This is a genomic window from Litorivivens sp. (genome assembly GCF_057445395.1).
This window is the reverse complement of sequence record NZ_JBVBUV010000012.1, coordinates 1-57,671: the sequence shown is the minus strand read 5'-3', so window position 1 is coordinate 57,671 and position 57,671 is coordinate 1. Positions and strand designations below refer to the sequence as shown.

At 55.5% G+C, this 57,671-nt stretch carries 52 protein-coding genes (1 of these 52 running past the window's edge); 28 read left to right on the top strand and 24 right to left on the bottom strand.

Annotated features, from left to right (window positions below; all coding sequences use genetic code 11):
- The 4 genes from AC222A_RS05910 to AC222A_RS05895 all read left to right on the top strand — a co-directional run.
- Positions 1–368, top strand: partial view of an SDR family NAD(P)-dependent oxidoreductase gene (locus AC222A_RS05910; protein ID WP_372747643.1) — the 3' portion only. Its footprint begins 433 nt before the window's first position; the window shows 368 of its 801 coding nt (coding positions 434–801); its start codon lies off the left edge, out of view; its stop codon occupies positions 366–368.
- 27 nt (positions 369–395) lie between these two features.
- Positions 396–1,163: an SDR family NAD(P)-dependent oxidoreductase gene (locus AC222A_RS05905; protein WP_486774738.1), complete on the top strand. Its 768-nt coding sequence runs from the start codon at positions 396–398 to the stop codon at positions 1,161–1,163.
- A gap of 3 nt (positions 1,164–1,166) precedes the next feature.
- Positions 1,167–1,667: a nuclear transport factor 2 family protein gene (locus AC222A_RS05900; protein WP_372797231.1), complete on the top strand. Its 501-nt coding sequence runs from the start codon at positions 1,167–1,169 to the stop codon at positions 1,665–1,667.
- Positions 1,668–1,732: 65 nt separating this feature from the next.
- Positions 1,733–2,674 (top strand): AEC family transporter, encoded by a 942-nt coding sequence (locus AC222A_RS05895; RefSeq protein ID WP_372758670.1) that lies wholly within the window; start codon positions 1,733–1,735, stop codon positions 2,672–2,674.
- Positions 2,675–2,768: 94 nt separating this feature from the next.
- Here AC222A_RS05895 and AC222A_RS05890 read toward each other — a convergent pair whose 3' ends face one another.
- The 3 genes from AC222A_RS05890 to AC222A_RS05880 all read right to left on the bottom strand — a co-directional run bounded on the left by AC222A_RS05890 (position 2,769) and on the right by AC222A_RS05880 (position 5,299).
- Positions 2,769–3,530 carry an SDR family NAD(P)-dependent oxidoreductase gene (locus AC222A_RS05890; protein ID WP_372747639.1) on the bottom strand — a complete coding sequence of 254 codons (762 nt, stop codon included), beginning with the start codon at positions 3,528–3,530 and terminating at the stop codon, positions 2,769–2,771.
- A 17-nt stretch (positions 3,531–3,547) separates the two neighbouring features.
- On the bottom strand, positions 3,548–4,411 hold the full coding sequence (locus AC222A_RS05885; protein ID WP_372747638.1) for an AraC family transcriptional regulator: 864 nt from the start codon (positions 4,409–4,411) through the stop codon (positions 3,548–3,550).
- A 120-nt stretch (positions 4,412–4,531) separates the two neighbouring features.
- Positions 4,532–5,299, bottom strand: coding sequence for an SDR family NAD(P)-dependent oxidoreductase (locus AC222A_RS05880; RefSeq protein ID WP_372747637.1), 768 nt, complete (start codon positions 5,297–5,299; stop codon positions 4,532–4,534).
- A 92-nt stretch (positions 5,300–5,391) separates the two neighbouring features.
- Between AC222A_RS05880 and AC222A_RS05875 the strand changes: the two genes are divergently transcribed.
- Positions 5,392–6,279 carry an IclR family transcriptional regulator gene (locus tag AC222A_RS05875; RefSeq protein WP_372747636.1) on the top strand — a complete coding sequence of 296 codons (888 nt, stop codon included), beginning with the start codon at positions 5,392–5,394 and terminating at the stop codon, positions 6,277–6,279.
- A gap of 31 nt (positions 6,280–6,310) precedes the next feature.
- Here AC222A_RS05875 and AC222A_RS05870 read toward each other — a convergent pair whose 3' ends face one another.
- Positions 6,311–6,892 (bottom strand): TetR/AcrR family transcriptional regulator, encoded by a 582-nt coding sequence (locus AC222A_RS05870; RefSeq protein ID WP_372747635.1) that lies wholly within the window; start codon positions 6,890–6,892, stop codon positions 6,311–6,313.
- Between the two features lie 128 nt (positions 6,893–7,020).
- On the opposite strand from AC222A_RS05870, the gene AC222A_RS05865 reads away from it, so the two are divergent.
- The 4 genes from AC222A_RS05865 to AC222A_RS05850 are packed head-to-tail and all read left to right on the top strand — an operon-like array spanning position 7,021 to position 11,781.
- Positions 7,021–8,211 (top strand): aromatic ring-hydroxylating oxygenase subunit alpha, encoded by a 1,191-nt coding sequence (locus tag AC222A_RS05865; protein WP_372781313.1) that lies wholly within the window; start codon positions 7,021–7,023, stop codon positions 8,209–8,211.
- Entirely contained in the window at positions 8,208–8,549 is a 342-nt protein-coding gene (locus AC222A_RS05860; protein WP_486774737.1) for a hypothetical protein, read from the top strand. The genes AC222A_RS05865 and AC222A_RS05860 overlap by 4 nt, the downstream gene beginning before the upstream one ends.
- 28 nt (positions 8,550–8,577) lie before the next feature.
- Positions 8,578–10,965 carry a TonB-dependent receptor gene (locus tag AC222A_RS05855; RefSeq protein WP_486774736.1) on the top strand — a complete coding sequence of 796 codons (2,388 nt, stop codon included), beginning with the start codon at positions 8,578–8,580 and terminating at the stop codon, positions 10,963–10,965.
- Between the two features lie 42 nt (positions 10,966–11,007).
- Positions 11,008–11,781 (top strand): sugar phosphate isomerase/epimerase family protein, encoded by a 774-nt coding sequence (locus tag AC222A_RS05850; RefSeq protein WP_486774735.1) that lies wholly within the window; start codon positions 11,008–11,010, stop codon positions 11,779–11,781.
- Between the two features lie 40 nt (positions 11,782–11,821).
- Here the strand turns inward: AC222A_RS05850 and AC222A_RS05845 are convergent, their stop codons facing one another.
- Together AC222A_RS05845 and AC222A_RS05840 are read right to left on the bottom strand one after the other, a co-directional pair.
- Positions 11,822–14,335: a TonB-dependent receptor gene (locus AC222A_RS05845; RefSeq protein WP_372810362.1), complete on the bottom strand. Its 2,514-nt coding sequence runs from the start codon at positions 14,333–14,335 to the stop codon at positions 11,822–11,824.
- Between the two features lie 228 nt (positions 14,336–14,563).
- Positions 14,564–15,718: a sulfotransferase family protein gene (locus AC222A_RS05840; RefSeq protein ID WP_372749692.1), complete on the bottom strand. Its 1,155-nt coding sequence runs from the start codon at positions 15,716–15,718 to the stop codon at positions 14,564–14,566.
- Positions 15,719–16,011: 293 nt separating this feature from the next.
- On the opposite strand from AC222A_RS05840, the gene AC222A_RS05835 reads away from it, so the two are divergent.
- From AC222A_RS05835 to AC222A_RS05825, 3 genes are all read left to right on the top strand, one after another.
- On the top strand, positions 16,012–16,821 hold the full coding sequence (locus AC222A_RS05835) for an SDR family NAD(P)-dependent oxidoreductase (protein WP_372749693.1): 810 nt from the start codon (positions 16,012–16,014) through the stop codon (positions 16,819–16,821).
- A gap of 12 nt (positions 16,822–16,833) precedes the next feature.
- On the top strand, positions 16,834–17,844 hold the full coding sequence (locus tag AC222A_RS05830; RefSeq protein ID WP_372764400.1) for a zinc-dependent alcohol dehydrogenase: 1,011 nt from the start codon (positions 16,834–16,836) through the stop codon (positions 17,842–17,844).
- A 66-nt stretch (positions 17,845–17,910) separates the two neighbouring features.
- The gene (locus tag AC222A_RS05825; protein ID WP_486774734.1) at positions 17,911–19,152 is read left to right on the top strand and encodes an MBL fold metallo-hydrolase; all 1,242 of its coding nucleotides are present in this window, start codon (positions 17,911–17,913) and stop codon (positions 19,150–19,152) included.
- Between the two features lie 41 nt (positions 19,153–19,193).
- Here the strand turns inward: AC222A_RS05825 and AC222A_RS05820 are convergent, their stop codons facing one another.
- From AC222A_RS05820 to AC222A_RS05810, 3 genes are all read right to left on the bottom strand, one after another.
- Positions 19,194–19,613 carry a hypothetical protein gene (locus AC222A_RS05820; RefSeq protein ID WP_486774733.1) on the bottom strand — a complete coding sequence of 140 codons (420 nt, stop codon included), beginning with the start codon at positions 19,611–19,613 and terminating at the stop codon, positions 19,194–19,196.
- 678 nt (positions 19,614–20,291) lie between these two features.
- Complete coding sequence (locus AC222A_RS05815; protein ID WP_372799135.1) at positions 20,292–22,403, bottom strand: hypothetical protein; 2,112 nt, start codon at positions 22,401–22,403, stop codon at positions 20,292–20,294.
- A gap of 19 nt (positions 22,404–22,422) precedes the next feature.
- The gene (locus AC222A_RS05810; protein WP_486774732.1) at positions 22,423–24,765 is read right to left on the bottom strand and encodes a TonB-dependent receptor; all 2,343 of its coding nucleotides are present in this window, start codon (positions 24,763–24,765) and stop codon (positions 22,423–22,425) included.
- Positions 24,766–24,898: 133 nt separating this feature from the next.
- Here AC222A_RS05810 and araC point away from each other — a divergent pair, with 133 nt between their 5' ends.
- The gene (gene araC, locus AC222A_RS05805) at positions 24,899–26,023 is read left to right on the top strand and encodes an arabinose operon transcriptional regulator AraC (RefSeq protein ID WP_372749089.1); all 1,125 of its coding nucleotides are present in this window, start codon (positions 24,899–24,901) and stop codon (positions 26,021–26,023) included.
- Here the strand turns inward: araC and AC222A_RS05800 are convergent.
- On the bottom strand, positions 26,004–27,980 hold the full coding sequence (locus AC222A_RS05800) for a beta-glucosidase (RefSeq protein WP_486774731.1): 1,977 nt from the start codon (positions 27,978–27,980) through the stop codon (positions 26,004–26,006). The genes araC and AC222A_RS05800 overlap by 20 nt on opposite strands.
- Before the next feature lie 104 nt (positions 27,981–28,084).
- Positions 28,085–28,807, bottom strand: coding sequence for an acyltransferase (locus AC222A_RS05795; protein ID WP_372749091.1), 723 nt, complete (start codon positions 28,805–28,807; stop codon positions 28,085–28,087).
- Between the two features lie 44 nt (positions 28,808–28,851).
- Between AC222A_RS05795 and trmB the strand changes: the two genes are divergently transcribed.
- Positions 28,852–29,541 carry a tRNA (guanine(46)-N(7))-methyltransferase TrmB gene (trmB, locus tag AC222A_RS05790; protein ID WP_372749092.1) on the top strand — a complete coding sequence of 230 codons (690 nt, stop codon included), beginning with the start codon at positions 28,852–28,854 and terminating at the stop codon, positions 29,539–29,541.
- Positions 29,542–29,569: 28 nt separating this feature from the next.
- Positions 29,570–30,385 (top strand): serine O-acetyltransferase, encoded by an 816-nt coding sequence (gene cysE, locus AC222A_RS05785; RefSeq protein ID WP_372749093.1) that lies wholly within the window; start codon positions 29,570–29,572, stop codon positions 30,383–30,385.
- A gap of 34 nt (positions 30,386–30,419) precedes the next feature.
- Here cysE and AC222A_RS05780 read toward each other — a convergent pair whose 3' ends face one another.
- Positions 30,420–31,208, bottom strand: coding sequence for a M48 family metallopeptidase (locus tag AC222A_RS05780; protein WP_372781503.1), 789 nt, complete (start codon positions 31,206–31,208; stop codon positions 30,420–30,422).
- A 76-nt stretch (positions 31,209–31,284) separates the two neighbouring features.
- Here AC222A_RS05780 and AC222A_RS05775 point away from each other — a divergent pair, with 76 nt between their 5' ends.
- A complete protein-coding gene (locus AC222A_RS05775; RefSeq protein ID WP_372758798.1) occupies positions 31,285–31,881 on the top strand; it encodes a DNA-3-methyladenine glycosylase I in 597 nt (198 codons plus the stop codon).
- Between the two features lie 25 nt (positions 31,882–31,906).
- Positions 31,907–32,458, top strand: coding sequence for a DUF4136 domain-containing protein (locus AC222A_RS05770; protein ID WP_372758797.1), 552 nt, complete (start codon positions 31,907–31,909; stop codon positions 32,456–32,458).
- Between the two features lie 26 nt (positions 32,459–32,484).
- Here AC222A_RS05770 and hemE read toward each other — a convergent pair whose 3' ends face one another.
- From hemE to AC222A_RS05720, 10 genes are all read right to left on the bottom strand, one after another.
- Positions 32,485–33,552, bottom strand: coding sequence for a uroporphyrinogen decarboxylase (hemE, locus tag AC222A_RS05765; RefSeq protein ID WP_372747618.1), 1,068 nt, complete (start codon positions 33,550–33,552; stop codon positions 32,485–32,487).
- Positions 33,553–33,628: 76 nt separating this feature from the next.
- On the bottom strand, positions 33,629–35,047 hold the full coding sequence (locus tag AC222A_RS05760) for an FAD-dependent oxidoreductase (protein ID WP_372747619.1): 1,419 nt from the start codon (positions 35,045–35,047) through the stop codon (positions 33,629–33,631).
- Positions 35,048–35,076: 29 nt separating this feature from the next.
- On the bottom strand, positions 35,077–39,522 hold the full coding sequence (gene gltB / locus AC222A_RS05755) for a glutamate synthase large subunit (RefSeq protein ID WP_486774730.1): 4,446 nt from the start codon (positions 39,520–39,522) through the stop codon (positions 35,077–35,079).
- Between the two features lie 176 nt (positions 39,523–39,698).
- Entirely contained in the window at positions 39,699–40,769 is a 1,071-nt protein-coding gene (aroB, locus tag AC222A_RS05750) for a 3-dehydroquinate synthase (protein ID WP_372781499.1), read from the bottom strand.
- 50 nt (positions 40,770–40,819) lie between these two features.
- Entirely contained in the window at positions 40,820–41,329 is a 510-nt protein-coding gene (gene aroK / locus AC222A_RS05745; RefSeq protein ID WP_372747622.1) for a shikimate kinase AroK, read from the bottom strand.
- Positions 41,330–41,333: 4 nt separating this feature from the next.
- The gene (locus AC222A_RS05740) at positions 41,334–43,481 is read right to left on the bottom strand and encodes a type IV pilus secretin PilQ (RefSeq protein WP_486774729.1); all 2,148 of its coding nucleotides are present in this window, start codon (positions 43,479–43,481) and stop codon (positions 41,334–41,336) included.
- Between the two features lie 15 nt (positions 43,482–43,496).
- Complete coding sequence (locus AC222A_RS05735) at positions 43,497–44,024, bottom strand: pilus assembly protein PilP (protein ID WP_372747624.1); 528 nt, start codon at positions 44,022–44,024, stop codon at positions 43,497–43,499.
- A complete protein-coding gene (locus AC222A_RS05730) occupies positions 44,024–44,638 on the bottom strand; it encodes a type IV pilus inner membrane component PilO (RefSeq protein WP_372747626.1) in 615 nt (204 codons plus the stop codon). Before AC222A_RS05730 ends, AC222A_RS05735 begins: the two co-directional genes overlap by 1 nt.
- Before the next feature lie 2 nt (positions 44,639–44,640).
- Complete coding sequence (locus AC222A_RS05725; protein WP_372747627.1) at positions 44,641–45,210, bottom strand: PilN domain-containing protein; 570 nt, start codon at positions 45,208–45,210, stop codon at positions 44,641–44,643.
- The gene (locus AC222A_RS05720; RefSeq protein WP_372747628.1) at positions 45,210–46,277 is read right to left on the bottom strand and encodes a pilus assembly protein PilM; all 1,068 of its coding nucleotides are present in this window, start codon (positions 46,275–46,277) and stop codon (positions 45,210–45,212) included. Before AC222A_RS05720 ends, AC222A_RS05725 begins: the two co-directional genes overlap by 1 nt.
- Positions 46,278–46,449: 172 nt before the next feature.
- Here AC222A_RS05720 and AC222A_RS05715 point away from each other — a divergent pair, with 172 nt between their 5' ends.
- Positions 46,450–48,936: a penicillin-binding protein 1A gene (locus AC222A_RS05715; RefSeq protein ID WP_372781495.1), complete on the top strand. Its 2,487-nt coding sequence runs from the start codon at positions 46,450–46,452 to the stop codon at positions 48,934–48,936.
- A gap of 43 nt (positions 48,937–48,979) precedes the next feature.
- Here AC222A_RS05715 and radA read toward each other — a convergent pair whose 3' ends face one another.
- Complete coding sequence (gene radA / locus AC222A_RS05710; RefSeq protein ID WP_372796539.1) at positions 48,980–50,344, bottom strand: DNA repair protein RadA; 1,365 nt, start codon at positions 50,342–50,344, stop codon at positions 48,980–48,982.
- 82 nt (positions 50,345–50,426) lie between these two features.
- On the opposite strand from radA, the gene AC222A_RS05705 reads away from it, so the two are divergent.
- The 10 genes from AC222A_RS05705 to tatC all read left to right on the top strand — a co-directional run bounded on the left by AC222A_RS05705 (position 50,427) and on the right by tatC (position 57,447).
- Entirely contained in the window at positions 50,427–51,593 is a 1,167-nt protein-coding gene (locus AC222A_RS05705) for a DnaT-like ssDNA-binding domain-containing protein (RefSeq protein ID WP_486774728.1), read from the top strand.
- A 58-nt stretch (positions 51,594–51,651) separates the two neighbouring features.
- Positions 51,652–52,164, top strand: a complete 513-nt coding sequence (locus tag AC222A_RS05700; RefSeq protein ID WP_372764473.1) for a replication protein P — start codon at positions 51,652–51,654, stop codon at positions 52,162–52,164.
- 68 nt (positions 52,165–52,232) lie between these two features.
- Positions 52,233–52,982 carry a bifunctional demethylmenaquinone methyltransferase/2-methoxy-6-polyprenyl-1,4-benzoquinol methylase UbiE gene (gene ubiE, locus AC222A_RS05695; protein WP_372747276.1) on the top strand — a complete coding sequence of 250 codons (750 nt, stop codon included), beginning with the start codon at positions 52,233–52,235 and terminating at the stop codon, positions 52,980–52,982.
- Positions 52,979–53,602, top strand: a complete 624-nt coding sequence (locus tag AC222A_RS05690) for a ubiquinone biosynthesis accessory factor UbiJ (protein ID WP_372747277.1) — start codon at positions 52,979–52,981, stop codon at positions 53,600–53,602. The genes ubiE and AC222A_RS05690 overlap by 4 nt, the downstream gene beginning before the upstream one ends.
- Positions 53,602–55,215: a ubiquinone biosynthesis regulatory protein kinase UbiB gene (ubiB, locus tag AC222A_RS05685; protein ID WP_372747300.1), complete on the top strand. Its 1,614-nt coding sequence runs from the start codon at positions 53,602–53,604 to the stop codon at positions 55,213–55,215. The genes AC222A_RS05690 and ubiB overlap by 1 nt, the downstream gene beginning before the upstream one ends.
- 52 nt (positions 55,216–55,267) lie before the next feature.
- Complete coding sequence (hisI, locus tag AC222A_RS05680) at positions 55,268–55,675, top strand: phosphoribosyl-AMP cyclohydrolase (RefSeq protein WP_486774727.1); 408 nt, start codon at positions 55,268–55,270, stop codon at positions 55,673–55,675.
- Positions 55,672–56,004, top strand: coding sequence for a phosphoribosyl-ATP diphosphatase (locus AC222A_RS05675; protein ID WP_372747279.1), 333 nt, complete (start codon positions 55,672–55,674; stop codon positions 56,002–56,004). The genes hisI and AC222A_RS05675 overlap by 4 nt, the downstream gene beginning before the upstream one ends.
- A gap of 31 nt (positions 56,005–56,035) precedes the next feature.
- Positions 56,036–56,284, top strand: a complete 249-nt coding sequence (tatA, locus tag AC222A_RS05670) for a twin-arginine translocase TatA/TatE family subunit (RefSeq protein ID WP_372747280.1) — start codon at positions 56,036–56,038, stop codon at positions 56,282–56,284.
- Between the two features lie 12 nt (positions 56,285–56,296).
- Positions 56,297–56,701: a Sec-independent protein translocase protein TatB gene (tatB, locus tag AC222A_RS05665; RefSeq protein ID WP_372758322.1), complete on the top strand. Its 405-nt coding sequence runs from the start codon at positions 56,297–56,299 to the stop codon at positions 56,699–56,701.
- On the top strand, positions 56,698–57,447 hold the full coding sequence (gene tatC, locus AC222A_RS05660) for a twin-arginine translocase subunit TatC (protein ID WP_372758323.1): 750 nt from the start codon (positions 56,698–56,700) through the stop codon (positions 57,445–57,447). Before tatB ends, tatC begins: the two co-directional genes overlap by 4 nt.
- Here tatC and AC222A_RS05655 read toward each other — a convergent pair.
- On the bottom strand, positions 57,441–57,671 hold a 231-nt coding region (locus AC222A_RS05655), incomplete at its 5' end, for a DnaB-like helicase C-terminal domain-containing protein (RefSeq protein WP_486774726.1). The two genes, tatC and AC222A_RS05655, sit on opposite strands and share 7 nt — an antisense overlap.

Sequence of the window (57,671 nt, the reverse complement as noted above, 5' to 3'; positions counted from 1 at the left end):
AGACCGGGCGTATTGTCACTGTCGTATCAGACGCCGGGCGTATCGGCGAAGCCCGCCTGACGGCTTACGCAGCCGCCAAAGCGGCTGCCGCCGGTTTTATGCGTTCCATCGCCAAAGAAACTGGACGCTATAACATAACCGCCAACTGCATTTCTTTGTCGACACTGGAACCTGCGCTGGATGAGCCAACACTCAGCGAATTTCTGCGCAGCGATCAGGCCAAAGCCCACGTAGGCCGCTACGTTATTCGTCGCTTTGGAAAACCCGACGATGTCGCCAATATGGCGCTGTTTCTTTGCTCAGAGGCCGGCTCATGGATTACCGGCCAAACCTATCCGGTTAACGGCGGCTATTCCTTCTCTCTGTAAAGTGCAATTACTGCACCGGAGCATTCCATGATTGGCGAGAAACCGACAGACATGACATCCAAGGTAGCGATTGTTACTGGCGCTGCGTCGGGCCTGGGTAGGGCAACAGCGATAAAATTGGCGCAAGCTGGTGCGTCTGTCACTTTGGTAGACATTGATGTCGATGGTTTGCAAAGCACTGCAAAAGTCATCGCTGAACTCGACTGCAAGACACTCGTAAAACCTGTCGATTTGGCGGACCCGACCGCGCCGGCCAATATCATCAAGGACAGTGTCGACACCTTTGGTCGGCTCGATGCACTGTGTAATATCGCCGCTGTTTTCATACCCAGCCACACCACAGAAATGCCAGCGCAGCAGTGGGAGAAAACGCTAACGGTAAATCTCACCGCCCCCTTTCTGCTGATTCAGGCAGCAATTCCGCACTTGCTGACAAGCCGAGGCGCGGTGGTCAACGTGACATCCTGTGCTGCCCATGTGGGCCAGGCCTACCTCGCGGCGTACAGCGCTTCCAAAGCCGCACTTACCCAACTCACCAAATCCTTGGCCATGGAGTACATGCATCAGCCCATCCGATTCAACGCTGTAGCGCCCGGCGGCATGATGACCCCTTTAGCGATGGGTTTGCGTGATCTGAAAAGCCCGGACAGCACCCTGTTATCCCGCCTTGCACCATTGCGCGGGCTGGTCGAGATCGACGATGTTGCAACGATGGTGACTTACCTTCTTTCCGACGCCGCCCGAGGCTATCACGGCGCTGTTATCAATATAGACAACGGTATAACCGCAGGATAAACCATGAGCACTCTCGACCAACTGATCGCAAAAGACGAAATCCGTGAGCTAGCCCTGCTCTATTCGCGCGGCGTGGATCGCAAAGACGGCAAGCTTTTGCGTACGCTCTACACAGCCGATGCTACCGACACACACGGTGATACTTTTGATGGCCCCGCCAACGAATACGTAGATTTCCTGGAGAGCTGCTTTCCCTACATGCGTTATAGCGGGCACCACATCTGTAACCACCTTATTTCGGTAAATGGCAAAGAGGCCGAAGGAGAAATCTACGCGCTGGCTTGGCACCTCATACCGGACGGCAGCGACGGCTGGCTGGAAGACTTTATGTGCGTACGTTATATTGACCAATACCGTAAAGAAGAAGATCGCTGGCGATTTGCCAAACGTGTAGTCACCTACGATTTACGCAGCCGCAAGCCCGCCGATCCCTTAAACGGTGATCCACTGAGCCTCGAACCCAGTTATACTATGCTCACCAGCCAGCTGTTTGCGCGCCTTTAGCATTCCATTCACACCACAAGGCGCACGCTTGCAACAGCCGGATCTTCTGCTTTACGTGAGTTACCATGCTGTCGCTGCTATACCTGTCGTTTGCCTCGATCTTCCCGGTATTCGGATGGATTTTTGTCGGCGCTTTACTGATACGGATTTTTCCAACCCTGCAGGCAGCTTTTCGTCGTGGCGAAAAGTTTGTGTTTTTCCTCGGCATACCCGGCATTTTGTTTATCACAGCGTCACGCATTGAACCCGCTGCCGCATTTAGCTCAAACCATACTCTCGCTGGCATCATTGCCACCGTGTGCTGTGTTGCAGGCAGCTGGCAGATCGCAAAATGGCGGGGCCATACTCTGGAGCAGCGCGGCATAGTTGCGCAGGCTGGTTTTCGCGCCAATCTTGCCATCATCGGCCTGGCACTGTGTGCAAGCACATTTGGTGAGGAGGGGTTGGCACTCGCGGCGCTGCCTGTTGCCGTGTGGACGCTCATATTTAATGTGCTTGCGGTATTCGTGCTTAATGCCGCCTATGGCGGACAGTTTGCGGCACTGCCGCTTGCTATCGCCTTGCTTAAAAACCCGCTGATTATCGGCATTTGTCTGGGCTTTGGCGCCGCGCTGCTGGCCCTACCAATTCCACAGGCCATCTATCAGGGCGGCAGCTACTTCACAGCCGCGGTCATTCCGCTATCACTGATTCTGCTCGGCGGCGCAATAGATCTCAAACCGTCGCGAGAATCCCGCAAGGCAACACGCCTGGCCTGCTTATTACGACTACTGATTGCACCACTGTTGTCGATATTGATTGCACTGCTGATGGGCGTTCGGAATATGGAGTTGGGCATCTACTTTTTGCTGCTCAGCGGCCCCGTCGCTGCCGCCTCGCATATTATGGTCACGGCCAAAGGTGGGGATGGGAAGCTGTCAGCCAATATCGTGGTGCTGTCCACTGTACTGGCACCGCTGACCATGACCCTTGGTTTTTTCCTGTTAAAAGTTCTGGCGCTGGTGTAAAAACTCCGCAGGGGAGTCTGACCAGCATTTGCAGGTTCCTTGCGTGGGCAACCTCTCAACTCACCGTGCATAGCATGGCGGTGACACAGCCGCCCTACTCTCGCCAGCCTCGCAAGCGGTTCCCGGCATCACAGTGCACAACTTCGCAGTTGATAAATCGGCCTTCCTCAGATGCCAGAAACAGGGCCAGGCTAGCTATATCGTCGGCCGTGCCATGCAACGTCGACAGTTGCATTCCCTGCACCCGCTCATAGGTAGCCTTATCGAGGCTGTCCTTGCTGGCCTGTGTTTCCATAATGCCGGGAGCAATCGCATTTACCCTGATATTATCCTCGGCAAAGAGATGCGCCATGCCATAGGTTACCTGGTTCAATGCTGATTTGGTGACGCCATAGACCGAGGCCGGAGCATAGGCCGCCATCGACGATTGATTCAGTACTACGCCTTTTGCATTAGCCAGCGCGGGGCGTAACGCCTTGGCCAGAAACAAAGGTGCCAAGGTATTAATCGATAGAAATCGCAGCCAGCTCGCCTGATCCACGGCGTCTAGCATTTTGTTGATTTCGCCATAAGCCAGGCCAGCGTTGTTATACAGCACGTCGATTTTAGAAAACTGCTCCAGCAGCGCATCGCCCAGTTCAGCAATGGCGCCTTCGTCAGCCAGATCAATCGCTATGCTGGTACATTGCGAACCCAGCGCACGGATCTGTGCAGCGGTATGTTTTAAACCTTCGACATTAATGTCCAACAAAATTAGCTCAGCACCTTCAGACGCAAATCTCAGTGCACAGGTTTGTCCCAGGCCGCTCGCTGCTCCGGTGATCGCGACCACTCGGTTTTCAAATCGCTTTTTCACAAGATTACCTTTTCAATTTACCTGCCAAGGCCGATTCGCTGCCGATATTGCCCGGGGGTTTCAGACGTCGCGCGACGAAAGGCGTAGCAAAAACTCGAAGGCGACGAAAATCCTAGCGTATAGGCGGTGGCCTTCACACTTTGCTCCGAGGCAAGCATTTGCTTAGCGAGCTCGACGCGACTTTGCGCAACATATTCACCCACAGAACATTCTCGGCTGATACGAAAGCCGCGCGTTAACTGCCGAACCGACAGCCCCACCAGATCAGCCAATTCTGCCAGCGTGGGCATTGCGGGTAATTCTTTTAATCGCTCATCAATCAAACGTAATCGCCAAGGCGCGAGACCACCCGGCTTGCTTAGATCCTCAACGCCTTTCTGATAACGGTACAGTTCAATGCCAAGTTGTGCGGCAATAAGCTCCACCAGCATTTCACTGGCAAAACCCGGATTCTTCGTTTCTTCAGCCAGCCGCATCATCAAACCCTGCACCGTGGTATTGCGAATATCGAGTCCCGCCGCCAGATGCCGATCATCCCATGTCAGATCGGTTTCAAACCATTGCTGCATCGCCTTGGGATCAATCTGACACAGTAGGGATGACTGGTCGCCACAAGCATCGCTTCGCGCGCGCATCGCTTCGCCCGGCGGCACAAGAAATACCGCGCCGAGCCGCTCGAAACGATCACCACCCCAACGTTCGGGATAGCTTGCACGCGCATTGCGCGGGCGCGGCGTTAAACACAAATCGAGGCGGTAGCGATGATCTTCATGAAACACGCTGTCCGGGGGCTCGTCAAAATGAAACTGCACCAATTGTACCGCCGCGATGGGGGCGCTAAGTTCAGCCTCGATGCGCATGCTGTTGGTTGAAACCGCCATGTTATCCTCCTTGCCCGGTCATTCCGGGTCAGTCAGCGGCAGTTACAGGTGGCAGAAATCCCACTATCAGTCGGACTTCACTTAATGCGATACGGTCTTCAATCATCATTAATCTCGTTCTCAGGTAACAGAAAACCCACCGTCTACGGCGAGCGTCTGATTGGTGACCTTGCTTGCCAGTGCCGACGCGAAGTACACCACCGCGCCGGCAATATCGTCAGCCGAGCACATACCCAAGGGCACCGCGCGCCGTGCCGGCCCTTCCGGCACCGGCCCCTTGGCAGCAATCGCACCCGGCGTAGGAACACCTCCGGGCAATACTGTGTTGACCGTAATGCCGTATTCGGCCAGCTCAAAGGCCGTTGCCCTGCTCAAGCCAGCCAGTGCACCTTTTGATGCCGTGTAGGCCACCAGGCCTCGCACAATACTGCCGGTCAACGCCGCTGACGCCACATTCACGATACGGCCGCCGCGGCCCTGAGCCACCATGGCCTTGGCCATATTTTGGGTAAGCAGAAATGGTCCACGCGCGTTAACCGCATGCATGCGGTCCCATTCTTGAACTGTCCCCTCCAGAAAGCTTTCCCGGTCTTGCACGCCGGCATTGTTTACCAGGAGCCACGGTACGCCATGGTCGGCAATTACCTTGTCGCAGCCGGCGGCAATGGAACGCTCATCACTGAGATCTAAATAGATCGCGCTGACCTTATGGCCCTCGGCTGTCAACCTGTCCGCCTCTGCATTGGCTGCTTCACGATTGCGGTCGGCGATAATCACGTGCGCACCGACACACGCCAAAGCTTCCGTAATGCCGGCGCCGATACCGCTGGCGCCGCCCGTTACCAGAGCAAGCTTGCCAGCGAGACCCAAAACGTCTGTTTTTTCCATATATGGACTTTTGTGTTTGATAACTGGAAACATCATTGCGATAATCAACAGCGTTGTCAAATACTGTCACGTACCCTAGGGAGCAAACACGCTTGGCCAGTAGCTCAAATACACGCGCCATCGACGTAATCAACTTTCTCGCCGCCCACCCAACGGAAGCCTTCACTCTGACAGAGTTGGCAGAACAGCTGGCGCTCAGTCACGGCTCGGCCCACCGCGTGTTAAACGCCCTGACCGAGGCCCGCTACCTGTCGCGCCATCCCAAGCACAAAACCTACTCCTTGGGGTTGGCACTAGTGGCCATAGGGCAGGCAGCACTGGAAAGGCATCGAGCGGTTGATATCGCGCGTCGGGAAATGCTCAAACTCGCCGATCAATTGCACGTACGCTGCATCGCCACCACCATTGTTGAAGACGAGATGCTGTTTGTCGCCAAAGAAGGGATGCCGCAAACGTTGGAGGAATTAAGTCGTGTCGGCGAGCGCCGTCCGTTTATCCCCCCCTTTGCGTTGTGCCATGTGGCCTGGGCCACACAAGACAAAATAGAAGCCTATTTTGACAAGGCCAGCGGCGGCGTCAGCCATCAAATGCGCGACTGCCTGCTCAAAGCAATGGCCGCAATTCGCGAACGCGGATATGCCATTGCCGCCATGGGGCCGGGTATGGAGGTATTGCGTCAAGCCATACACAAACACGCCAGCAACTATCGCGATACCGAATACTGGCAACGTATGCACAGCTATATCAGCGAACTCGATAGCGATGAGATTCAACTACTCGACTTGAGTGACCTGGGAAACCGTGAGATCAGTTTCCTCGCTGCCCCCGTATTTGCATCTAATGGCGAAGTAGCGCTGGAGATTTCACTCAGCGGCATTCCTGCGAACACGTCCGCCACTGAATTAAAACGCTACGTCGACAGACTGCGAGCCATGACTGCCCTGATCACCAGTGAAACCCACGGCCGGATGCCTCGATGATCAAATCATGCCATTTAGCTTTGTTGGCAATTTATATGCGCAGCAGTGAAACCGCTTTCAGTAATCGCTGGCGCTCGACGCGAAAACGCTCAACTACGGAGTCGATATTTTCATCACGCTCGACGCGGTGCCGAAATACATGGGGACCTATAATCGCACTGGTCAGCATAATCACACTGTAAACTTCGGCATCACCGTCTCCTTCACCACTCTGGCGGAAATGCTCGCTGATCCCGTTTACCAGCTTGTCCCAGTTGGGATAACAGTCCCGAATATCCCCCTCGCTCACCAGATCATCGATCCACAACTTGATAAGCTGCGGGTTTTCGAGCACAAACCGGGTAATAAAATCGATGCGCTCCTGCTGGCTGCGGCCGGTATTAAAGGCCTCCGCAAGCTTTTCCGATGACCAGCACTTGACCTCACGTATCAGCTCATCGCGCCCCTTGAAGTGGTAATACACCGTAGTGCGATTAATACCCGCCGCCCGCGCCAGCTCGGCCATCGACAGGGCTTCTATGCCCTTTTCCGAAATCAGTTTTACCGCAGTTTCCAGCAGATCACTGTGGGTTTCTTCAAACCCCCGATTTCGTTGAGGTAATTCCTTCGACATCGTTACTCCATAGCCATTTATCTGACCCCGCCAGCTTATCAGCCTCGAACACATTTACAACACATGTGTTGCAATTACGACACCCATGTCGTAATTTTGGATTTCGTCACCATCTAGCGAGAACACCCATGTCCAGCCAGACCAATAAAAAAGCGACCATGCCACCTGAGGAAGAACTCGCCCTCGGTACCGATCCCATTCCGGCCAAGCCCTACTACTGCCCTGACTTCTTCGCGCTCGAGCGCGAAGCCATTTTCAAGCGAACCTGGCTTCAGATTGGGCATATGTCCGAGTTACCGGAAGCTGGCAGTTTCATAGTGCGCGAAGTCGACATTGCCAATGCCTCAATACTCATAACGCGCGGCAAGGACGATCAAGTACGTGCCTTTCATAACGTCTGCACACACCGTGGAACGCAGCTGGTCTCTCAAAAGGACGGAACGGCCGCAACCTTTACCTGCCCCTATCACGCCTGGACCTTCACCGATAAAGGCGACCTGCGCGCCGCCCCGGATTTTGAGCGTTTCTACACAGACAAGTCGCAATGCTCATTGCCAAAGGTATCGATTGCAGTATGCGCCCAGCTTATTTTTATCAATCTCGACCCTACTCCCACCCAATCTCTGCAGGAATATCTGGGCCCGCTCGCGGCCGAACTGGAGACCCTCACGGTCGCACACGCCACTCACTTCTCCGAATATGTCTACGAAATAGATGCCAACTGGAAACTGTCTTACGACAATTTCCAAGAGAATTACCATCTGCGGTTTATCCACCCCCGCTCGGGCGAAGCAGCCTCCGGCCCCGACAACCCCTTCGGCTACCCGGTGAAATACGGATTTGAGGATCCCCATCGCACCCAGACCATCTGGCACAATCCAGGCTTTCAGCCCAAGCCAACACAAGGATTTGCGATGGGTAAAGCGGTGGAGTTTGCACTGGCTTCCGGCGTCGTGAACATCGAAAACGCCAAGCAGTACTATGCGCTTTTCCCCAATTTCTTCGCTCTCGGCTCACCGACCCAGCCGTTCACACACTGCATCATGCCCATTGCGCCGAACAAATCACGTGGAGTTATCAGAATCTACTGGGCGGGCGAAGACCAGAGTGCAACCCAGCGCTTTTCCCGCGAATACAACACCGCCACGGCGATGGACATCCACGCCGAGGATCGCAGCGTTATCGAAGCCGGACAACGGGGGCTCGACAGCGGCGCGCTGAAGCACATCCATTTCCAGTCTCAGGAAGTGCTGTGCAGGCACCTCTACACCCAGGTCGAACGCTACGTGACTGCCTACCAGCAGGAGCAATCAGCATGAGCACACAATATCTGCCCAAGCCCTTTGCGATTTTGGAACCCTTTTCACAGTACTGGGCTGCAAACACAGCCGCCGAGCGTGCCGGCTGCCGCCTCAACGCAAATCCGCAGGAAAGAGAGGCCTTCTACAACGCGGTAAATCCCCTGCTACACGAGGCCCTTGCTTACCTGGACAACAAAGCGCCCCGCGACTTCAACGAACAGGAACAATGTCTCATGAAAATGCTGCTCAGCTTTGCCCATATTGCACTGGCAATTGAAGTGCAAGGGCCTGACGAAAATGCCCAAGGGACATTGCGCCGTCATATGACCATCACCCGTGCCGTCGCTGATCTATAGCCCATCTGACCGATACCGAGAGATAACAATGACAAAGGGATTTTCACTGGAAAGATTTTTTATTGGCAGCCTACTCAGCACAGGTTTCCTTCAACCCTTCGCGCTCGCCTACGATGCCGGGAGCGGTCGCAGTGCCACTCTGGAAAAGGTTATCGTGACAGCGCAGAAACGCGAGCAGCGCCTGCAGGATGTACCGCTGGCAGTAACCGCGGTCGGGCGGGAAATGCTCGAGGATGCCGAAGTTAATACCATTGAAGATCTCACCAAGGTCATGCCAGCGGTACGTCTCACTCCCGACGGCAACACCAATGCAGGGTCGATCAACATGCGCGGCATAGGCACGAACGTTTTCAGCATTGCCATTGAACCCAATGTGTCGGTGATGCTGGACGGCGTTGTGCTGGCGCGCAACAGCCTGGCAAATTTTGATTTCGTCGACATAGAGCGCATCGAAATTCTGCGAGGTCCGCAGGGCACTTTGTTTGGCAAGAACGCCTCTGCAGGGCTCATTCACGTGCTAACCCGCGACCCATCCGACGACTTCGAAGCACGCCTACGCTATAGCTATGAGCAACCCGAAACATTCGCCGGCAATTTTTCCAAAATACAGCTCACCGGCAGTGGCGCCCTCACCGACACAAGCGCCCTGCGGCTGACCGGCTTTTACAAGGAACAGGCCGGCCACTACGAGGACATCGAACAGGACAATCACAACCCGGACTCCCGCCAATTCGGCGTGCGCAGCAAGCTACTTTGGCGTCTGAGCGAGCGATTAGAAGCACGCTGGAATCTCGAATTTGTGCAACGCAAAGGCGATAGCGCTGCCGTACCCTGGATTTCTGCCAACCCGCAACTGCGCGAACGCATGGAAACCATTGAACCCAGCCGCGAGAATATTCAGGTCAGAACACTAGGCAATAACCGTTCCGACAGCCGCGGTAATGCCAGCTCCCTGTCGCTCGACTGGGAACTCGACAATCACGTAATCACTTCACTGACCGGCTATCGCCAGGCAACCTACTACAGCGGCCAGAGCATTGCCGCACTGGACGGAAAGCGCACTGATCTGGTCACCAACCTCAGTCGTTACGATCTGAAAACGATCACTCAGGAACTGCGCATACTATCCACCCACAGCGACACGCTCGAATATACCGCCGGCGCGCTCTGGTTCGACAACGATATTAGTGAGGATTTTTATCGCGATCTTCAGGATCTCCCCGCACAATTTGCCGTTGGCAATGCAGTGCCAGCTACCGGTCAGCTGCTGCCGCAGGGACTGCTCGCCGGCGTCGACGGCAACGACGGACTCAGTGCAGAAGCCTGGCGAAACTCGACGGTCACCACGAAAAATCTGGGCATTTTTGCCGAAGCGACGTGGCATTTGGCCGACGACTGGCACCTGACACTGGGCGGGCGATACATTGACGAGCAAGTCGATGTTAAGTTGTCTAACGCATCGCGACTGTCTCATACAAACAGTGGCGCTGCGTTGATTGAAGAGTCTTTCCCCCTCTCCTCCGCAACCGTCTCGGACACCACCGCCACCGGCAAACTGTCAGTACTGCACAACCTCAGCGACGACCACAATATTTACGCTTCAATTACCAGCGGTTACCGCGGCGCCGCTTTCGATGTGATTGCAGATGACGCCGCCAACGCACTGCGAAACCCGGTGGATCCAGAAAAGGCACTATCTTATGAAATCGGCGCCAAAACCCGCTGGCTCGACAATCGCCTGAGCCTCAACCTGACCGCTTTCCTGACCACTTTCGAGGATTTCCAGGCACAGGTTCGGGATCTGACTGATGCCACCTCCGTTGTCGCCTTTCGCCTAGACAACGCTGGAGAATTGAAAACCAGCGGAATTGAGCTTGAGTTTCAGTATAAACCCGCCGCGGAATGGACCATCACGGGTACCTACCTTTACAACGAAGCCATCTTTGAAGAGTTCATTACCCAGTGCTTCTACGGCCAGAAACCCGGCGAAGCCGGCGGGCGCGATGTGGACGGAGACGGTAGCTGTGACGAGCAGGATGTCAGCGGCGGTTCGCTTGCGAACGCCCCGGAACACAGCGCGACACTGTCCACACGTTATGACCACTACTTTGCCGGTGGTCAGTCGCTGTACGGCCAGCTAAGCGGCCGCTATCAAAGCCAGGTGCAGTTTTCCAACGAACAGCATCCGGGCGCTATAGAGGATGCATACCAATTGTGGGATTTACGAGCAGGCTGGCTAGGCGCCGGAGCAAAATTCGAGGCTGCCCTATACGTAAAGAACCTGTTCGACACATCCTATCTCGCCGTGATCACCCCGTTGAGCCTGGTGAACGACCGCCGCGACTACGTGGGCTTTGTTCCCGCCAGCGCGGATCGCACATTCGGTCTGTCGCTCGCCTATCGCTGGGGAAATTGACTCCATGGGTAGCACCCTCTGACAGAACAAAGGAACCCGCACATGCATCCCATTAGCGTTCACCATTTGACCGCCGCAGCGCTGTCACCAAAAGATTTTATCGATACCGTAGCTCGAGCCGGTGGCGAGGCAGTGTCGCTGTTTACCCATTCCCAGGGTGACCACTTCCCCTGTGTCCGTAGCGACAACGCCCGTGCGGTGGGCAAACAGCTGCGAGATACCGGCGTCGCTCTGATCAACATCGACGCCTTTATGCTTACGCCCACATCCGACATAAAGACATTTCGCGCAGATCTTGCACGTGGCGCTGAGCTCGGCGCCCGCAGCGCCACGGCGATAATTTTCGACGCCGACCGGAACCGGGGTAAAGACAATCTGCAGCGCCTGAGCGAAATCGCTGCAGAACTAGGCTTAAACATTGCCCTGGAGTTCATGCCGTTCGCTCCAATTGCACGCAATCTGCGAGAAGCCGACCACCTTCTCGACGATATAGACGCGCCCAATCTCGGCATCACCGTCGATGTGCTGCACCTGATCCGCAGTGGCGGAACAGCGGCTGATTTGCCGGCAGTTTCGCCGCAGCGGATCACAACAGTGCAGCTATGCGACAGTGCCAGCATGGCAGTAACGACGGAGTATATCGAAGAGGCGGCTAGCCAACGGGGACTGCCAGGCGACGGGATTTTCCCGCTTGCGCAGATAATAGCAGCGGCGCCCGAATCCTGCGTACTTGAAATTGAATCACCCCATAACCAGAACGACCCTGCACGTGCGCGAATCGAACAAGGGCTAGACTACCTGAAAACACTTAACTGAGATCAGGGCCCTGGGGCACCGATCTCAGTATGAATGGCGACTAGAAATTCCTTCTTGCTGTGATGCCGAAAGTACGGGGCTCACCGATAAAATCACCAATGCGTCCATTGCCGCCACGTCCCTGAATAGGCGGGGGGTCGAACTGGATTGGCGCATATTCAGTATCAGTCAGGTTTCTTGCCCAGGCTTCTACCACCCAATTCCTGCCGCTGTCTGCGACACTTAGCCTGCCGTTAACGACAGTATAGCCACCTTCCTCGAAATCCTTGTCGAGTGATGAATTTGAAAGGTAATCACCGGTGTAACGTGCATCCAGATGGGCGATGAAGATCAGCTTGTCGCTCAGCGGTGCCGTATAGGTCACACCCGCCGTTGCCGCCCATTCCTTGCTCAACCGGGCACCAGCGCGCTTGTTACCATCTGTTGTGGGCGCTACCGCGTCGATATTGGAATCGCTTGGATAAGTATTGTTGGTGTATACCACGGCACCGGTAACCGTTAGTCCCTCGGTTGCACGCCAGAGACTCTCTATCTCAACACCTTCGGAATCAATCTGATCAATACTGAAGGTCTTCAGTGTGATGCCGTCAAACTGACCCAACTGGTAATCCTCAAATTGCGAGTAGAACAGTGTGCCGTTAAGTGACAGCGTTCTGTCCAGCAAATAGGTTTTCATACCAAGTTCTATGGTATCGGCTTTTTCCGCATCAAACTCCAATGAATCGCCTGAACTGTTAAGTGGCAGAAGGCTAAGCCGGGTCTGGTTAAAACCGCCGCCTTTGAAACCGCGCGCAACGTTAATGAAGTACAGGGTATCGTCTTCAGCGGTATAGGCGAGTTTTACAGTACCGGTCAATTCCGTATCCTTGCGATCAGATTTATATCGTGCCGGCGTAATCAAAGGCCCGGTGATTGCAGCAATACCACACACAATGTCGCGCGCACCGTTATAAAAAGCCTGAGTTGCTGCAGGCGCTCCTGTTGCTGCAGCCGTCGCCGCGTTGGCTGCAGCGGCAGCGCACGGATTACCACCACCACCGCCGGGACCACTGCCGATGGCGCTGAAACGATTGACACTGTCGATAGTGATGTCTTTTTCTTCACGCGTATACCGGGCGCCTACGGTTAATACGAGATTATCAGCCAGGTCAAAATCTTCCTGGGTAAAGATCGCGATGCTCTCGCTGTTCTGCTCGCTCTCATCGGCAATACCCTCGCCACTAATAAACTGCGCCTGTGCGCCACTACCACTTGGCACTGGGCCTGCCGGATAGGTCGTTGCTGCCTGATAAGCATTGGGCACCGAGGGGATGGCACCATTGACATAACGCTGTGCGTAAGCATTCATATCCGCCCCATAGCGCGGATTAAATTCGCCGCTAAGCACCTCGTCGGCATAGAAGAAACCAACCAGCCAGCTGCCACCGTCCCAGACACCCTGCCAGCGAAGTTCCTGCGTGAAAGTCTCAAACTTTTGCGAGCGAGGGCTGCCTTCTTCATAAAACAAGAGATCCGCGCCGCTGAAATCAACGTCGCCCTCAAGAACGATCTCCCACTCGCGATACGCAGTGATCGAGGTTAGCTGTGACTTTTCCAGATCCCAGCTTACTTCTGCCGAGAATCCCGCCTGTTCCATCTCCTCCGTTTGTTCCCGGCCGGACGTTACCGCGATATAACCGTCGTAAGGGTCTGCATCACTATCGAGCCCTCGGTCGCCGCGAGTATTAGGGAAGTTGGTTACATCTTCGAGCGGATTACCTTTTTGCGAACTCGGTGCCCCACAACACAATTCGCTTCGCTCGCTGTAATCCATAATAAATCGGGCTGTGACTGCATCGCTTGCATGCCAGAGGAACTGGCCCCGCAGCATATACCGGTCGCGATCGTTATAAGTGTCGCTACTGTTTATATCCTCCAGGTATCCGTCGCGCTCCGTCACCACCATGTCCAATCGCCCGGCAAGAGTATCTTCTATGATCGGAGCAGAGACTGCGCCACCAAACTGCATCAGATCATAGTTTCCAACCGTCAGCTCGCCATACCCTTCAAACTCTTCCATGTTGGGTTTTTTGGTAATGACGTGTATTAGACCTGCCGAAGTATTTCTGCCAAAGAGTGAACCTTGGGGGCCACGCAACACCTCAACGCGCTCAACCTCCCCAAGCTCGTCGATCGCAACGCCGGAGCGATTCCGGTAAACCCCATCGATAAAGACGCCCACAGAAGATTCCAGACCGGGATCTGTACCCAGTGTGCCGATCCCGCGAATACTGAGATTGCCGCTCGCGGAACTTTCGGTGCTGCCGAAACTGATAAACGGCGAGATTGCAGTAAGCTCACTAACATCCCGGATTCCCGACTGTTCCATTTGCGTGCTGGTATAGGCGGAGACTGCCACCGGAATATCGTTAATCGCCTGCTCACGCTTGGTCGCAGTAACAATAACTTCTTCAAGTATCCGGGACGACTGTTGCGCAAAGGATGGCACAGCCGTCAGCGTCGAAAATGTCAGAAAAACAGCAGCCGGGCGCGCCAGAGAACGTACACTTTTCATTATGGGCTTCCTTTGATAAGAAACTACCTTAACAAGAGTGTAGACCTATATTGAAAAAAGAGGTAAAAACCCGGCTAACATGCAAAAGCCAAAAACTGCAAAAAATCGTTTTATTTCATATAAAACAATGCGTTAAGGAAATACTCTTCACGCACCAAAAGCCCGACAAAAACCCTTTTACCTAGGCCTGAAGGACGCCATCGTCAAACTCAGGCACGGCACGCATCATTAACCTTCCCGCTCCACGTCGTAACGTGCCAGATAACGTTCAAAGAGAGATTCCACATCCTTCGGTGTCAGGTCAAATTCGGCTAGTTTGTATTCGTGCTTGCCGAATTTGTCCTGCGGGTTATCGTCAATCCAGTTCTGCATTCCCTGTTCGGCGCCCGCCGTGAATTCATCCCCCAGTGCCCTATAGAGCGCCTTCATCGTCTCCAAAGGCTCACGCATCAGCTGCGAGTAATGGACATCAATGACGCGTTCTTCGCCAAACCTGTCACGGAAGTCCATGATACGGTCGGCGTGAAGCTTTGCCTGATAGGTGCAATTTTCCCGCACCCAATCTTTGTCAGTCCGTCCCATAAAGCCCAGATGAGCCAATGAAATGAGGCTGCAGAATGAACCGGTGGCGGTAAGCGGGTCGCGATGGGTCCAGATAAGTTTGGCATCCGGGTAAACTTTAAGCAGCGTTTCCAGCCATAGCGCATGGGACGGCATTTTTAGGTTCCAGGTGCCCGGAGCCTCAGCCTGCAATACCTGTAGGAACTTTTTGTGGTATTGATAGGCGGAAGTCATATCCGTCTGTTCCAACAACCAGTCCCGATAGTTTGGTAGCTTGCCGCGCGATTCCAGCATTAGTGTCTTGAAATCATGGGCCATAAAGTACACGCATTCATTCGGGTAGATCGCAGAACTACGATAGTACTTCCCCATTTCAGGAGCGGCGGCCAGTAACTCCTTTTCCATTTTAAGCCGTTCCACAGCACGAGGATCGGTGTACAAGGTTTTAGATGTCGCCGGCGGCACCGGATCGTCAATCTCCCAGGTTAGCGGGGAGCGTCGCGCGGGGTCTGCTGCAAGCAAGTTACTGAGTAGAGTCGTGCCGGTGCGTGGCACACCGAACACAAACACCGGATTTTTGATGGGGCGATCAAGTAACTCTGGGCGCTTGGCGAGATAATCTGTAATTTTCAAGCGATTGGCGAGCACCTGAACTATTGATTCTTCAAAGCGCTGCACACCGCGCTCGGGCATTGCGTTCTTGTTCGCATCGCTAATAAGAATATCCAGCCCCTCGCGGTAGCTGTCACTGTCAAAGTTTTCCAGTCCGGTAGCCTGATGGGCCTTTTCTATTAACGCGTCAGCATTCATCGGTTGTGTCATGGCTCCACCTTATTACAATCTTTCGTTGGGTCATCTGAATATTAACTAGCACGCCATTAATCCTATTCAGCACGAACCCAAGCGGCAATAAAAGTCGGTGACGACAATGGGCCACTGTATAGTTGAATAGCCTTATTGAACTATTTCAAACACCTGCTGGCCAACCCTCGATGAATGTGGCCAATCGCCGCTACCAGGGCCAGACTTCGATATCAGTCCAGCTTGAGCAGAAGCGCTCGCTGAGAAAGACTAGGCTTCTAGATTTTCCGATATAACGGTGGGAGCAATTCAGTATGTCAAAGGGACTTTTTGATCTAAGCGGGAAGGTAGCTTTAGTTACTGGCGGTAACAGCGGCCTCGGACTGGGTTTTGCCCGGGGCATCGCCAAGCAGGGCGGCGACGTGGTGATCTGGGGTCGGTCGGAAGAAAAGAACGCGAAGGCTGTTGAAGATCTTAAAACGTACGGCGTTAAGGCATCATCGCAATCGGTAGACGTATCTGACCAAAACGCTGTGATCGCCGGCTTCGACGCTATTATGAAAGAATACGGGCGCATTGATACCGTGATTGCCAACGCCGGCATGCCGCCCAATTCCCACTCCATTCTCACCACCACCGCCGAGGAATATCACACCATTCTCGGCACCAATATGCACGGTGCCTTTTACACGCTCCAGGAAGGCGCAAAACAGATGGTCAAGCGCGCCGAAGCTGGTGAGCCCGGTGGCTCACTGGTGTTTTGCGGCAGCCTGTCGATGCTGCAAGGCATTCCCGGTATCGTCGGTTACTCGGCCGCCAAAGGCGGCATCGGCGCGGTGATTCGCAGCATAGCAACAGAGTTAGGAAAGCACGGCATCCGCGCCAACACCATTGCACCGGGTTATATCAAAACCGGTTTTTCCGGTGGTCGAGACGACGGCTCGATCCAGCCCGCTGAAGAATGGTCGGATATCGACAAGTTCTTTGCCTCTAAGGCTGCCATTGCCCGCCCTGGTTTTGCTGCCGATTTTGAAGGCATCGCGGCCTATCTCGCGAGCGATGCCTCAAGCTGGCACACCGGGGACACCATTGTGATCGACGGTGCGGCGCTGATAAATTTGTAAGGGAGCATGGTCATGCGTGTACTCAACATTCATGAAGTGAACGACGTGCGGCTCGATCCCTACGAGGTTCCAGAGCCAGGGAAAAATGACGTAATCGTCAAAGTGAAGGCCTGCGGCATCTGCGGCAGCGATCTGAGCTATATCAAAATGGGCGGCATCATGCGCAAGCCCGACGGTGTAACCGCACTGGGACATGAAGCAGCCGGCGAGATCCTTCACGTGGGAGAAGACGTTGAAGGAGTCTGTATCGGCCAACGGGTTATTATCAACCCGATGCAGACTCCAAGTTTTATTGGCAGTGGTGGCCCGGAAGGAGCTTTCACGGAACAGCTATTGGTGCGTGAAGCCCGCCTCGGCGACAGCCTGTTGCCGATACCTGACGGGATTCCCTACGACATTGCCGCACTGACCGAGCCACTGTCTGTGGCTCTGCACGGCGTCAACCGCTCGCAGGCCACGGCTGGCGAAAATGTTGTGGTGTTTGGCTGCGGCCCGATCGGATTGGGTATGGTGCTGTGGCTGGTCGACAAGGGCGTCAACGTAGTGGCGCTGGATCTGGCCACCGAGCGTCGTGAACGCGCGCTGGCACTCGGCGCACAGGCTGCCTTTGATCCCACTCGCGTCGACCTCAAGGCAGAGCTCACCAAACTGCACGGCGCTGCGCGTACCCTGACCCGCGACGCGGTAGGCACCGACGCTTTCATCGACGCCGCCGGCGCGCCGAATATACTCAACGACGTCATCGGCATGGCCAAAATGCATTCCCGATTGGTGATTACAGCAGCGTATATGAAGCCGGTGGAGATCAGTCTGGGCGCTATGTTGACCACAGAGATGACCATTACTACAGCCATGGGCTACCCGGATGAGATGCCAGAGGTTGTCGCGGCCATGCCGCGGCTGCGTGAAAAACTAGCAGGAATGATCAGCCACCACTATCCTCTGGACGACATTATCGAGGCACTGCAAGTAGCAGCCACGCCGCAGTCGGCAAAGGTAATGATTAACATCAATAATGACTAATCTCTCACGTCGACGTTCTCGCGTTGACAGAGGGCCGATACGAAAGACTATTCAACAGGCGCAGCGATGAGCAGCACAGATCAGAAACCCGCCCTTGCCGCCCTGGTACAGGCAGGAGAGCAGCAGACCGAAGCCGAAAAAATCACCGATACCATTTATATGGTTAAGGATATTTCCAATCTATACCTGGTAAAAACCGACGACGGCGACATCTTGATTAATGCGGGCTTTATGGGCAGCGCAGAGCGCAATAGGAAACTGCTAGCACCGTTGCGCAGTGGACCGCTGCACGCCATATTTCTGACTCAGGCCCACGCAGATCATTTTGGCGGTGTGCCGCCCCTGAAGGAATCTGACACCAAAATCGTGGCGCAGGAGAGCTTTGCGGAGACCCAGTCGTTTTTCGAGGTGCTGAAGCCTTATCTGGGGAGCCGGTCCGGAAAGCTCTGGGGTGGCACCATCAAACGCCGCAGTGACCAGGTGCCCCATATTGTTCCCGACATAACCTTTGAAAAGCGCATTGATCTGAACTACGGCGGCCGCCGCCTTGAGGCCATCGCCACCCCCGGCGGCGAAGCCCCAGATGCCATGGTGGTATGGCTTCCCGATGACAGAACCGTATTTACCGGCAATCTGTTCGGGCCGGTATTCATGTCCGTGCCTAACTTTAACACGGTGCGCGGTGACAAGCCGCGCCTCGCCAGCCGTTTTCTGGAATCACTCGATACCGTGCGCAAGCTCGGCGCCGAGTTGTTGATCACAGGTCACGGAGAACCTATCCGCGGCAAGGTTAAAATCCAGACCGATCTCGACAAACTCTACGACGCCGTCAGCTACCTTCGCGACGAGACCATTGCCGGCATGAATGCGGGGAAAGATGTGCATACGCTGATGCGCGAAATCACGCTGCCGGAGCAACTGAGACTCGGCGAATTCCACGGCAAGGTGAACTGGGCGGTCAAATCCATTTGGCACGAATTGTCTGGCTGGTTTATGTACGATTCCACTACCTCGCTCTACGGTGTGCAACGCGACAGCGTGCATAACGATCTGGCTGAACTGGCCGGAGGTGCTCATGCGCTAGCCACCCGTGCGCGGCAGAAAGTGAACAACGGGGCACCACTGGAAGCCCTGCACCTGCTGGATATAGCATTGGACAGCGAACCAAACTATCGCGAAGCATTGGTAGTAAAAAAGGCAGCTCTGGAACACCTGCTGGAGGCGTCCGGTGGGATTAACCTCAGTGAAGTAATGTGGTTGAAGTCTGAAATTTCGCTGGTGGAAAAGGTCATTGAAGAATCGAACTGAGATCACCGGCTGGCGCATTTACACCGATTCTCTGTGACGAGTCAGTCGGAGGCTAGCTCACGCATAAGCTCTGAACCTGCTGCAACGATCAAGAGCAAACCAAGGGCGGTTCCTAAAAGGATATATCCTACCGTGCTCCCACCACTTTCAGCTCGTTTCTCTATCTTCTGAATTTGAGAGAACGCGAAGAAGACACTCCCGGCAGGAGATTTAACATACAGACCTTCAGGCGTCGCTGCCACAAAGGTTTCAATGCGTTTGCCACCATCCACTAGCGTAATAACCAGTTCGTCACCGACGCCGATATTCTGTTGAATTGAGCGATACGATACTGGGATAACCGGCTTAAGCGAGGTGCACCCTACTAACGCAAACAGCATAATAATGACTATGATCCGGTCGGCAACTGGACTGCCACGAAACCTACGACATCGATCAGGCGCGCAAGATCGGCTTTTCATGCTATTAGCTCTAGGGACAGCAATTCGGAGTCAACCATACTTATATGTGACACAATTTCCACCCAACAATTTGATGCCGGTGCAGCCAAACAACCGCAAATAAACCTCCAACGCTGTACGATTCTCTAGCAGGATCTCGACGTAACTTCTTGCAAGGGCATCGTCTAGCGGAATTTTTTGGGTTTCGGTTAAAAAGTAAGAGGCGTCACATAATGACGATATAAGGATAAAAGATAAAATAATGGCAGGACGGTATATTGTTTTTACTTTGTGAGAAGTTATAGAAAACCGAACTTTTTGTTGGACGACCCCTAGCATGCTCCCCTCCTTCCTTAGTGAGGACATCACCGGCAAACCCAATATCGGCCGCCAACTTTACACTTAACATGACCATTATTTGACGCGACGAAGACACACTGCCATTTTCTACGCCACGGTCCGCGTGAGTATCTTTCGGTAGTTGTATTTCAGTCAACAAATATTTTTTGGCCTTCGCTGAAATGAAAAAAGGCGCAGTTTGGCCAGGAAGCAAAAATTCATACTTTGGCCACTATAAGCATCCTGATATCAGTCGCTCAGGACTCGCCCGCAATCGCGGCCCCGGAGCGTATAGCGGTTCTCAAGAAAACAGATTCGGTAGTAACTAAGAAAGACTCATTTTGGCCGCGATGACAATCCTTATCGAACCACAATCCGCACCCGCGCCAGATTATAGATACGCGCAAAGGGCGTTTCTGAATCTCCCTCGCGCTGTGAGGCCACTCGCAGTACCGCAAAGTGCGTACCCGGTTCGGTGTAGCGATGAATCAGCGATACTACCGTGGGGCCATCATCTGGGTTGGCAATCTCTGCGGGTATCGCATACTGACCACTGCCATCCAGATCCCACGCCGCACTTACCAGTGTGCCAGCCCCGCTTGGCACATCAACGGTTGCGATCAGGGCCACATCATCGCCGGCACTGATCACCGCCCGCTCGCCGCCGTTGGCATTCAAGCCAATGGTCGGCTGAATACCGTGTCGTTGGTCGGCATTATCCGGAACGATTACCTGCCCATTGCGGATGCTATAGCGAGTTGTACGAGCCGGCGCAATGCCCTGCTCCACCCAGGCGCTCACATCACGCAGCGCCTGCTGCAGCACACCGATGTAGCTAACCGTATGCCTTGGATACGCTTGTTTGGAATGGTCGTTGTGATTGGCGCGGTCAGTAAACCACAGACGAAACTGCTGATCCGTATTCTCGCCGAGATGTTCCACCACCCGCTGCCGGTACCAATCGCCCTGCCAAGGATAGGCCTCTGTATCAAACAGATTTTCAACCAGAATCATCTTGCCGCCGAACTTGCCCTGAGGCACGGTGCCAGCCGCCGCCATCGTAAAATGAGGACCCAGTATCATCGGCCGCTGGGGATAACGCGGCTTGCCATCCGTATCGCGAAACTGGTCCCATGCCGGGTATTCGTCACCGGGAACCTGATGCCGATGGTAAGTTTGGGCCGCGAGGAAATTGCCGTTATCCAACAGGATTTCATCACCGGCCTGCATCTGCTCTACCAGCTTCTCGCGACCGAAGCCCAACACCACAATATCGCCCTTGAGCTGAATCGCCGGCACGTATTGGCCGCTGGCCGGTCCACTGAGAACTTGCATATCCAGACCGAGAGAAGACTTTGCCGGTACAGCGGCCAACTGCAGTGCCACTGCACGGTTGTCCTGCAAGGATTTCCAGGCAGTGTCGGCCAGGTTTTTCGCCGTTCCGGGCTGATGTTCTGCCAGCAAATCCTGAACCTCTTTGACTGACAATAGCGCTTTCACCGACGTTTTATGCTGCACCCGCGCGTTCAAAAGCGAAGCAGGAGCTCTGTATCCCTCATAGCCGGGCTTAGTCCAGAAATCCTGAAAGTAACCGGGGTCCGCTGCAAGAATCCCGGGATAAAGCACGGCAAACCCGTGCAAACCCAGAGACGGGTAGACAGGCCAAGCCTGCAGCGGAAATCCCATGTTTGTAACTTCGTCAAATGCGCGGCGCTGCTCATCACTTAACCCGGCGTAGGGATCACCGCCACCGACATCCACCGCGTCGGCAATCTGCGCCAGTGTGTCACCCAGCACTCGCATGGCGTACATCCGCACAGTAAACACATTGGGAATGGCCATAGGCGAGCCGATAACGAAAGGCACCGCGCCGTCCCATACACCATGGGTATTCTCCATGCCACCTATGGTGCGATAGCCGCCGCCGCTGCCGCCAAAGGCATAGCCGTAGGGGCGGCCAGATTGATACAGCGCCTGTGCAATCACGCGGGAAAACTGCGCCACGGCCGCGTTGGCACGATAGGCGCCTATGGTTGGATCAATTCCGCTGCCCGGCATGGCCGTTGCGTTGCGACCGCCGCCATTGGTTTCTATAAAATACGCACCACTGGCAATCGAGAAGCCGATCTTGTCGTCGGCACCACTGCTGCCCTGCGACAGAGTTTCACTGTCAGGCACCGGCGTGATGTATTGAAAAAAGCGCCCTTCATATTGAGCTGCCGGCGGGAAGTACAGGGAAAAGCGTGTATCGGTACCCGTGAAACCGCCGTGTATGTAGCGATGACGCACCGGCTCACTACGCCATTCATCGACATCGATATAGGGCTGATTGAAATGCGTATCGCTATTGCTCTGCTGCCAACTGTTCACAAGCACAGTTTGGGTAAGCACAGCGCTTTGTTGTTCCGGATTCGAGCTGCAGGAAACGACACCCAGGCAGCCCGCAATACACAGGGCTATCCACTTTTTCATGCTGTGACTCCTTTGCTCGTTACCATTGATATTCCACCGCTACGCCGTAGCTTCGATTCGCATCTGACGAAACGTTATGCACCAGATCGCGTCGGTCGTTAACCAGACTCAGCGGTACAATCGAAGCAACGTACATTTCATCGAACAGGTTTTTTACGTAGGCGGCAATCTGAAACCTGCTTGCACTGCTCAACCATCCAACGCGTAAATCCCAAATGCTGTAGGCGTCGTGGATGGTCAGCGGATGCTGATCATTGGAGAACTGAACCTCATCCTGCCAGCGACCGGTGAGCTGCGCATACAGCGTTTGTCCCAACTCGCCATAAACGTGGTCATACCGTGACGTCAGCGATGCACTCCACTGCGGCGCGTTCGCCAGTGGTTTGCCCGCAACATCCTGCGCATCGCAGGTACCGTCACCGTCGCGGTCAATCGCGCCGCCTTCATCTCCGCGTTGCCCCTGAAAACACTGAGTAACAAATTCTCTGTAGACCGCCTTGTTGTAGAGCACGGAGCCAACCAGTGTCACCGGATTAACCGGCCGGGCCGTAAATTCAATTTCCACCCCTTTGGTTTCCAACTCACCAGCGTTATCAAGCCGGAAGGACGCCAGCGAACCCGGGCTGTCTAGGTCTGTGATCTGCGCCTGAAAATCTTCAAATGTTGTATGAAAGGCAGCCACATTCAGTTCCAGCCGGTTGTCCAGAAGACGGCTTTTCAGACCCAGCTCGTAGGTCAGTGCGGTCTCCGGGTCCACCGGGTTATCAAGCGCCGACTGACTGTCCGACGCATCAAGATCAATTGCCGACCCTCGATAACCCGTCGCCACAGTGCCATAAACCGTGCTGTGCTCGCCCCAGTCGTATTGCAGGGACAGACGACCCGTCGCAGCGGTATCCTTCACCGTGGTGCCTCCCGGCCCAAACCGGCTCGACATCAACTCGGTGTCTGTTGCCGTGTGTGCCACACGCGAAAAACGCTCCAGCGTATCGACAATTACTTCGTCGCGTATGTAACGGGCTCCAGCCGTCAGATGCCAGCGCTCATTCAGATGCCAGGTCGCCTCTGCGAAAACACCGAGATTTCTTGTTTCAACAATCTGGAAGCTGTCCTCTCTCTGATTGAACGCATCCGAGCCTCCGAGCATGGCCGCCGGCACAGCTGGCAGCGGCACGCCCGGCGCCAGTACCGTCGCAAAAAATGCCGCGGGCAGATCGTCTACCGTGCGGGAAAAATCGCGTTCGATCCGGTTGTCGAACCAGAGCACACCAGCGGTGTACTCAAGCACCTCGCTGTCAGCGGATGTAACGCGAAACTCTTGAGTAAAGGTGTCGATAGACTGCTCAGCGCCGTTGCTGGTCAGGTCGACACGCTGACCATTGAGCCCGTCAGTACTGATATTATCGCTGGTGTCGGCGGAACGGAACGCGGTAATTGACGACAGCGATACCGCACCAAGCTCCCAGTCCAGCGCCAGGGTCGACGCCAGGCTTTCGGTGTCATAGCGGTTGGTTCCAAAGGTCTTGCCGCGCCGGTTTTCCTCACTGGGTTCGATTGGCTGCAGTCGTTGCGCCAGCTCTGGGTGGGCACTGCGAAATACCACCGGTGGCGTTTCGCCATCGGTGCGTTCGAGCTCCAGATCGAAACGCACCATCAATTCGGCAGAAGGATCCCAGCGCAACTTGCTGCGCAGACCATAGCGCTTGACGTCCGGGAGATTGCTATCGAAGTTGATGTCTTCATAGACACCTTCGCTTTGCTTATAAAACCCGGTCAATCGCAGACCAATGGTATCGGTCAACGGACCACTGACCGTTGTTTGCACCTTGTAAAGGCTGCCGGGCCAGTCTGCATTTTTTTCGGTATTTACTTTCAACCGAGCTTCAAACTCCGGCGCCGGATCACGGGTGATGACGTGAATCAGACCGGCAGAGGCATTCTTGCCGAAAAGGGTTCCCTGCGGTCCGCGAAGCACCTCAATGCGCTCGATATCCGCAAAATCAAAATTCGCCAGACTGTTGCGCGCCAGCGGCACACCGTCAAGCATTACCAAAACATTGGGCTCTACTGCCGAGCTGAATACGTTTGTACCCACACCGCGTACACGTATTGAACCGCCGCTGGGCGAACCGTCGGGAGTCATGCGTACTGACGGAACAACCTTGGTAAGGTCTTCGATCGTGTTGATTTCATTGTTTTCTATGAAGGCGCGACCCACAGCGGTCACTGCCATGGGAACGTCCTGCAGGCTTTGCTCCCGCTTCTGGGCAGTAACAATCACTTCTTCAAGCTGCGCCAGTGCCGATGGCGTCAGCGCCAGCGAGACCGCAGCGATTGCGCTGGGCAATAGGTGGATTTTCATGGTGGTAACCTGCATGTTCTTATGGAATCCCTCGATTCTGCGCCAGTATCCACTGAACAGGAACAGACCCTTCTGCTATATTGCAGTCATTTCCTGCTACGCAGGTCGCCGGATTGCTTATGCTCGCAGTGCCATGCCCAGCTCTTCACTGACTATCTTCGCCGCCATGTGCTACCGGCTGCTGGCAGCCGACGGCAATGCGCACCCTCCTGATGAAACCGAAGTTGCAGCGGTACGCGATGTGGTGGGTGGGCATTTCAATGCCGAGGAGCTATTGCAGCTCAGCATGAGCATTCGCGCCGGAGCCGCTTTTACTCGCCAGCGGCAGTATCTGTTATCGCGCTGGCAGCCGGTAATGGAAGACGAATTCGGTGACGCCGAAGCCCAAGCCTTTCTCGACGATTACTTCAAGAATCCGGATTTTCCGTTTGAGTCCAACGGCATCTTCGATAACGGTCTGGTCACCAGTCGCACCCGCACCTTACGCGGCAATTTCAGCGACAGTGAGAGCGCCTATAGCGGGAATATGCCTTGCTGGACCTTGCACCTGACTCTGGAAGGGCGGGCTCTATTCATCAGTGAAGACCGCGAGTGGGAGGCAATACCCGGAGATCTGATGCTGTTTCGACCCAACGCCAGCTACCGCTACGGCCGCCATCCGGCCGCCGAGCTCTGGGATCACTACTGGGTTCTGTTCCAACCCCGCAGTCACTGGCAGGGCTGGCTTGAATGGGACGATGGCACGCCGGGATTGCAGCAGCTGCGACTTACGCAGGCCCATCAGCGCCAGCAGATCCTGAGCGCGTTTGAACGCCTGCTTGCACTTAAAGATGATGCTCCCCCCTTCCTCAAGGATCTGCAGCATACGGCACTGGAGGAAATACTGATTCGCGCTGCGGGCATCTGCCAGAACCAGCCACGACACCGCGATAGCCGGATTGATCTGGCCTGTCGTTTTATGGAAGAAAATCTCGCCACAGCCTTTCGCATTGAAGATGTAGCAGAAGCTTGTAATCTGTCGGCCTCTCGTCTGGCTCACTTGTTCAAAGATTATATGGGCATCAGCGTCAAAGCCTGGATTACCAGTATGCGGCTGCAGGAAGCCCGACGACGCCTCATCTACTCAGACGCCAACATTAGCCAGATCGCCTATGCCGTGGGATTTGAAGATTCCAACCTGTTTGCCAAAAACTTCAAGAAGAGCATTGGCTGTACACCGCGCGAGTTTCGCCAGTCGTTTACCAATCGTCCAGACTGATCGCTGCTGACAGCTGGACATCCCTCGAAGATCGGCCCACATGCACACGGTAGTCGCCCGCTGTTCGCACCCAGCTCGCGCTGATCTCATCGTAGTGCGCAAGCTGATCCAACGGCACCTCAAAATCGAGCCGTCGCCGCTCTCCCGGCGCCAACCGCACTTTGACGAAACCCTTGAGCGCCTGGGGCGGGCAGGATTCCACCGGGCTACCGATATAGAGCTGCGCCACTTCCGAGCCCGCACGCTGCCCCGTATTGGTCAGCTGACAGCTTATCCGCAACACCTCATCGTCAGCGCCCAGTTCACAGAGGAGATCACTGAATGCAAAGCGGGTATAAGTCAGGCCGTGACCAAACGGAAACAGCGGTGCAATACCGGCATAGTCAGCGTAGCGGTAGCCGACAAAACACGCTTCGTCGTAGTGAACCACATTGTTTTCTCCTGGAAACGTGCGCAGCGATCGGTGCGCGGGGCTGTCGGCCAGACGCGCCGGAAAGGTGACAGGCAGTCGGCCGCCGGGTTCAGCATCACCAAAAAGCACCCGGGCAATGGCGCTGCCTCCTTCCATTCCCGGATACCAGGCCATCATCACGGCCGCCACCTCGTTTAGCCACGGCATGGCTACCGGGGCGCCGCAAAGCAGCACCACCACAGTGTTGGGATTGACGGCTGCGGTCTTGCGGATCAGGGCATCCTGTGCGCCGGGCAGGGCCAGTGCCTTGCGATCTACCCCCTCCGAATCCAGCCCGGGCCTGTGACTCAGGCCCGCAAACACGACAGCGACATCGGCTTCTTCGGCTGAACGCACAAACGTGTAGCGGCCCTTATTTTCCCGGCGCATTCCGGCCAGCGGAGTAACTTCGTAAGGAGGCCATACCCCGGCGCTGCCGCCCCACAGGGGAAAGCAGTTGCGCGAGGCCAGTTTAGGGCCCAGCAGGGCAATTCTCAGGCCGCACCGCGGTGCCAGGGGCAATACTGCATCCCGGTTTTTAAGCAGCGTAAAGCTTTCCTCGGCCATTGTCCGCGCCAGTTGCTGATGAGCCGGGGTGTTGCGACGCCCCGCTGACGGCGTATTGTCGAGATGCCCGGTCAGCGCCATCACCCGCAACAGATCGGCTACGCGACCGTCGAGTTCCGCCTCGGTCAACTGACCTGCAGCCACGGCATTGCGCAGATTGCGCGCCTTCAAGCGGCTTCCCTTACCGGGCATTTCCAGATTCAGCCCGGCGCGTAGACAGGCCTGGGCGCTGCTGGTGCGGCGAGCGGCAAACCAGTCACTCACCACAAAGCCACGAAACCCCCATTCGTTCCGGAGCTTGTGTTGCAGCAGGTACTCGCTTTCACAACAGGGAAAACCGTTAAGCGCGTTATAGGCAGCCATTACTGACCAGGCACCGCCGGTTTCGACCGCTGCTTTGAAGGCGGGCAAGTAGCTTTCTTCCAGCGCCTGCTCCGAAACCTTCGCGTCCAGTCGGACACGGTTAGTCTCCTGATTGTTGACCGCCAAATGCTTGACGCAGGCCGCAACACCACGCTGCTGTATGCCCCGGATAATGGGCACCGCAAGGCGGGCATTGAGATATGGGTCTTCACTGAGATATTCAAAAGTACGGCCGTTAAGCGGCGTCCGGGTGATATTGATCGCCGGCCCCAGTAGCACCCGCGCGCCGACGGAGCTGGCCTCATCTCCAACTGCCTCGCCATAGACTTGCAGCAGGCTTTCGTTCCAGCTTGCCGCCTGTGCAATCCCGGAGGGAAAAGCCGTACAGCGGTGCAGCGCTGAGTGAAAGGCGATGCCACGAGGACCGTCCGTCATCTTCATGGGGGCAATACTCAGTCGGGGTACGCCTTGGGTTTTGAACAGGCTTTTGCCGGCACACAACGAAACTTTCTCTGCCAGCGTCAGCCGCTGCAGCAGATCACTAACACGTTGTTCAAGCGGGTCCGATTCAGACATGAGGTAAGGGCCATAGCGTATGATTGCACGGGCCCACCCTATCCGGGAACAGGACACCATAACAGGTGTATAACTGCTGGATCACAGCGCTTTTCTGCTGCAATTCAGTCGCGAGTGGTAGGCCGCACCAGCGCACGCAGCCAGTTCAGGAACCCGTTCCCGGTGAGCACCATCCGGTCTACATCGTCGAAAAAACGCTCCAGTGCCGCCGGGTCTTTAAAATAGTCCGCCCGGGTAATCATCTCACGTTCGGTATCCAGCTGTTTTACCACCTGCGCCGGATTGCCGGCGACAATCACATTGGCTGGCACGTCACGGCTCACCACTGCGCCAGCTGCCACCACCGAATTTTCGCCGATCGTCACCCCTTTGAGCACAGTGGCGTGATCACCCAGCCAGACGTTGTCAGCAATGTGCACGGGTGCCACGCGATCATCGCGTTTGGTACGGTCGTATACACCGTGCCAGTCGCAGTCGGTGATATAAACACCATTGGCCATCATTACGCTGTGCCCGATTTTGATCTCATCGCTGGCTGAAATTCGCGTACCAGGACTGATCATCGCGTAGTCACCTATTTCAATGCGTCCCGCATCTGGCTCTCGGCCCCACACGCCTATTTTTACCCGATTATCAGGCTCGCCAATGATCGTTGCGCATTTACCAATGGATATATTCGGCCCGGAAATTGAAATGTACCAAGGCTTCATACACGTGTGATAATCCCCCAGGTAATCGCAAGCAGGCTTTAGAAAGTGATTGGTATACCAGCGCCGAAAGCGCAGATAGTTCTTTTTCACCCAGTATGGGCGTCGGTCCTGACGCATGCCTTTTCTCTTTATGTAAATAATAAGTGCGGGAGGCCGAAAGTTTGACAAGCCAGACCGCAAAGGGCAACTCGGTACGTGCAGTTACCAGTAATCAGTCTGGTATACACGACAAATTAGAAGAAGAAGTGCGCAAACACCTGCGCAGTAGATTTTTAAAGCCGTACGCTGAGCACAATGTAACCGCCTTTGAGCACGCAGGCTGCTGGCTTGAGCAGCAACGCAAACCGCTGCTGTTAGATTCCTATTGCGGCACCGGGGAAAGCTCCGTCTGGCTGGCGCAGCAACACCCCGATTGCGCGGTGATTGGTATTGATAAATCGTCTGCTCGGCTGAGCAAACAAAAACGCCTGCCAGAAAACTGTCTGCTGGTGCGCGCCGATACCGACGACATCTGGCGTCTGGCGCACGACGCAGGCTGGCAGCCACGGCAGCATACCCTGCTTTACCCCAATCCCTGGCCTAAATCCGAACACCTGAAACGTCGGATTCACACATCTCCTCTCTTCCCCACCTTACTAGCGCTTGGCGGCAAGCTGGAGCTGCGCACCAACTGGCGTATCTACGCAGAAGAGTTCTGCGCGGCGTTAAAAATTGCCGAAATTCCTGCCCATGCGAGAAAACTGGAGATTAATCAGCCAATTACTGCTTTTGAACGGAAGTATGCTGGTGCCGGTCAAACTCTGTGGCAAGTGGCTGTGCGATTGTCATCGCCCCCACTATCCCCGCTATAATGCAACAGTACACATCGAGGAAGGGATCATGAGCGCCGAACCGTTCAGAGCCGCGAGCACCACTGACAGCATCTGGCATTCCATCCGCAACGAAACTGCGGAAGAGGTAAAGCACGAGCCCGTGTTGGCCAGCTTCCTGCACGCCACGATTTTAAATCATGACTCACTGGAAACAGCCTTGAGTTTTCACCTGGCCAACAAACTGGATTCGCCAACCGCATCAGCCCTGCTGGTGCGTGAGGTTATTGAAAATGCCATGGCGGCCGACCCGACCATTGGCGAGGCCATGCGCGCTGATATTGCCTCGGTCAAACAACGCGATTCTGCCTGTGACAGCCTGTCCATCCCCTTTCTCTATTTCAAAGGTTTTCACGCCCTGCAGTCGTACCGGATAGCCCACTGGCTGTGGAACCAGGGCCGCGAATCGCTAGCACTGTTTTTTCAGAACCGAATTTCCTGTGAATTCGGGGTAGATATTCACCCGGCTGCCAAAATCGGCCGCGGCATCATGCTCGACCACGCTACCGGCGTGGTAATAGGTGAAACCGCCGTGGTAGGCAACAACGTGTCCATCATGCAATCCGTGACTCTCGGAGGCACGGGCAAGGAACACGGCGACCGCCACCCGAAAATTTCAGACGGCGTACTGATCGGCGCCGGTGCCAAGATCCTCGGCAATATCCGTGTGGGCGAGGGTGCCCAGATAGCTGCCGGCAGCGTTGTATTGAAAGACGTCGAACCGCACACCACGGTAGCCGGCGTGCCCGCCAAGGTGGTCGGCAAACCGGACTGTGACCAGCCTGCGCTCGAGATGAATCACCGGGTGTGTTGCGGGGATGATTGAGCGGCGCTCTAGGCACCGCTCACGATGCGAACTTTCAGGGCGTGCAGTTAGGCCTGTAACCAGCCGAGCGCGCCTGCTTATAGATCTGCTGCATTTCTGGCATTAACGCCTGCAAGTCAGAAATGCGTGTTTCATGGGAGGGGTGAGTCGACAGAAACTCGGGCGGCTGCCCCTGAGAGGCCGCCGCCATGTTGTGCCACAATTCAATGCTGGCCTGCGGATTAAAGCCCGCCTGCGCCATTAATTGCACTCCGATATTATCTGACTCAGATTCCTGCAAGCGCCCATAGGGCATCAGCACACCGTACTGCGAGCCAAGACCCAACGCGGCCATCACCGTCTGCTGGCCCGCACCTTCACCTATCAATGCACCAATGATTTGCTGGCTGGACTGGGACACGAACTGCATCGACATTCGCTCAGCGCTATGTTGTGCCATCACGTGACCCACTTCGTGGCCAATAACGGAGGCTAGCTGATCCTGATTCTTAGCGACTTTCAATAGCCCGGTATGCACGCCGATTTTCTTGCCCGGCAAGGCAAACGCGTTGGCGCTTTTCTCGTCAAATACGACCACCTCCCAACCACCGCGATGTTCTGCCGGCAGCGTATTGGTAATAGCATCGGCAACACAAGTGACATATTGATTGACCTTGCCATCGCGCTGCACCGGTGTTTGCTGCTTCATCTCATCAAAAGCGGTGGCGCCCATCGTCGACATTTCGGCGTCGGAAAAAATTACAAGTTGCCGTCTGCCCGTTGGTGAGGTGGTGCAGGCTGCAATCAGTAAACCCACAAAAACCATTATCAGCGTGCGCTTCATGCCATGTATCCTTGAACAATCAATGCGGATTCGCATGGTATCACAGCCAAAAGAAACAACATGAAACGGGTTCACGATGGCCACAAAAATTCAGCGCTGCAGCTGGTGCGGCGACGACGAATTGTACTGTACCTATCACGATGAGGAGTGGGGCGTGCCGCTCAGCAATGAGCAAAAGCTGTTTGAATTCCTGGCGCTGGAATCAGCCCAGGCGGGGTTGTCTTGGATCACCATCTTGCGCAAACGGGAAAACTACCGCAAAGCGTTTAAACAGTTTGAAATAGCGACAGTCGCCAGGTTCACGAAAGCCAGCGTTGAGCGCCTGATGCTTGACCCGGGGATAGTGCGCAACCGCGCCAAGATAGAAGCCACCATCAACAATGCCCAGCGCTTTCTCGAGGTACAGGCGGAGTACGGCCGCTTTGCACTTTACCTGTGGGATTTTGTCGATGGCTCACCGCAGCAACCCGCGCGCCGCGCCATGAAAGACATTCCCGCCACCACCAGTCTCTCGGACAAAATCGCAAACGACCTGAAAAAACGCGGGTTTAAATTCCTTGGGAGCACCACGGTCTACGCCTTCATGCAGGCTACAGGCATGGTTAACGATCACATTGTCACTTGCCATCGTCACCCCGTATGCGTTGAACTGGGCAAAAGGTTCACAGTCTGAATAGATAGGCGACAGGGGAAAGAGCATGAAACACACATTTTTACTGGGTATGTGTCTTTGGCTGACCGCCTGTTCATCCGTGCCGGTTGAGACTGACTTCAACCCCACCGCCCCCTTCAACAGCTATCAGCGCTACCACTGGCAAAGTGAAACCAGCGGTGGTGACCGCAGTGTCAGCCCTTTTCATGTTGAGCGCGTGCGCAACCAACTACAAACCCTGCTGCAACAACAACGCTATCAGGAAGCCGGGCGAACCGAAAAGCCGGATTTTCTATTGCGTTACTATCTTAGTGAGCAGATTGAGGGCCATGGTCGAGGCCGTAACACCCGTGGCTCCGTTGGCCTGGGCAGCGGTCGCGGGGGTTTTGGTCTGGGTGTATCGGTAGGTTTTCCGCTGGGGAGCAGCCACCCGGAACGAAAACTGCGAGTCATCGTGGATATTCTCGATGGCCATAGCAAGCAGCTTAGCTGGCGTGGTATTGCAGTCGTAGACGCGGATGATTCACCGGAAAAAGTAGGGGAAGCTATTGAGAGCGCGGTCAGCGCCATCTGGGCAAAATACCCGCCAGGCCGTTGATGACGACAGCTGACAGCGCCCCGCTGTTACTGATGATACTCAGCAGACAGTTCGCGGACACACTCAATAAATGCTCCGGCGTGTGCCGGATCAACTTCTGGTGTAATGCCGTGTCCCAGGTTGAATACATGACCTGTGCCGTGACCAAAGCTTTTCAGAATGGTAGCCACTTCCTGACGTATACGCTTAGGTGAGGCGTAGAGCATGGTCGGATCCATATTGCCCTGCAACGCGACCTTGTCGCCGATACGCTTGCGCGCCTCGCCGATATTGATCGTCCAGTCCAGACCCACCGCCTGACACCCGCTGGCGGCAATGCTTTCCAGCCACAGGCCGCCATTTTTGGTAAACAAGATACAGGGAACTTGCCGACCCTCATGCTCTTTAATCAGGCCATCGACAATCTTCTGCATGTAGTGCAGGGAAAATTCCTGATAAGCCGCAGCACTCAGGGTGCCACCCCAGGTATCAAAAATCTGTACCGCCTGAGCCCCGGCCTTAATCTGACCGTTTAGGTAGGACACTACCGATTGAGCCAGCTTGTCGAGCAGACCGTGCATCAGTTCCGGCTGGTCATACGCCAACGCCTTGGTGGTGCGAAAATCCTTGGAGGAGCCGCCTTCAACCATATAGGTGGCCAACGTCCACGGACTGCCCGAAAAGCCAATTAGTGGCACTCGGCCATTCAGTTCGCGGCGAATGGTGCGCACGGCATCCATCACATATCCGAGATCTTTCTCTGGATCAGGTATCGGCAATGCATCCACATCTGCCTGAGTGCGAACCACTTTTTTGAAACGTGGGCCTTCGCCAGTTTCAAAGTACAGCCCCTGCCCCATGGCATCGGGTATGGTCAGAATATCGGAAAACAGAATAGCGGCATCCAGCGGGTAACGCTCCAATGGCTGCAGGGTTACCTCGCAGGCGAGCTCCGGATTCATACACAGCGACATGAAGTCACCGGCTACCGCTCGGGTCGCGCGGTATTCAGGCAAGTAACGCCCTGCCTGACGCATCATCCACACCGGCGTATAGTCGACGGGTTCACGCAGCAGAGCGCGAAGGAAAGTATCGTTTTTTAGGGTGCTCGTCATTACTGGCGCTCCGCCTGCAGTGTGGGTGACTTCTGGGAAGCATCGGGCGTCAGGCTCCTGACGCCCGATGAGAAGCTCAGACTTTCAGGTAATCCAGAATACCTTCAGCCGCCTGTCGACCTTCCCAGATCGCAGTGACCACCAGATCTGATCCGCGCACCATATCGCCGCCAGCGAATACTTTGGCATTGCTGGTCTGGAACTTGTATGTCTGCTCTTCCGGAGCAACTACGCCCTGCCAGTCATTCAGGTTAATGCCAAACTCACCGAACCAGTTCGGCGGGCTGGGGCGGAAACCAAAGGCGATCAGCACCACGTCGGCGGGAATCACTTCTTCGCTGCCGGGGATTTCCTCGGGGCGGCGACGACCATTCTCATCGGGCTCACCCAGACGTGTGGTAACCACCTTAACGCCTTCTACTTTGTCACCACCGACGATGGCAACGGGCTGGCGATTATAGAGAAACTGCACGCCCTCTTCTTTTGCGTTAACCACTTCGCGGCGCGAACCCGGCATGTTTTCTTCGTCGCGGCGGTAGGCACACACAACGCTCTCGGCGCCTTGGCGAATGGAGGTACGGTTACAATCCATGGCTGTGTCACCACCACCAAGAACAACCACCCGCTGGCCACGCACGTCGATAAAATCGGTAGCGTCTGTTTCCCAACCCTGGTTGCGATTCACATTGGAAACCAGAAATGGCAAGGCATCGTATACGCCGGGCAGATCTTCACCGGTAAAGCCGCCCTTCATGTAGGTGTAGGTACCCATACCAAGGAAGACGGCATCGAACTCATCCATCAGTTCCTTCGGCATGACATCTTTGCCCACTTCGGTATTGAGACGGAACTCGATACCCATGTCTTCAAATACCTGGCGACGGCGCGCCATGACAGATTTTTCGAGTTTGAACTCGGGAATACCGAAAGTGAGCAGACCACCGATTTCCGGGTATTTATCGAACACTACCGGCTTAACGCCCGCGCGTACCAGTACGTCAGCACAGCCTAACCCAGCTGGCCCCGCACCAATAACGGCAACTTTTTTGTCAGTCCAGACACGCTCTGACAGGTCTGGTCGCCAACCCATGGCCAGCGCGGTGTCGGCGATGTATTTTTCGGTAGAGCCGATGGTCACTGCACCAAAACCGTCATTCAGGGTACAGGCCCCTTCGCACAAACGATCCTGCGGGCAAACCCGCCCGCAGACTTCTGGCAGGGTGTTGGTCTGATGCGACAGCTCAGCGGCCTCAAACAGGTTGCCCTCACTGACCAACTTCAGCCAATTGGGAATGTAGTTGTGCACAGGGCACTTCCACTCACAATAGGGGTTACCACAGGCAAGGCAGCGATCTGCCTGCGAGGCGACCTGTTGCTCGCGATAGGGCTCGTATATCTCGACAAACTCGGCCTTGCGCACATCGATGGCTTTTTTGTCCGGGTCTGCGCGACCGACATCGATAAACTGGAAATTATTACTCTGACGTTCCGTCATAAAATTACCTCAATCCTTCCCCGCTCAACCTATTCCGGACGCTGGCGTGTACTCGCCAGCAGGGCTCCCAGGCTCGCCGCCTTGGGTTTGACCATCCAGAATTTGGCAATGTAATCGGAGAAGTTCTCCAGAATTTCGGCGCCCCAGGCTGAGCCAGTTTCGGCTACAAATTCCTGAATATTGGCGCGCAGATGTGAGCGATAGGCTTCCATCGACTCGGATGTAATACGGCAGATCTCGACCAGCTCGCTGTTGTAACGATCCACAAAGCGATGCTCAAGATCCAGCACGTAGGCAAAACCGCCTGTCATACCAGCACCGAAGTTGACGCCCGTGGGGCCCAACACGGTGACGTTGCCGCCAGTCATATACTCGCAGCAGTGATCACCGGTGCCTTCGACAACCGCATGGGCCCCGGAGTTTCGAACACCGAAGCGCTCACCAGCGCGGCCACTGGCAAACAATCGACCGCCGGTGGCACCGTAGAGACAGGTATTACCAATGATCGCGGTATCCTGCGACGCAAACCGGCTGCCTTTGGGCGGATAAACCACCAGCTTGCCGCCAGCCATGCCTTTGCCTACGTAATCGTTGGCATCACCTTCAAGGTACATATGCAGGCCGCCAGCATTCCACACGCCGAAGCTCTGGCCGCTGGTGCCCGTCAGGCGAAGGGTAATAGGCGCATCGACCATGCCATCGTTGCCGTAACGCTTGGCAATTTCGCCTGACAGGCGGGCACCGATAGAGCGATCGCAGTTGGTCACGGTAAATTCAAATTCACCGCCGCGCTTGTTCTCAATCGCATCCAGTGTGGCCGCAACCATGGCCTCGGCCTTTTCACCCTTGTCGAACGGGGCGTTCAGAGCAACCTGACAGAATTCAGGCTGACCTTCAGCGTCGACGTCTTTGTGCAAAATCGGCGACAGGTCGAGTTTGCCGTGCTTCTCGGTAGCCCCTGCATGCTGCTCCAGCAGGTCGGTGCGACCAATCAGCTCATCCATCGTCCGAATGCCAAGGCTAGCCATCAGTTCCCGGGTTTCCATAGCCATGAACCTGAAGAAGTTCACCACCATATCCACGGTACCGATAAAGTGCTCGTCGCGCAGGCGACCATCCTGCGTTGCGACACCCGTGGCACAGTTGTTCAGGTGACAGATGCGCAGGTACTTACAACCCAGCGCTACCATCGGAGTAGTACCAAAACCAAAACTCTCGGCGCCGAGTATTGCGGCTTTCACCACATCCAGACCGGTTTTCAAACCGCCGTCTGTCTGTACGCGTACCATGCCACGCAGACCATTGCCGCGCAGCGTCTGCTGGGCTTCAGCCAGACCAAGTTCCCAAGGAGAACCCGCATAGCGAATTGAGGTAATCGGACTGGCAGCCGTGCCGCCATCGTAACCGGAGATCGTGATCAGATCCGCATAGGCTTTGGCCACACCGGCAGCAATCGTTCCGACGCCGGGTTCAGATACCAGTTTCACAGACACCAGCGCCGCTGGGTTAACCTGCTTCAGGTCAAAGATCAGCTGCGCAAGATCCTCGATAGAATAGATATCGTGGTGCGGCGGCGGCGAAATCAGTGTCACGCCAGGCACAGAGTAACGCAGGCGTGCGATCAGTTCGTTGACCTTGCCGCCAGGCAGCTGGCCGCCCTCACCGGGCTTGGCACCCTGGGCAACCTTGATCTGCAGCACTTCCGCGTTGACCAGATAATGCGGTGTAACACCAAAGCGACCAGAAGCCACTTGTTTGATCTTCGAATTGCGCTCTGTGCCGTAACGGGCCGGGTCTTCACCGCCCTCACCGGAGTTGGAGCGACCGCCAAGCCGGTTCATGGCCGTCGCGAGCGCCTCGTGGGCTTCTGGGCTCAACGCGCCCAGCGACATACCGGCCGAGTCAAAGCGCGGCAGGATGTTCTCGATGGGTTCTACCTCATCCAGCGGGATGGGCTTGGCGTCCTTCAGTTTCAACAGATCGCGCAGCGTCGCTACCGGACGCTCATTCACCAGTTGGCTGTAGGCCTTCCAGCGAGTGTAATCGCCGGTCTGCACCGCGTCCTGCAAGCCCTTCACCACATCCGGGTTAAAGCTGTGGAATTCTTGGCCGTGGACAAACTTAAGCTGACCACCGGGGTTAATCGGCTTGCGTGGAATCCAGGCCAGCGTAGCCAGAGCTTCCTGATCCTTTTGCAGCTCACCATAGTCCGCACCTTTGATACGGCTGGCGGTGCCACGGAAACACTGCTCTACAATTTCATCGTCCAGGCCGATAACTTCAAACAACTGGGCGCCCCGATAGGATGCAATGGTCGAGATACCCATCTTCGACAGGATCTTCATCAGCCCTTTGTTGATGCCTTTACGGTAAGCGGTATGGCACTGATTGGTATCGCCCACCAACTCACCGGTACGCAGCATGTCATTAATCACGCTGTAGGCCATGTACGGGTAGACAGCAGTTGCACCGTAACCAAACAGACACGCCAGCTGATGGGAATCGCGGGCGCTGCCGGACTCCACCACAATATTGGCGTCGCAGCGCAGGCCCTGCTTTATCAGGTGGTGATGCACCGAGCCGGTTGCCATCAGCGAGTGAATGCTGACAAGCCCTGGCTCTATATCGCGGTCGGTCAGCAGCAGGATGGTCTTGCCGCTGTTTACAGCAGCTACCGCTGTGTCGTTCAGCGCCTTGATGGCACTGCGCAAGTCTGTGGTGGCCGGATCGTAGGTGAGGCTGATGCGCTCCACCGAGAAATTCGGGTTGTTAAGCTCCAACAGACGCTGGAACTTGTCCGGCGACAGAACCGGGCTGGACAGAATCAGGCGTTCGGCGTGATCAGCTGTTTCTTCAAAAACGTTCTTTTCGCGGCCCAGACAGGTTTCCAGGCTCATCACGATCGCTTCGCGCAGCGGATCAATTGGCGGGTTGGTTACCTGCGCGAACTTCTGGCGGAAGAAATCGTAGAGCGGACGCTGCTGGCGAGAAAGCACTGCCATGGGTGTATCGTCACCCATAGACCCAACCGCTTCGTTGCCGGACTCAGCCAGAGGACGCAAGACCTGCTCACGTTCTTCAAAGCTGACCTGAAAGTACTTCTGATAGGCCTTGAGCTGCTCTTTGCCAACCAGATCTGGAACCAGCTCCGACGACAGGGTGGACTCCAGCCGGGTCGCGTGTTCCTTCAGCCACTTTTTGTAGGGCTGTTGCGTTTTCAGCTGAGCGTCGACATCGGCGGTGTGCATCACTTCGCCGGTTTCGGTATCGACAACCAGAATCTGGCCGGGACCGACTCGGCCTTTGGCTATGACATCTTCTGGCTTGTAGTCGTAGGTGCCAATTTCCGAAGCCAGGGTAATGAAACCATCAGTGGTCGTAACCCAGCGCGCCGGGCGCAAACCATTGCGATCGAGCATACACACAGCGTAGCGACCATCGGTCAATACGATACCCGCAGGGCCATCCCAAGGCTCCATATGCATGGAGTTGTATTCGTAAAACGCCTTCAGGTCCGCGTCCATGTGCTCCATGTTCTGCCAGGCTGGTGGCACAAGCATGCGCACAGCGCGAAACAGCGGCATACCGCCAGCAACCAGCAATTCCAGCATATTATCCAGGCTGGAAGAGTCGGAGCCGGTGCGGTTAACCAGAGGGGCAATAGACTCTACCGGCGGCAGCAACGGGCTGGAGAATTTGGCGGAACGGGCTTCTGCCCAGTTACGGTTGCCTTCAATGGTATTGATCTCGCCATTGTGGGCCAGCATCCGGAAAGGCTGCGCCAAGGGCCAGCGCGGCAGGGTGTTGGTGGAGAAGCGCTGATGGAAGACACAAATAGCGGTTTCAAGTCGCGCATCACCCAGATCCGGGTAGAACTTGGGGAGATCCACCGGCATCATCAGGCCTTTGTAGGACAGCACCGAGGATGACAGGCTACAAATGTAGAAGTCAGCGTCGTTCTTCAGTGCGTTTTCTACACGGCGACGCACCACATAGAGCTTGGTGCACAATTCCTGATCACTGGCCGCATCGCTGTTGATGAAGACCTGCTCAATGCGTGGCAGGCTTTCAATCGCGATTTCACCGCACACGGAAGGGTCGTGCGGCACTTCGCGCCAGCCCACACATTCCAAACCCTGCTCCGCCAGCGCAGTTTCCATGGCCTTACGGGCAGCGTCCGCCTTCGCGGTATCGGTGCTCAGGAAAATCTGGCCAATCCCGTATATGTCGCTCAGGGTGGCGGAAAACGCTTCGTCTGCGAGGGTACGCAGGAAACTGTCAGGTTTCTTGAGCAACAGGCCGCAGCCGTCACCGGTTTTACCGTCGGCAGCAATCCCGCCCCGGTGCGTCATGCAGGTCAAGGACTCGATGGCTGTCTGCAGCAACTTATGGCTGGGCTCACCCTGCATATGGGCAATAAGGCCAAAGCCACAGTTGTCACGCACATCCTCAGGTCTGTACAGGCCTGTACTCATAAATCGACTCTCGCAAAAAAACTCAGAAAATCAGAAAGATAGCTATAGCAGTCGCGCTCCAATGCCCGCAGACACCGGAAAAAAGGAGGGACATTCTACACGCCTGGCGCATAGGCGACAAATTTGCCCGCAAAATAGGCGGTATAAATAAACTTTTTGTCAGTTAAAACAAATACTTAATTTCCCCGGATGGCAGCCACTACAGCATCCTGTGGCACCGCATCGGTGACTATGGCCTCACCAATACCGGATAACAGCACCAGCCGCAGACGGCCGTCCAGCACTTTTTTGTCGCGCGCCATCAGGGTCAAAAATTGCTCAGGGCTCATATCCGCCGGTGGCGCAACCGGCAGGGCCGCGCGCTCCAGCAGACGAGTGAGGCGCTCTACCTCAGCCCTGGGCAGCCACCCCAAGTCCGCCGACAATCGTGTAGCAATCACCATGCCAGCTGCCACGGCTTCGCCATGCAACCAGCTGCCATACCCGGTGGCGGTCTCAATGGCATGCCCAAATGTATGCCCCAGATTGAGAATCGCCCGACGGCCCGACTCTCTTTCATCCTCAGCAACGACCTTCGCTTTGTTTTCACAGGAGCGCAGAATCGCCTCCGCCAGCAGCTCGCCATCTCTGGCAAGCAGTGCATCCCAGTTGGCCTCAAGCCACTCGTAAAAAGGCACATCGGCAATCAGACCATACTTTAGAACTTCGGCCAATCCGGCCGCGTACTCGCGAGCAGGCAGGCTTTTCAGCGTATCGGTATCAATGATCACGCATTGGGGCTGGTAAAAGGCACCTATCATGTTTTTACCCAGCGCGTGATTAACCCCGGTCTTGCCCCCGACCGAAGAATCCACCATAGAGAGCAGCGTGGTAGGCAATTGGATAAACGGCACGCCACGCTGGTAGCTGGCTGCGGCAAAGCCGGTCATGTCGCCAACAACACCACCACCCAAAGCGATCAGCGTGGTACTGCGTGAATGATTGTCTTCAAGCAAACGATCAAATATGTGATTCAAGTATTCGAGGGTTTTGTATTGTTCTCCATCGGGCAGAGTGACAACACTGACTTTCTTACCCTCAAGCCGCGCGAGAACGGCATCCAGATACAACGGCGCGATCGTCTCGTTGGTGACAACGCAAGCCTGATTGCCACGAACAAATGACGGCCAGTTGTTATCAGCCAGCAGGCGCGGCGCAATGCGAATGGGATAGCACCGCTCGCCCAGATCCAGGGTTAGTTCTCGCATGGGGGAATATTCTGCCAAGTAAATGGCTATTGTAGCGTTTTCCGGGGAATTCAGGCCAGCAGGAGACGCTTCAATTCTGTCGCCACCGCGCGCGGCGTGCGCCCATCGGTGTCGATAATGATATGCGCCACCTCTCGATACAAGGGATCCCGAACCGCCATGAGTTCTTTGAGTACCTTGCGGGGGTTGGCATTTTGCAGCAGTGGGCGCTTTTTATCTTTGGCGGTACGGCGAACTTGCTCATCAACGGAAGCGTAGAGATAAATCACAGTGCCGCGCGCCATCAGCTGACGGTTTTCGGGACGCCCTATGACACCGCCGCCAGTGGAAACCAGCACACCGTCTCGCAGAGAGAGCTCCTCAATCATCGCTGTTTCGCGTTCTCGAAATCCGGCCTCGCCTTCCTTGTCGAAAATCCAAGGAATGTCGACACCGCTGCGCTCTTCAATCTCGCGGTCGGCGTCACGGAAATCCAGATGGAGGTCGTCGGCCAACAGCCGACCAATTGTGCTCTTGCCAGCCCCCATAGGGCCGACAAGGAACACGCGTTCATGCTTCATAGAGTTATTCGACGAGGGTATCGGCCAATATACGCGGCGTGATGAAAATCAGCAGCTCGGATTTATCCTGCTCAACCTGAGTACGCTTGAACAGGCGGCCAATATAGGGGATATCACCCAAGAACGGAACCTTGGTCGTAGAACTGATATCGGTGGTTTCATAAACACCACCCAGAACCACAGTTTCACCATTGCCCACGAGCACCTTCGTTTTCAGCTCAGTGGTATCAATGGTCGGCACCTGACCACCCAACCCAGTCGCGATAACCAACTGCCCTACGGTATCCTGATTGATCAGCAAATCGAGCAAGATGCGGTCATCAGGAGTAATGATCGGGGTGACATCCAAACTGAGCACCGCCTCCTTGAAAGCGATGGTGGTCTCGCCATTGGACGCAGACTGCGGATAGGGAATCTCGGTACCCGCTTTGATGATAGCCGGCTCTTTATCACCAGTAATCACCTTCGGCTGGGACACTATTTCACCGCGCCCCTTGGATTCCAAAGCGGACAACTCCAGATTGAGGAACACATCATCGCCGATAAAGCCCAGCGCAAATGAGCCCGCCGCGCCCGCGACACCCAGGTCGGAAATCATACCCGGCACCACTTCATACGATGGATTACCCGCATTAATGGCATCAATCAGGTTGCTACTGGTTTCGTTGTTTTCTTCAATCGTGCCATTGGCTGACACGATATTGTCGGAATTGACCTTGGTGTAGGCACCACCCCAGCGCACCCCCAGACTCTGATCGAAATCTGAATTGGCTCGCACAATGCGCGCTTCAATCTGAACCTGCCGAATGGGCACATCCACCTGCTTGATAAGACGGCGAATCTCGTCGAGCTTCTCTGACGTTTCCGTAATCAGCAACGAATTAGTACGTGCTTCCAACACCACACGTCCGCGCTCAGACAGAATATCCTCACCATCATCATCTTCATCTCGCCCGCTGCGATTCGTTCTACGCTGAAACAGGGTCAGCAGATCTTTGGCATCCGCATAGCGGATGCGGATAAATTCACTGCGCAGAGGTGCCAGCTCACGCACCTGCTTCTGGGCCTCGATTTCCTGACGCTCACGTTCGGCAATTTCCGCCGCCGGTGCGACCATCAACACGTTGCCCACCAGGCGCTTATCCAAGCCCTTGGTTTTCAGCACTAACTCCAGTGCCTGATCCCAGGGAACATTTTTCAACCGCAATGTAATACTGCCAGTTACCGTATCGCTCGCCACCAGGTTCAGCTCGGTGAAATCCGCGATCAGCTGCAGTACGGCACGCACTTCAATGTCCTGAAAGTTCAGCGACAGCTTTTCACCAACATAAGCAAACTCTTTACGGCGCTCTTCCACTTCCGCCTGCGTCAGTGGCTTAACGCTGACCACATATTCATTGTCGGTCTGGTAGGCCAGGTAGTCGTAATCGCCGCTGGATTTAATTTCAAACCGCGTGCCTTTCGCCGTTCTTGTCGCGTCGATAAGTTGAACCGGAGTCGCAAAATCGCCCACGTCATAGCGACGACGCAATTGGTCAGGTAGCGAGACTTCGGAAAATTCCACAAAAATCTTGGTGCCCTGCTCATACACATTGATATCAGCCTTGGGATCTTTCAGGCTCAATACCAGCATGCCCTCACCATTCTGGCCACGCTTGAAATCCATGTCGGTTATGCGGTTGCCTGAAGCCGTTTCAACTTTCTGATCGCCCCGCGACACTTGCTGCAGCGTACCCGCCGTCTGCTTCAGGTAGTCAGACGAGATTTCGCCCACTTCAACCACCAGGTCATTGCCTTCAACCCGCGTAAGGTAGGGTGCCAGCTCAAGTAGATTCAGTACCAGACGGGTACGACCATTGCCTTCAAGGACAATGGCGCTACTGGCATTGCCATAAGACAGCGGGAATTTTTTCTGTTTCAACGAACTAGACACATTGGGCAAGTCCAGCGCGATCCGGGCCGGTTTCTCAATGGTATAGCCTTTGGGCTCGGGGGGGGTTGAATCAAAGCTTAACCGCGCCTCAAAGCGACCACCCTGCAATGACGAGAACTGAATATCTTTCAGTTCACTCGCTAAGAGCGGATGTGAGAGGATCAAGCAGACCACCCAAAGCAGGTACCGCTGCAAATTACGTGGCTTAATGATGTTCATGACTTCTCCGCTCGCTTAACCGTCACTCGTTTTTATTTCCAGTGTTCGTGGTCGCTCAATCCAACCATCCGCACCATCGGAAACGATTTCGATGATCAGGACATTGGTCTCATTCGACTCAACAATTCTGCCGTGATTGCGGCCAACATAGTTACCGCGCTTGACCCGGTGCACGCTGTTTTCACTGTCTTTCACCAGAGCCCAGCGCACGCCGTCTATTTCTAACGATCCCACCATACGCAGAGAGTCCAGACTGAACTGCTCGAGGAACTCTTGCTTGCGATTAAAATCGGGCGTCACCGTCGCATTACCCGACAGACGGGCCACCTGCTTTGCCTCGACCGGGCGAATAAAGGGGCTGCGCATACCGGAGGCACTGTAATTGAAAGCTTTATAGGCCTTGAACGGCGGGATCGGCGGAATTTGACCGACAGGCCGCGATTTAACCTCCGCCATGTAGGCATCAATATCTTCGTAGGCCGCGTTGCCTCCGCAGCCCGCCAAGGCCACTGTAACGCCCAAGATAACTCCCAGCTTTTTCATCAGCCCGCCTCCGGATCGCGATAGCGATACGTCTTGGCAGTGATAGACATACTGAGGTCAATCGCGCCTTTTACCCCGCCAATCTTGAAATCGTGAAGCGTAACGATTCGCGGCAGGCTGGCAATACCACTCACAAAGGCAGCCAGATCGTGATAGGGACCCTTCACCTGAATGCTGATGGGCAACTCGATGTAAAACTCTTTTTTGACTTCCGGCTGGAGTTTGATTGACGTGATTTCCAGGCCATTGGACACCCCTTCTTCGGTGATGTCTTCGAGCAGACCGGGAACTTCGGTGTCGGTCGGCAACTGACTCAATAACGCACCAAAGGTCTCTTCCATCTCGATCATTTGTTTGCGGTACGCCGCCAGGTTTGCCGCCTTGAATGCCTTACGCTTGTACTCCTCACGCAAATCCTGCTCTTTGGCGGTGACCTGAGCCAATTCCACCCGCAGCGGCGCAATCAACTGGAAATACCCGCCGATGACGACCGCCAGAAATACAACCAGCCAGAGGATCGCCTTGGCCAGTATCGGCCAGGTACCAATAGACTCGAAATCCAGATTATTGAGATCCAGATCTTTAAGGTCTTTTATTGCATCCTGAAAAGCCAAGGTTATTTCTCCTTACCTTTCTTTTCCTCGTCCGGCGAGGTAATGCTGAAGGAAAGTTCAAACTGGCTGCCCTGCTCACCGTAATCCGGAGCCGCCTTTACGGAAGTCAGGTTCGGATCCTTGAACCACTCGGAGCCGTCGACGCGGCGCATCAGGCTTGATACCCGGTTATTCGATTCCGCCTTGCCCACCACGTGAATCCTGTCCTTGCTGCGGGTCATTGTCTGAAAATACGCGCCATCAGGCATGGTGCGAACAAATTCATCAAAGATACGAACAATGACCGGGCGCTTGCCCTGCAAGCCCTGGATAATTTCCATCCGCTCCAGTAGCTCTGCGCGACGCTTTTCAAGTTCGCGAATTTCTTTCACCTGCCGGTCCAGTTCGGCAATATGCTGCTTCAAATAGCTGTTGCGCCCGTTCTGGTACTCAATCTGACCGGTCACCACCTGGTTCGCTATCAGCACAATAATGCCACCAAGCAGGGCCATACCGCCCAGAATTACCAGGAACTGCCGCTGCAACGCAGCACGTCGTTCTGCACGCCAGGGGAGGAGGTTAATATTTGCCATCAGTCAAAACTCCTCAGCGCCAGCCCGCAGGCAATCATCATTGCCGGTGCGTCACTGTTCAATGCCAGGACATCAACCCCAGGGGCCACTTCCATATTAGCAAAAGGGTTTGCGACGACGGTTGTAGTGCCTATTTCCTCGCCCACTTTCTCAGCCAACCCACTGGTTGAGGCAACACCACCCGCCAACACAACCAGATCAACCATGTTGTACTGGCTTGCCGAGAAAAAGAACTGAAGTGCGCGGGTTATCTGCTGCAACACGGCTTCGCGGTAGGGCTCGAGCACCTCTTCTTCATAGTCGTCGGAAATACCACCTTCTTTTTTGGCCTGCCCGGCCTCCTCATAGGTGATGCCGTAGCGGCGCTGAATCTCTTCCGTCAACTGGCGGCCACCGAATAGCTGCTCACGCGTGTAGATGGTTTCATTGTTAACGATCACGCTAAGGGTGGTTACGGTCGCCCCGATATCGACAATCGCCACCACCGAGTTCTCGTTCAACTCAAACTGCTCGACGATCAGCGAGAAGGCGCGTTCCATGGCAAACGCTTCAATATCAATAACCTTCGCTTCCAGCCCGGCCAGTTCAAGCGACTCTACTCGCGTATCGATATTTTCTTGGCGCGAGGCGGCCAGCAGCACTTCCACCATTTCCTCATTTCGCTCGGACGGGCCGAGCACTTCGAAGTCGAGCGCGACTTCATCCAGGGGATAGGGAATATACTGATCGGCCTCCATGGTGATCTGGGTTTCCAGAACATCCTCTTTGAGGTCGGCCGACATTTCGATCACCTTGGTGATGACCGCTGCACCCGATACCGCTGCCGCCGCATTTTTCTGCTTGGAGCGAGAGCGAGCGTAGGCCAGGCGTAGCGTTTCGGCCACCACCTCGGTATCGGTGATATTTTTTTCGACCACCGCATTTTGAGGTAAGGGAGCCACCGCGAAGCTTTCCACGCGGTAGCGACCGTCATTGCGGCTCAATTCCAGCACTTTGACAGTACTGGAACTAATATCCACACCAATCACCTGGCTGGGTCGCCAGCCGCCGAAAAGTTCCTTTAACACCAGAGTTTTCCTATCTGCATCCGAGACTTAGAACACACTTTTTATAATTAGATTAAATACCACAGAACCCGATTTCGCAAATGGTTATAATTAAATTTGAGTAGACAGCGTCTCAATTCGCTAACATAGGCGCCACTTCGCAAACCCCAAGCCACCATTCCACAGGGACCGAATGTCAAAATTTATTGTTCTACGGCGGGTACTTACACATTTAATTTTGGTGCTGACCGCCGCCGCCGTGGCCGGTTTCGCCGCTATCTTCATTTATTTAACACCAAAATTACCGGATGTTGATTCACTTCGCGACATCCGATTACAGACGCCGCTGCGCATCTACAGCAGCGATAACCTGCTAATCGGTGAATTCGGGGAGATGAAAAGAACACCGCTGGACTTCGAAGATATCCCACCACTATTTATTCAGGCCTTCCTCGCCGCTGAGGACGACCGTTTTTATAAACATCATGGCGTAGATATCGGTGGCTTGCTGCGAGCAGCGTCACAATTGATCATGAGCGGTGAAATCCAGACGGGCGGCAGCACCATCACCATGCAGGTCGCCAAGAACTACTTCCTCACTCAGGAACGAACTTTTTCTAGAAAATTCAATGAGATATTCCTTGCCATCAAGATCGAGCGGGCACTTTCAAAAGAAGAAATCCTCGAGCTTTACTTGAACAAGATATTTCTCGGCAACCACGCTTACGGTATCGAAGCGGCGGCCGGCGTATACTACGACAAGCATGTCGGCGAACTCAGCCTGGCGCAGATGGCCATGATCGCCGGTTTGCCAAAGGCACCCTCCCTGTATAACCCCCTCGCCAATGCATCGCGCGCCAAGTCGCGCCGCGACTGGATTCTCAGCCGCATGCTCGGTCTCGGCTATATCGACCAGCAGGCATACGAAGAGGCGCGCAAAACAGAAGTCAGCGCCAGTTATTACGGCAGCAAACTTCAGGCCGACGCCGCCTACGTCTCAGAGATGATCCGCCGCGAAATGATTCGCCGCTACGGACCCGATGCCTACACCGAGGGCTTCCGCGCCTTCGCCACCATCGATAGCAAGCTCCAGAACGTCGCCAACGAGGCAGTAATCGCCGGTGTCATGGATTACGACAATCGTCATGGCTACCGCGGCCCCGAGGATCACTGGCCGCTGAAAAAGAACCCTCAGGATCTGGAACACTGGCGCAGCGAACTGCGTCGCGTCGGCTCGGTAGGGCGCTGGGAACCCGCCCTGGTACTGAACGTTCAAGAACAGGCTGTTGATATTCTGCTCAGGGATGGCTCACAGACCACGCTGACCTGGGAAGATGGACTATCCTCAGCGCGTCCACGCCTTGATGAAAACAGTCTGGGTAAATCACCCGAGAAAGCCGCCGACATTCTGAAACGCGGCGATCTGATTCGCATTACCGCCGGCAAGGGCCAGACCTGGCAGCTATCACAACTGCCCGACGTTCAGGCATCGTTGGTTTCCATGAATGCGGAAACTGGCGCCATTGTCAGCCTGGTAGGCGGCTACGATTACGGCTACAGCAGTTTTAACCGGGTAACTCAGGCCAATCGGCAGCCAGGCTCCAACTTCAAACCCTTTATCTATGCCGCCGCACTGGAAAACGGCGCCACGCCAGCCACCATTATCAACGACGCACCCATTGTCTTTGACGACCAGCAGCTGGAGAGCACCTGGCGACCGACCAACGACAGTGGCAAATTCTACGGCCCCACCCGTCTGCGCAAAGCGCTTTACAACTCCCGCAACCTGGTGTCTATCCGCCTGTTACGCTCCACCGGCATCGCCAAAACCATCGACTACGTGACACGGTTCGGGTTCAGGAAATCACAATTACCTCGGGACCTGTCGCTGGCCCTCGGCAGCCTCTCTGCTACGCCGCTGGATGTGGTCAATGGCTACGCGGTCTTCGCCAACGGCGGTTATCGCGTCAAGCCCTACGTGCTCGAGCGCATTGAAGACCGAGACGGAAACGTCCTCTACCAGGCCGAACATCCCGTGGTGTGCCAGGACTGCGACGAGCAGACGGTTACGTTCCCGGAAGAGGAGATTTTTGTCGGCGACGAACCCTTCTTTGAAGAAGCCAACAACCTCGAAGCCATTCTCAATGCAAAACCCGAGATCCCGGAAGTTCAACACCCGGCAGCCGAGCGCATTGTTGAGGAACGCGTGGCCTATATAATGGACAGCATTCTCAAGGACGTTATCCGCTATGGCACCGGACGTCGCGCCCGCAAGCTTGGCCGCACCGACCTTGCCGGCAAAACCGGCACCACCAACGGCCCGACCGACGTCTGGTTCTCTGGCTATGGCGCCGGCATCGTTACCACCACCTGGGTCGGCTTTGACGACAACAAAAACCTGGGACGCCGTGAATACGGTGGCGCCACCGCCTTGCCCATCTGGATGAAGTACATGGAAACGGCCCTCAAAGGCGTTCCAGAGCGCCCGGCCAAGCAACCCCCGGGCATCGCGACAGTGCGTATCGACCCCAACAGCGGCAAACTGGCGGCGCCCGGTCAAAGCAACGCAATTTTCGAAATCTTTCGAGTGGAAGAGGTCCCCGAGGCAGACAGCGTGGAAGTACCCGCCATGTCACCCGGGGCCGGCCCTGGCGATAACACGCTGGAAGAGATCTTCTGAATACGGGCAGCGTTCTACAGCAGGCAGCCGACGCCACCTGCTGCTAGAGCGCCTCAAGCGCCTGAGCCAGATTATCCACCGCCACCACCGTCATGCCTTCAAGGGCTTTGCGCGGCCGGTTAGCCGTGGGCACAATGGCGCGCTTGAAGCCGTGCTTTACAGCCTCTTGCAAACGCTCCTGACCACTAGGGACGGGGCGAATTTCACCCGACAATCCCACTTCGCCAAAAACCACCAGATCCTCCGGCAAGGGGCGATCACGGAAACTCGATACAATCGCGAAAAGCAGCGCGAGATCGGCGCTGGTCTCCAGCACTTTTACCCCACCCACCACATTCACAAACACGTCCTGATCGCCTACCTGCAAGCTGCCGTGCCGGTGCAGAACCGCCAACAGCATCGCCAAGCGATTCTGCTCTAAGCCCACCGCTACCCGGCGTGGATGCCCGACAGCACTGGCGTCAACCAGCGCCTGAATTTCCACCAACAGCGGCCGCGTGCCCTCCCAGACCACCATGACTACACTGCCCGATGCCGGCTCGGCCTGCCGGTTAAGAAAAATTGCCGATGGATTTTTCACTTCCTTGAGCCCGAGTTCCGTCATGGCAAACACACCTAGCTCGTTGACGGCGCCAAACCGGTTCTTGTGCCCCCTCAGGGTGCGAAACCGGGTATCGCTGCTGCCTTCGAGCATAATCGAACAGTCAATCATATGCTCCAGCACCTTGGGTCCGGCCAGAGAACCCTCCTTCGTTACATGCCCAACCAGCAACACGATGGTATTGGTCTGCTTGGCAAAACGCGTCAGTGCTGCCGCACATTCTCTAACCTGCGATACGCTGCCCGGCGCGGAGCTGACTCCTTCCATATGCAGCACCTGCACCGAATCCACCACCATGACGGCCGGCTTCTGGCGCGCCGCCTGCGCCAAAATAGACTCCAACTGGGTTTCCGACAGCAATTGTAGCTTGTCCGCTTTCAGCTCGAGCCGTTTGGCGCGCATGGCTACCTGCTGTAGAGATTCCTCGCCGGTGATATAGAGCGCCGGCACCGATTCCGCCAACTTGCACAGCGTCTGCAACAACAGCGTACTTTTGCCGGCGCCAGGATGGCCGCCTATCAATACCGCCGACCCTGGCACCAGACCACCGCCGAGTACACGGTCAAACTCCGACGAGCCACTGTGAATGCGTGGCAAATCGGCTAGATCAATGCTGGCGAGCGTTTGCACCTGCGACGCCTCTGCACCGGCATACCCCACCGATCGCGCCGGGACCTTGCCTGCCGCTGGACCGAGGCGAACCTCAGACAGCGTGTTCCAAGCCCCGCAATCATGACACTGCCCCTGCCAGCGACTGTATTCACTGCCGCAATCATTGCAGACAAAAGCCGACTTCTGTTTCGCCATCGTTTTATTCCCCAATTCCCGGTTGGCCCCTGGCTAGGCCGCACCGTACAATACGCTTTTGATTCCCCGTGTAGTCTGACCTGTGATTGAACGCCCACTGATAGTTTCACCAACACTTGCCGCCACGCTCGGATTGCACGAAGCCATCCTGCTGCAGCTGCTGACCGAGTGGGCCCAGTTACACGGGGGAGAAGACAGCTGGCAGCTTATCGATAAAGACCAACTGCAACAATTACTGCCGTTCTGGCAGGAGCCGGAAATTGACCGTATTTTGCTGCAATTGCAATCCCAGGGTGTCATTACCCTGACCAGCGCGCTCAATAGCAGCGTGCGCAATGTGCGCTTCTCGCTCAACAGTGGCAATGCCGGATCGACGGAAACTTCCTCACCTGTACGCGAGCGCACACGCGCGCAACCACGCTCACCGGCCCCCCGACCGCAGCAGACTGCCCGCGGCACATCGCCCTATAATCGCGACGCTGGTGCCACACCCATCGACAGCAGTTGGCAGCCGGATCGCGAAAGCATCAACTACCTGACTCGCTTCCACGGCGTGGACCCCACCTTTATCGACGCCATACTGCCGGAATTTATCGCCTACTGGCGAGACAAGGGCGATGCGCGCGCATCCTGGAACAGCACTTTCACCCAGAATGTGGTGAAACGCTGGAAGAAACATCAGTACGACAAGACAGAAGAAGCCCAGTTGCTGCCGATCCCCCAAGACTGGCAGCCCAGCGAGGATGCATTGGAAATACTGGAGCGCGCCGACATCGATCGCAGCTTCATCGAAGACGCCGTTCCGGAGTTTGTGCTGTACTGGCGTGAAAATGGCCGCCGCGACCGACAGTGGAACACCCGCTTTATTGAACACGTGCGTCGCCAGTGGGCGCACTACACTAATGCCATAGAACACGATACCGAACCCAAACAGATACCGGCAAACTGGCAACCCGGCGACGCGGTTTTTGATATCCTGCACATGGCCAATATCGATGCCGACTTTGCGCGCAAGCTGTTGCCCGAGTTCCGCCTCTACTGGCAAGATAGCCGGCAACTGCAGCGTTCCTGGAACAGCAAATTTCTGCAGCACGTGAAGTATCAGTGGGCCCAGCGCCACCGAATGGGAGAAAACAATGCAGGACAGCAAAACCCTGACGGAAAGTCTCAATCGGAAGCTGAAAAGCTCTTCCGCAAGCTCACCGATCGCAGCTGGGCCAGCGGGCTCACAGGCAAAACCACAGGCTGAGCCGAGCGTCACCGAAGCCCACATAGACGCGATCAACCAGCTCTTCACCGAGCTCGAACTGGCCTACCACAACCAGTTCCATAAGGCGTTTCCGGGCGACAAAGCCAATGTGGCAAAGCAACTGTGGCTGCACAGCCTGCTGGATTTAAGCCCCGAAGAAATCATTCGCGGCTGCCGACGCAGCATCCGCGAGTCTGCCTATCTACCAACGCTGCACACCATACGCGAGCTGAGCAAGCCCTCACTCACCGAGTTTGGCTTGCCGGATCCTCACAGCGCCTACCTGGAAGCCTGCCGCGCGACTTCGCCCAAAGCCGATTACAACTGGAGCCATATTGCGGTGTACCATGCCGGTCGCGCCGCCGACTGGTATTTTCTGGCCAACAATGCCGAGCGCACCGCCTTCCCGGTATTTAAAGACCACTACCTGCGTATCTGCCAGCAAGTGCTGGACGGTGAAGAGCTTGCCTTGCCCAGCACCCCCGCGCTGCCGCAAGAGCACAACACTCCGCTGTCACTCGAAGAGCGCCGCGAAAAATTGCGGGAATTGCGCAAAGAACTCGGCCTGTGACGGCAGACGTTATACATAGCGCCGCCGCGAGGCTACAATAGCGCCCCTTACTCTGTTCAGGGCGCCCCATGGCAGACGACAACAAAACCCACTTTGGTTTTAACACCGTAGATCGCAACGAAAAAGCAGGCATGGTGGCCGGCGTTTTTCACTCGGTTGCCTCTCGCTACGACCTAATGAACGACCTGATGTCTGGCGGCATCCACCGCATGTGGAAACGCTTTACCATCGAGCTGTCCGGCGTCCGCCGAGGACAGCGGGTACTCGACATTGCTGGCGGCACTGGCGATCTGGCGGCAAAATTCAGTAAGTTGGTCGGCCCCACCGGGCAGGTAGTACTCGCCGACATCAACAGTTCCATGCTGGAAGTCGGCCGCGAAAAGCTGACTGACAAGGGCATCGTCGCCAATATCGATTACGTGCAGGCCAATGCCGAATGCCTGCCCTTTCCAGACGATTACTTTGACTGCCTGACCATCGCATTTGGGCTGCGCAATGTGACCGACAAAGACGCCGCGTTGCGCTCCATGCACCGGGTACTCAAGCCCGGCGGCCGCTGTTTGGTGTTGGAGTTTTCAAAACCCCAGAGTGATCTGCTCAGCAAAGTTTACGACCAATACTCTTTCAATATTCTGCCACGTATGGGCCAGCTAGTCGCCGGAGACAGCGAAAGCTATCGCTACCTGGCTGAAAGCATTCGCATGCACCCGGATCAGGAAACCCTGAAAGACATGATGGAAGACGCCGGCTTTGCGAACACCAGCTACTACAACATGACTGGCGGCATCGTCGCCGTGCACCGAGGCATCAAGGCATGAAACTGCCAGCACCAGCGCTCGCCGCGCTGGAATCGCTGATCAATCGCGCGCTGGAGCTCGACCCGGTGACCCGAGAGCGGCTCGACGCACTCCAGGGCCAGCGCTTCACCCTGCACTGCACGCAACCTGCCTTTTCCCTGACGCTGGTGATAGACAGCCACATTCTGCTGCTGAGCGACTGTGAAGAGACGTCGACCACGACCCTCACCGGCAGCTGGGATGAATTCACCAAAATAGCGCTCGCCAGCGACCCCGGCGCGGCCCTGATCAACGGCAACGTACGAGTCGAAGGAGATACTTCGAGGGTGCTGGAACTGCGCGAAATACTCTCCGCGCTGGATCTCGACTGGGAAGCACCTCTGGCGCGGCTGATTGGCGACGTTGCGGCCCACCAGATCGGACGCGGTGTGCGTCAGGGCGGACGCTGGGCCTTGGGTGCTCTGGCAGCTTTTCGGCGCCAGGCCACCGAATTTATTCGCGAAGAGAGTCAGTGGGTGCCCCACCCGATCCAGGTGGAAGATTTCTACCGCGACGTTGAAGACCTTTCACTTCGCACAGAGAAACTAGAAGCCCGCCTCAAACTGCTGCAACAACGCCTGCAACCCCACGACCCCGAGTAATCGCCTTGTTTGGAATTCGCCGCCTGCTCACCATTTTGCTGATCATCATCCGCTTCCGGCTTGATCAGCTGATTGACGTCACCCGCTTACCGAGCTGGCTCTGCATCCTGCTGCGCTTCGGCCCCTGGCGTCTGGTGCCCGCGCCGCAACACAATCGCGGTGCACGCCTACGCCTGGCACTGGAAGCCCTGGGGCCGGTCTTCATTAAATTCGGACAACAACTCTCCACCCGGCGCGACCTGCTGCCAGACGATGTGGCCGATGAGCTGGCCAAACTGCAAGATCAGGTACCCCCGTTTTCCAACGAGCAGGCACGTACTCTCATTGAATCTGCCTTGGGCAAACCGGTAGAAGAACTGTTCGGTCATTTTGAAACCCAGCCGCTGGCCTCCGCTTCAGTCGCCCAGGTCCATGCGGCCACGCTAAACAACGGCCAGCAGGTGGTTGTCAAAGTCATCCGGCCAGATATTCAGCGCACCATAGAAAAAGATATACGCTTGCTCTACAGCATTGCGCGATTGGTACAACACTACCTACCAGACGGACGCCGCCTACGCCCAGTTGAGGTGGTCGAGGACTACGAACTCACCATTCTCGACGAGCTGGATCTACAGCGCGAAGGAGCTAACACCTCACAATTGCGGCGAAACTTTGCCGACTCCGACCTGCTCTATGTCCCGGAGGTCTACTGGGACTACACCCGCCGCAATGTACTTGTCATGGAACGCATTGAAGGCATACCCGTTACCGACGTCGCTGCGCTCAATGCCCAAAACACCGACATGAAACGTCTTGCCGAACGCGGTGTGGAAATCTTTTTCACGCAAGTATTTCGCGACAGTTTTTTTCACGCAGACATGCATCCCGGCAATATTTTTGTGTCTCGCAAGCACCCTGAACGCCCGCAGTATATCGCCATCGACTGCGCCATCATCGGCAGCCTCAGCGATTCAGACCAGTACTATCTGGCGCGCAACCTGCTGGCGATCTTCCAGCGCAATTACCGGGAAGTGGCCGAACTGCATATCGAGTGTGGCTGGGTGCCTCCGCACACGCGCGTGCGCGAATTTGAATCAGCGATTCGCAGCGTTTGCGAGCCAGTGTTCGAAAAACCACTGGCAGAAATCTCTTTCGGCCAACTGCTAGTGTATTTGTTTTCCACCGCTCGCCGTTTTGAGATGGAAGTGCAACCCTCACTAGTACTGCTGCAAAAGACCCTGCTCAACATAGAAGGACTTGGACGCCAGCTCTACCCCGAACTCAACCTGTGGGACACTGCCAAGCCCTTTCTGGAGCACTGGCTGCGCGACCGCTATTCACCCCAGAGCATGTTTAAACGGGTAAGCCACCGCTTGCCCGGCTGGCTAGAGCAGCTCCCCAACCTGCCAGAACAATTACTGGAAGGGCCTCGGCGCCCTATCGAAATGCCGGTGCCAAACACCGACATTGAGCACCTTGAACGTCAACTGCAACAGGAAAAACGCAGTTACCGATGGCGCGTGCTGGGTATCGTGCTTATCGGCGCCAGCCTGATGCAGGCTGAACTTGCCCATTGGTCACCACATACACTCGCACTTGGTGCACTCGGCCTGCTGGTTCTCGCGCTCAAATAGTGTCAACCACGCACCAAGGCATGCCATAATGCACAGATTAAACAGGTGAATCATGACAGAATCACAAACGGAAACTTGGCTCGACGCAGTGGCTTTTAACACTGACGGACTGGTGCCGGCGATTGCCCAGGACAAAGCAACTGGACGCGTTTTGATGATGGCCTGGATGAACCGCGACTCGCTGGCGCTCACGCGCCAAACCGGCAAGGCCGTGTACTGGTCGCGCTCGCGCGGCAAACTCTGGAAAAAAGGTGAGTCCTCTGGCCATGAACAGCTGGTAGATCACATCCAGCTCGACTGCGATGGCGACACGGTGGTGCTGAGCGTTACCCAACAGGGTGGCATTGCCTGCCATACAGGCCGCGAAAGCTGTTTCTTTCGCACTTTGGACGACAACGGCCACTGGCAGCCAACTGAGCCGGTATTAAAAGACCCCGACAGTATTTATCAGACATCATGAACGACCGCATCCTTGAGCAATTACACGCTGTACTCGATGCCCGCAAGCAGGCCGCGGACCCCGATGCGTCCTACGTGGCAAGCCTGCATGCCAAGGGACTGAACAAAATCCTGGAAAAAGTGGGCGAAGAGGCCACCGAGACCATCTTGGCTGCCAAGGATGCAACAGACGACGCCGGTCGCGCTGATCTCGTAGGTGAAACAGCAGACCTCTGGTTTCACAGCCTGGTTATGCTGTCCCACCTGAATTTGAGTTACCGCGACGTATTGACGGAGCTGGAAAAACGCTTCGATCTTTCCGGTCACGCAGAAAAAGCTTCACGGCAGTAAGCCGCTTTCGAATGGTAGTGAGGGAAATAACATGGGTTTTGGTATAAAAGAACTGGTTGTCATTCTAGTGATAGTGCTGCTGTTGTTCGGCACCAAGAAACTCAAAGGTATTGGCACCGATCTAGGTAGCGCCATCAAGGGTTTCAAGAACAGCATGGCTGACGAAGACAGCAAGGCTAACAGCGACAAGCCCGAGGGCGAGGCCGAGAAAGTCGAATCCGACCCCCAGAATCCGCAAAGCGCTGCGACCAACGCCGAACACAAGGATAAATCAGCCTAAGCTGGCCCTGCGATGTTCGATATCGGTTTTGCCGAACTGGTACTGATTTTTATCGTGGGCTTGCTGGTGCTCGGCCCAGAGCGCCTGCCCGGTGCCATCCGCACAGTATCCCTCTGGCTCGGCCGCTTGCGCCGCAGCTTTACTGCGCTCAAAAATGAAATAGAGCGCGAGGTGGGCGCCGAAGAAATCAAGCGGCAGCTGCACAACGAAGCCATCATGGCCAACCTGAAAGACACCGAAGATTCACTGAAAGACAGCTTTAATCAGGTGGAGAGCGAATTTCGCGAATCGGAAAAAAAACTGAAATCGCTCGAGTACGACATTAGCGATGTGGTAAAACCTGAGCCGTCAGCCGCCGACGACAACCGGTCGCCCACCCAAAACACCACACCACAAAACGACACCAAATCCTCATGAGCACCGGCGCCGAAAACGATACCGGCCAACCGCTGGTACAGCACCTGACCGAATTGCGCGACCGCCTACTGCGCAGCATTCTAGTGATTCTGATCTTTGCCGTACCGCTAATGGCGTTCGCCAACGATATTTACACCTTTGTAGCAGAGCCACTGACGCGCTACCTGCCTGAGGGCAGCAGCATGATCGCCACCGAAGTTGCGTCCACCTTCCTGGCACCCTTTAAGCTGGTGATGGTGGCCAGCATATGCCTCGCCATGCCCTTTATGCTTCAGCAGATCTGGGGGTTTGTAGCCCCCGGCATGTACAAACACGAAAAACGTGTGGCCCTGCCTCTACTGGTTTCCAGCATTGTGCTGTTTTATGCAGGATTGGCATTCGCCTACTACGCCGTGTTTCCGCTGGTGTTTGGTTTTTTCAGCAGTGTCGCGCCAGTCGGTGTCGCCTACACGCCTGACATTAGTCGCTTTCTCGATACCGCGCTGAAACTATTTATGGCATTTGGGGTGGCATTTGAAATTCCAATAGCAACCGTACTGCTGATCTGGAGCGGCGCTGTAGAAAGGGACTCACTACGGGAAAAGCGCCCTTACGTGATAGTCGGCTGCTTTGTCGTCGCCATGCTGCTGACACCACCCGATATTTTTTCGCAGTGCCTGCTGGCCGTGCCGATGTGGCTGCTGTTTGAAGCGGGTATCTTTTTCAGCCGCTTTCTCGGCACCCGGGAAACCGAAGACGGTCAGTAATCGTCTTCGTAGCCGGTAAAGGCAAGGTTATCGAAGCGAGTGTACTTACCGATAAAGGCAAGCCGCGCGGTGCCGATGGGACCGTTACGCTGCTTGCCAATAATGATTTCCGCTACACCTTTCTGATCAGTCTCTTCGTTGTAAACTTCATCGCGATAGATAAACATGATCACGTCAGCGTCCTGCTCGATCGCACCGGATTCCCGTAGATCCGAGTTTACCGG

Excerpts from the sequence above, each read along its gene's own strand:
- tatB (WP_372758322.1), top strand. The coding sequence starts at position 56,297 with ATGTTCGATATCGGTTTTGCCGAACTGGTACTGATTTTTATCGTGGGC.
- AC222A_RS05865 (WP_372781313.1), top strand. The coding sequence starts at position 7,021 with ATGTCCAGCCAGACCAATAAAAAAGCGACCATGCCACCTGAGGAAGAA.
- AC222A_RS05690 (WP_372747277.1), top strand. The coding sequence starts at position 52,979 with ATGAAACTGCCAGCACCAGCGCTCGCCGCGCTGGAATCGCTGATCAAT.
- AC222A_RS05725 (WP_372747627.1), bottom strand. The coding sequence starts at position 45,210 with ATGGCAAATATTAACCTCCTCCCCTGGCGTGCAGAACGACGTGCTGCG.
- AC222A_RS05825 (WP_486774734.1), top strand. The coding sequence starts at position 17,911 with ATGAGCAGCACAGATCAGAAACCCGCCCTTGCCGCCCTGGTACAGGCA.
- AC222A_RS05800 (WP_486774731.1), bottom strand. The coding sequence starts at position 27,980 with ATGTCTGAATCGGACCCGCTTGAACAACGTGTTAGTGATCTGCTGCAG.
- AC222A_RS05845 (WP_372810362.1), bottom strand. The coding sequence starts at position 14,335 with ATGAAAAGTGTACGTTCTCTGGCGCGCCCGGCTGCTGTTTTTCTGACA.
- ubiE (WP_372747276.1), top strand. The coding sequence starts at position 52,233 with ATGGCAGACGACAACAAAACCCACTTTGGTTTTAACACCGTAGATCGC.
- AC222A_RS05880 (WP_372747637.1), bottom strand. The coding sequence starts at position 5,299 with ATGGAAAAAACAGACGTTTTGGGTCTCGCTGGCAAGCTTGCTCTGGTA.
- AC222A_RS05870 (WP_372747635.1), bottom strand. The coding sequence starts at position 6,892 with ATGTCGAAGGAATTACCTCAACGAAATCGGGGGTTTGAAGAAACCCAC.
- tatC (WP_372758323.1), top strand. The coding sequence starts at position 56,698 with ATGAGCACCGGCGCCGAAAACGATACCGGCCAACCGCTGGTACAGCAC.
- AC222A_RS05885 (WP_372747638.1), bottom strand. The coding sequence starts at position 4,411 with ATGGCGGTTTCAACCAACAGCATGCGCATCGAGGCTGAACTTAGCGCC.
- AC222A_RS05770 (WP_372758797.1), top strand. The coding sequence starts at position 31,907 with ATGAAACACACATTTTTACTGGGTATGTGTCTTTGGCTGACCGCCTGT.
- AC222A_RS05715 (WP_372781495.1), top strand. The coding sequence starts at position 46,450 with ATGTCAAAATTTATTGTTCTACGGCGGGTACTTACACATTTAATTTTG.
- hemE (WP_372747618.1), bottom strand. The coding sequence starts at position 33,552 with ATGACGAGCACCCTAAAAAACGATACTTTCCTTCGCGCTCTGCTGCGT.
- AC222A_RS05815 (WP_372799135.1), bottom strand. The coding sequence starts at position 22,403 with ATGAAAAAGTGGATAGCCCTGTGTATTGCGGGCTGCCTGGGTGTCGTT.
- AC222A_RS05895 (WP_372758670.1), top strand. The coding sequence starts at position 1,733 with ATGCTGTCGCTGCTATACCTGTCGTTTGCCTCGATCTTCCCGGTATTC.
- AC222A_RS05830 (WP_372764400.1), top strand. The coding sequence starts at position 16,834 with ATGCGTGTACTCAACATTCATGAAGTGAACGACGTGCGGCTCGATCCC.
- gltB (WP_486774730.1), bottom strand. The coding sequence starts at position 39,522 with ATGAGTACAGGCCTGTACAGACCTGAGGATGTGCGTGACAACTGTGGC.
- AC222A_RS05835 (WP_372749693.1), top strand. The coding sequence starts at position 16,012 with ATGTCAAAGGGACTTTTTGATCTAAGCGGGAAGGTAGCTTTAGTTACT.
- AC222A_RS05810 (WP_486774732.1), bottom strand. The coding sequence starts at position 24,765 with ATGAAAATCCACCTATTGCCCAGCGCAATCGCTGCGGTCTCGCTGGCG.
- AC222A_RS05840 (WP_372749692.1), bottom strand. The coding sequence starts at position 15,718 with ATGACACAACCGATGAATGCTGACGCGTTAATAGAAAAGGCCCATCAG.
- AC222A_RS05820 (WP_486774733.1), bottom strand. The coding sequence starts at position 19,613 with ATGAAAAGCCGATCTTGCGCGCCTGATCGATGTCGTAGGTTTCGTGGC.
- tatA (WP_372747280.1), top strand. The coding sequence starts at position 56,036 with ATGGGTTTTGGTATAAAAGAACTGGTTGTCATTCTAGTGATAGTGCTG.
- AC222A_RS05850 (WP_486774735.1), top strand. The coding sequence starts at position 11,008 with ATGCATCCCATTAGCGTTCACCATTTGACCGCCGCAGCGCTGTCACCA.
- aroK (WP_372747622.1), bottom strand. The coding sequence starts at position 41,329 with ATGAAGCATGAACGCGTGTTCCTTGTCGGCCCTATGGGGGCTGGCAAG.
- AC222A_RS05855 (WP_486774736.1), top strand. The coding sequence starts at position 8,578 with ATGACAAAGGGATTTTCACTGGAAAGATTTTTTATTGGCAGCCTACTC.
- AC222A_RS05760 (WP_372747619.1), bottom strand. The coding sequence starts at position 35,047 with ATGACGGAACGTCAGAGTAATAATTTCCAGTTTATCGATGTCGGTCGC.
- AC222A_RS05675 (WP_372747279.1), top strand. The coding sequence starts at position 55,672 with ATGAACGACCGCATCCTTGAGCAATTACACGCTGTACTCGATGCCCGC.
- AC222A_RS05740 (WP_486774729.1), bottom strand. The coding sequence starts at position 43,481 with ATGAACATCATTAAGCCACGTAATTTGCAGCGGTACCTGCTTTGGGTG.
- aroB (WP_372781499.1), bottom strand. The coding sequence starts at position 40,769 with ATGCGAGAACTAACCCTGGATCTGGGCGAGCGGTGCTATCCCATTCGC.
- AC222A_RS05905 (WP_486774738.1), top strand. The coding sequence starts at position 396 with ATGATTGGCGAGAAACCGACAGACATGACATCCAAGGTAGCGATTGTT.
- AC222A_RS05775 (WP_372758798.1), top strand. The coding sequence starts at position 31,285 with ATGGCCACAAAAATTCAGCGCTGCAGCTGGTGCGGCGACGACGAATTG.
- hisI (WP_486774727.1), top strand. The coding sequence starts at position 55,268 with ATGACAGAATCACAAACGGAAACTTGGCTCGACGCAGTGGCTTTTAAC.
- radA (WP_372796539.1), bottom strand. The coding sequence starts at position 50,344 with ATGGCGAAACAGAAGTCGGCTTTTGTCTGCAATGATTGCGGCAGTGAA.
- AC222A_RS05735 (WP_372747624.1), bottom strand. The coding sequence starts at position 44,024 with ATGAAAAAGCTGGGAGTTATCTTGGGCGTTACAGTGGCCTTGGCGGGC.
- AC222A_RS05900 (WP_372797231.1), top strand. The coding sequence starts at position 1,167 with ATGAGCACTCTCGACCAACTGATCGCAAAAGACGAAATCCGTGAGCTA.
- AC222A_RS05780 (WP_372781503.1), bottom strand. The coding sequence starts at position 31,208 with ATGAAGCGCACGCTGATAATGGTTTTTGTGGGTTTACTGATTGCAGCC.
- cysE (WP_372749093.1), top strand. The coding sequence starts at position 29,570 with ATGAGCGCCGAACCGTTCAGAGCCGCGAGCACCACTGACAGCATCTGG.
- araC (WP_372749089.1), top strand. The coding sequence starts at position 24,899 with ATGCCCAGCTCTTCACTGACTATCTTCGCCGCCATGTGCTACCGGCTG.
- AC222A_RS05795 (WP_372749091.1), bottom strand. The coding sequence starts at position 28,807 with ATGCGTCAGGACCGACGCCCATACTGGGTGAAAAAGAACTATCTGCGC.
- AC222A_RS05860 (WP_486774737.1), top strand. The coding sequence starts at position 8,208 with ATGAGCACACAATATCTGCCCAAGCCCTTTGCGATTTTGGAACCCTTT.